At 43.9% G+C, this 57,671-nt stretch carries 54 protein-coding genes, 1 tRNA gene and 1 pseudogene (2 of these 56 cut by a window edge); 30 read left to right on the top strand and 26 right to left on the bottom strand.

Going from position 1 to position 57,671, the window contains the following annotated elements; translation table 11 throughout:
* A protein-coding gene (gene rnb, locus L3V37_RS07280; RefSeq protein ID WP_237306079.1) for an exoribonuclease II crosses the window boundary here: on the top strand, nucleotides 1-173 show its 3' end. Its footprint begins 1,831 nt before the window's first position; only the last 173 of its 2,004 coding nucleotides appear in the window; its start codon lies beyond the left edge, outside the window; its stop codon occupies nucleotides 171-173.
* Nucleotides 174-244: 71 nt separating this feature from the next.
* The gene (locus L3V37_RS07275; protein WP_191115870.1) at nucleotides 245-1,054 is read left to right on the top strand and encodes a helix-turn-helix transcriptional regulator; all 810 of its coding nucleotides are present in this window, start codon (nucleotides 245-247) and stop codon (nucleotides 1,052-1,054) included.
* A gap of 33 nt (nucleotides 1,055-1,087) precedes the next feature.
* Here L3V37_RS07275 and L3V37_RS07270 read toward each other — a convergent pair whose 3' ends face one another.
* Nucleotides 1,088-1,441 carry a DUF3024 domain-containing protein gene (locus tag L3V37_RS07270; RefSeq protein ID WP_017635751.1) on the bottom strand — a complete coding sequence of 118 codons (354 nt, stop codon included), beginning with the start codon at nucleotides 1,439-1,441 and terminating at the stop codon, nucleotides 1,088-1,090.
* 266 nt (nucleotides 1,442-1,707) lie between these two features.
* Between L3V37_RS07270 and L3V37_RS07265 the strand changes: the two genes are divergently transcribed.
* Entirely contained in the window at nucleotides 1,708-2,532 is an 825-nt protein-coding gene (locus L3V37_RS07265) for a phosphate ABC transporter substrate-binding protein (protein WP_017635752.1), read from the top strand.
* Nucleotides 2,533-2,595: 63 nt separating this feature from the next.
* On the opposite strand, the gene L3V37_RS07260 is transcribed toward L3V37_RS07265, so the two are convergent.
* Nucleotides 2,596-3,276 (bottom strand): MaoC family dehydratase, encoded by a 681-nt coding sequence (locus L3V37_RS07260; protein WP_237306078.1) that lies wholly within the window; start codon nucleotides 3,274-3,276, stop codon nucleotides 2,596-2,598.
* A 329-nt stretch (nucleotides 3,277-3,605) separates the two neighbouring features.
* On the opposite strand from L3V37_RS07260, the gene L3V37_RS07255 reads away from it, so the two are divergent.
* A tRNA-Ser gene (locus L3V37_RS07255) sits at nucleotides 3,606-3,696 on the top strand.
* Between the two features lie 160 nt (nucleotides 3,697-3,856).
* Here the strand turns inward: L3V37_RS07255 and L3V37_RS07250 are convergent.
* Nucleotides 3,857-5,407 (bottom strand): PAS domain-containing methyl-accepting chemotaxis protein, encoded by a 1,551-nt coding sequence (locus L3V37_RS07250; protein WP_165401664.1) that lies wholly within the window; start codon nucleotides 5,405-5,407, stop codon nucleotides 3,857-3,859.
* Between the two features lie 285 nt (nucleotides 5,408-5,692).
* Between L3V37_RS07250 and modF the strand changes: the two genes are divergently transcribed.
* Nucleotides 5,693-7,147, top strand: coding sequence for a molybdate ABC transporter ATP-binding protein ModF (gene modF / locus L3V37_RS07245; protein ID WP_130545535.1), 1,455 nt, complete (start codon nucleotides 5,693-5,695; stop codon nucleotides 7,145-7,147).
* On the opposite strand, the gene L3V37_RS07240 is transcribed toward modF, so the two are convergent.
* A complete protein-coding gene (locus L3V37_RS07240) occupies nucleotides 7,135-8,607 on the bottom strand; it encodes an EAL domain-containing protein (protein ID WP_054574374.1) in 1,473 nt (490 codons plus the stop codon). The two genes, modF and L3V37_RS07240, sit on opposite strands and share 13 nt — an antisense overlap.
* Before the next feature lie 348 nt (nucleotides 8,608-8,955).
* Here L3V37_RS07240 and L3V37_RS07235 point away from each other — a divergent pair, with 348 nt between their 5' ends.
* The 3 genes from L3V37_RS07235 (at nucleotide 8,956) to L3V37_RS07225 (ending at nucleotide 13,869) form a co-directional block, all read left to right on the top strand.
* Nucleotides 8,956-9,690: an IclR family transcriptional regulator gene (locus tag L3V37_RS07235; protein ID WP_237306077.1), complete on the top strand. Its 735-nt coding sequence runs from the start codon at nucleotides 8,956-8,958 to the stop codon at nucleotides 9,688-9,690.
* A 6-nt stretch (nucleotides 9,691-9,696) separates the two neighbouring features.
* Nucleotides 9,697-10,536 carry an arginase family protein gene (locus L3V37_RS07230; RefSeq protein ID WP_237306076.1) on the top strand — a complete coding sequence of 280 codons (840 nt, stop codon included), beginning with the start codon at nucleotides 9,697-9,699 and terminating at the stop codon, nucleotides 10,534-10,536.
* Nucleotides 10,537-10,842: 306 nt separating this feature from the next.
* Entirely contained in the window at nucleotides 10,843-13,869 is a 3,027-nt protein-coding gene (locus tag L3V37_RS07225; RefSeq protein ID WP_237306075.1) for a polymer-forming cytoskeletal protein, read from the top strand.
* 65 nt (nucleotides 13,870-13,934) lie between these two features.
* Here L3V37_RS07225 and L3V37_RS07220 read toward each other — a convergent pair whose 3' ends face one another.
* From L3V37_RS07220 to pcp, 4 genes are all read right to left on the bottom strand, one after another.
* The gene (locus tag L3V37_RS07220) at nucleotides 13,935-15,227 is read right to left on the bottom strand and encodes a DEAD/DEAH box helicase (protein ID WP_005375652.1); all 1,293 of its coding nucleotides are present in this window, start codon (nucleotides 15,225-15,227) and stop codon (nucleotides 13,935-13,937) included.
* 170 nt (nucleotides 15,228-15,397) lie between these two features.
* Entirely contained in the window at nucleotides 15,398-16,384 is a 987-nt protein-coding gene (locus L3V37_RS07215) for a GTP-binding protein (protein WP_154203929.1), read from the bottom strand.
* A 63-nt stretch (nucleotides 16,385-16,447) separates the two neighbouring features.
* Nucleotides 16,448-16,711 carry a hypothetical protein gene (locus L3V37_RS07210; protein ID WP_237306074.1) on the bottom strand — a complete coding sequence of 88 codons (264 nt, stop codon included), beginning with the start codon at nucleotides 16,709-16,711 and terminating at the stop codon, nucleotides 16,448-16,450.
* A gap of 197 nt (nucleotides 16,712-16,908) precedes the next feature.
* The gene (pcp, locus tag L3V37_RS07205) at nucleotides 16,909-17,547 is read right to left on the bottom strand and encodes a pyroglutamyl-peptidase I (protein ID WP_025768981.1); all 639 of its coding nucleotides are present in this window, start codon (nucleotides 17,545-17,547) and stop codon (nucleotides 16,909-16,911) included.
* 289 nt (nucleotides 17,548-17,836) lie between these two features.
* Here pcp and L3V37_RS07200 point away from each other — a divergent pair, with 289 nt between their 5' ends.
* The 4 genes and pseudogenes from L3V37_RS07200 (at nucleotide 17,837) to trpB (ending at nucleotide 20,896) form a co-directional block, all read left to right on the top strand.
* Nucleotides 17,837-18,085, top strand: a complete 249-nt coding sequence (locus tag L3V37_RS07200) for a hypothetical protein (RefSeq protein ID WP_005375646.1) — start codon at nucleotides 17,837-17,839, stop codon at nucleotides 18,083-18,085.
* A 306-nt stretch (nucleotides 18,086-18,391) separates the two neighbouring features.
* Complete coding sequence (locus L3V37_RS07195; RefSeq protein ID WP_005375644.1) at nucleotides 18,392-18,604, top strand: cold-shock protein; 213 nt, start codon at nucleotides 18,392-18,394, stop codon at nucleotides 18,602-18,604.
* A 353-nt stretch (nucleotides 18,605-18,957) separates the two neighbouring features.
* Nucleotides 18,958-19,272 (top strand): annotated as a pseudogene (locus L3V37_RS07190) (S1 RNA-binding domain-containing protein); the annotation flags it as partial.
* Between the two features lie 400 nt (nucleotides 19,273-19,672).
* Nucleotides 19,673-20,896 (top strand): tryptophan synthase subunit beta, encoded by a 1,224-nt coding sequence (trpB, locus tag L3V37_RS07185; RefSeq protein WP_237306072.1) that lies wholly within the window; start codon nucleotides 19,673-19,675, stop codon nucleotides 20,894-20,896.
* Nucleotides 20,897-21,027: 131 nt separating this feature from the next.
* Here trpB and L3V37_RS07180 read toward each other — a convergent pair whose 3' ends face one another.
* Nucleotides 21,028-22,485: a DUF3360 domain-containing protein gene (locus L3V37_RS07180; RefSeq protein ID WP_237306071.1), complete on the bottom strand. Its 1,458-nt coding sequence runs from the start codon at nucleotides 22,483-22,485 to the stop codon at nucleotides 21,028-21,030.
* 418 nt (nucleotides 22,486-22,903) lie between these two features.
* On the opposite strand from L3V37_RS07180, the gene L3V37_RS07175 reads away from it, so the two are divergent.
* Nucleotides 22,904-23,320 (top strand): VF530 family DNA-binding protein, encoded by a 417-nt coding sequence (locus tag L3V37_RS07175; RefSeq protein WP_005375544.1) that lies wholly within the window; start codon nucleotides 22,904-22,906, stop codon nucleotides 23,318-23,320.
* Nucleotides 23,321-23,471: 151 nt separating this feature from the next.
* Here L3V37_RS07175 and L3V37_RS07170 read toward each other — a convergent pair whose 3' ends face one another.
* Nucleotides 23,472-24,722 (bottom strand): DEAD/DEAH box helicase, encoded by a 1,251-nt coding sequence (locus L3V37_RS07170; RefSeq protein WP_213901309.1) that lies wholly within the window; start codon nucleotides 24,720-24,722, stop codon nucleotides 23,472-23,474.
* Nucleotides 24,723-25,051: 329 nt separating this feature from the next.
* A complete protein-coding gene (locus L3V37_RS07165; RefSeq protein WP_005389423.1) occupies nucleotides 25,052-25,846 on the bottom strand; it encodes a helix-turn-helix transcriptional regulator in 795 nt (264 codons plus the stop codon).
* A 122-nt stretch (nucleotides 25,847-25,968) separates the two neighbouring features.
* Here L3V37_RS07165 and L3V37_RS07160 point away from each other — a divergent pair, with 122 nt between their 5' ends.
* Complete coding sequence (locus L3V37_RS07160; protein WP_237306070.1) at nucleotides 25,969-26,775, top strand: sulfite exporter TauE/SafE family protein; 807 nt, start codon at nucleotides 25,969-25,971, stop codon at nucleotides 26,773-26,775.
* Nucleotides 26,776-26,898: 123 nt separating this feature from the next.
* On the opposite strand, the gene L3V37_RS07155 is transcribed toward L3V37_RS07160, so the two are convergent.
* The 3 genes from L3V37_RS07155 to L3V37_RS24180 form a co-directional block, all read right to left on the bottom strand.
* Entirely contained in the window at nucleotides 26,899-27,918 is a 1,020-nt protein-coding gene (locus L3V37_RS07155) for a hypothetical protein (protein ID WP_237306069.1), read from the bottom strand.
* 281 nt (nucleotides 27,919-28,199) lie between these two features.
* The gene (locus L3V37_RS24185; protein WP_267135792.1) at nucleotides 28,200-28,553 is read right to left on the bottom strand and encodes a LysE/ArgO family amino acid transporter; all 354 of its coding nucleotides are present in this window, start codon (nucleotides 28,551-28,553) and stop codon (nucleotides 28,200-28,202) included.
* On the bottom strand, nucleotides 28,532-28,825 hold the full coding sequence (locus tag L3V37_RS24180) for a LysE family transporter (RefSeq protein WP_346014763.1): 294 nt from the start codon (nucleotides 28,823-28,825) through the stop codon (nucleotides 28,532-28,534). The genes L3V37_RS24185 and L3V37_RS24180 overlap by 22 nt, the downstream gene beginning before the upstream one ends.
* Before the next feature lie 137 nt (nucleotides 28,826-28,962).
* Here L3V37_RS24180 and L3V37_RS07145 point away from each other — a divergent pair, with 137 nt between their 5' ends.
* A complete protein-coding gene (locus L3V37_RS07145; RefSeq protein ID WP_237306068.1) occupies nucleotides 28,963-29,571 on the top strand; it encodes a LysE family translocator in 609 nt (202 codons plus the stop codon).
* A 121-nt stretch (nucleotides 29,572-29,692) separates the two neighbouring features.
* Here the strand turns inward: L3V37_RS07145 and L3V37_RS07140 are convergent, their stop codons facing one another.
* Nucleotides 29,693-30,289, bottom strand: a complete 597-nt coding sequence (locus L3V37_RS07140) for a tyrosine-type recombinase/integrase (RefSeq protein WP_130545522.1) — start codon at nucleotides 30,287-30,289, stop codon at nucleotides 29,693-29,695.
* 395 nt (nucleotides 30,290-30,684) lie between these two features.
* Here L3V37_RS07140 and L3V37_RS07135 point away from each other — a divergent pair, with 395 nt between their 5' ends.
* Genes L3V37_RS07135 through L3V37_RS07115 form a run of 5 tightly spaced genes read left to right on the top strand, consistent with a single transcriptional unit; the run spans nucleotide 30,685 to nucleotide 35,818 of the window.
* A complete protein-coding gene (locus L3V37_RS07135) occupies nucleotides 30,685-33,009 on the top strand; it encodes a DMSO/selenate family reductase complex A subunit (protein ID WP_237306067.1) in 2,325 nt (774 codons plus the stop codon).
* Nucleotides 33,006-33,629 carry a DMSO/selenate family reductase complex B subunit gene (locus L3V37_RS07130; protein WP_130545520.1) on the top strand — a complete coding sequence of 208 codons (624 nt, stop codon included), beginning with the start codon at nucleotides 33,006-33,008 and terminating at the stop codon, nucleotides 33,627-33,629. The genes L3V37_RS07135 and L3V37_RS07130 overlap by 4 nt, the downstream gene beginning before the upstream one ends.
* 1 nt (nucleotide 33,630) lies before the next feature.
* A complete protein-coding gene (locus L3V37_RS07125; protein WP_130545519.1) occupies nucleotides 33,631-34,431 on the top strand; it encodes a DmsC/YnfH family molybdoenzyme membrane anchor subunit in 801 nt (266 codons plus the stop codon).
* 26 nt (nucleotides 34,432-34,457) lie between these two features.
* Nucleotides 34,458-35,258, top strand: a complete 801-nt coding sequence (locus L3V37_RS07120) for a 4Fe-4S dicluster domain-containing protein (protein WP_237306066.1) — start codon at nucleotides 34,458-34,460, stop codon at nucleotides 35,256-35,258.
* Nucleotides 35,258-35,818, top strand: a complete 561-nt coding sequence (locus tag L3V37_RS07115; RefSeq protein WP_130545517.1) for a molecular chaperone TorD family protein — start codon at nucleotides 35,258-35,260, stop codon at nucleotides 35,816-35,818. Before L3V37_RS07120 ends, L3V37_RS07115 begins: the two co-directional genes overlap by 1 nt.
* Before the next feature lie 486 nt (nucleotides 35,819-36,304).
* Here L3V37_RS07115 and L3V37_RS07110 read toward each other — a convergent pair whose 3' ends face one another.
* Both L3V37_RS07110 and L3V37_RS07105 read right to left on the bottom strand, forming a co-directional pair.
* Nucleotides 36,305-36,550: a hypothetical protein gene (locus L3V37_RS07110; protein WP_237306065.1), complete on the bottom strand. Its 246-nt coding sequence runs from the start codon at nucleotides 36,548-36,550 to the stop codon at nucleotides 36,305-36,307.
* Nucleotides 36,551-36,590: 40 nt separating this feature from the next.
* Nucleotides 36,591-36,806 carry a DUF3820 family protein gene (locus tag L3V37_RS07105; protein ID WP_005375557.1) on the bottom strand — a complete coding sequence of 72 codons (216 nt, stop codon included), beginning with the start codon at nucleotides 36,804-36,806 and terminating at the stop codon, nucleotides 36,591-36,593.
* A 144-nt stretch (nucleotides 36,807-36,950) separates the two neighbouring features.
* Here L3V37_RS07105 and L3V37_RS07100 point away from each other — a divergent pair, with 144 nt between their 5' ends.
* Entirely contained in the window at nucleotides 36,951-37,259 is a 309-nt protein-coding gene (locus tag L3V37_RS07100; RefSeq protein WP_080276966.1) for a cysteine-rich CWC family protein, read from the top strand.
* A gap of 38 nt (nucleotides 37,260-37,297) precedes the next feature.
* On the opposite strand, the gene L3V37_RS07095 is transcribed toward L3V37_RS07100, so the two are convergent.
* Entirely contained in the window at nucleotides 37,298-37,642 is a 345-nt protein-coding gene (locus tag L3V37_RS07095; RefSeq protein WP_005375560.1) for a HopJ type III effector protein, read from the bottom strand.
* Nucleotides 37,643-37,841: 199 nt separating this feature from the next.
* On the opposite strand from L3V37_RS07095, the gene L3V37_RS07090 reads away from it, so the two are divergent.
* Nucleotides 37,842-39,611, top strand: coding sequence for a choice-of-anchor I family protein (locus L3V37_RS07090; RefSeq protein ID WP_237306064.1), 1,770 nt, complete (start codon nucleotides 37,842-37,844; stop codon nucleotides 39,609-39,611).
* Between the two features lie 70 nt (nucleotides 39,612-39,681).
* Here the strand turns inward: L3V37_RS07090 and L3V37_RS07085 are convergent, their stop codons facing one another.
* The gene (locus L3V37_RS07085; RefSeq protein ID WP_005375563.1) at nucleotides 39,682-40,020 is read right to left on the bottom strand and encodes a 4a-hydroxytetrahydrobiopterin dehydratase; all 339 of its coding nucleotides are present in this window, start codon (nucleotides 40,018-40,020) and stop codon (nucleotides 39,682-39,684) included.
* A complete protein-coding gene (gene phhA, locus L3V37_RS07080; RefSeq protein WP_005375564.1) occupies nucleotides 40,010-40,804 on the bottom strand; it encodes a phenylalanine 4-monooxygenase in 795 nt (264 codons plus the stop codon). The genes L3V37_RS07085 and phhA overlap by 11 nt, the downstream gene beginning before the upstream one ends.
* 222 nt (nucleotides 40,805-41,026) lie before the next feature.
* Between phhA and L3V37_RS07075 the strand changes: the two genes are divergently transcribed.
* On the top strand, nucleotides 41,027-43,000 hold the full coding sequence (locus L3V37_RS07075) for an acetoacetate--CoA ligase (RefSeq protein ID WP_237306063.1): 1,974 nt from the start codon (nucleotides 41,027-41,029) through the stop codon (nucleotides 42,998-43,000).
* 149 nt (nucleotides 43,001-43,149) lie between these two features.
* On the opposite strand, the gene L3V37_RS07070 is transcribed toward L3V37_RS07075, so the two are convergent.
* A complete protein-coding gene (locus tag L3V37_RS07070) occupies nucleotides 43,150-43,725 on the bottom strand; it encodes a class I SAM-dependent methyltransferase (protein WP_054728907.1) in 576 nt (191 codons plus the stop codon).
* 171 nt (nucleotides 43,726-43,896) lie between these two features.
* On the opposite strand from L3V37_RS07070, the gene L3V37_RS07065 reads away from it, so the two are divergent.
* Nucleotides 43,897-44,775: a LysR family transcriptional regulator gene (locus tag L3V37_RS07065; protein ID WP_237306062.1), complete on the top strand. Its 879-nt coding sequence runs from the start codon at nucleotides 43,897-43,899 to the stop codon at nucleotides 44,773-44,775.
* Nucleotides 44,776-44,951: 176 nt separating this feature from the next.
* The gene (locus L3V37_RS07060; protein ID WP_005389400.1) at nucleotides 44,952-45,845 is read left to right on the top strand and encodes a cation diffusion facilitator family transporter; all 894 of its coding nucleotides are present in this window, start codon (nucleotides 44,952-44,954) and stop codon (nucleotides 45,843-45,845) included.
* A gap of 151 nt (nucleotides 45,846-45,996) precedes the next feature.
* On the opposite strand, the gene yddG is transcribed toward L3V37_RS07060, so the two are convergent.
* Nucleotides 45,997-46,899, bottom strand: coding sequence for an aromatic amino acid DMT transporter YddG (gene yddG, locus L3V37_RS07055; RefSeq protein WP_237306061.1), 903 nt, complete (start codon nucleotides 46,897-46,899; stop codon nucleotides 45,997-45,999).
* 120 nt (nucleotides 46,900-47,019) lie between these two features.
* On the opposite strand from yddG, the gene L3V37_RS07050 reads away from it, so the two are divergent.
* From L3V37_RS07050 to L3V37_RS07030, 5 genes are all read left to right on the top strand, one after another.
* Entirely contained in the window at nucleotides 47,020-47,169 is a 150-nt protein-coding gene (locus L3V37_RS07050; protein ID WP_165439042.1) for a hypothetical protein, read from the top strand.
* A gap of 12 nt (nucleotides 47,170-47,181) precedes the next feature.
* The gene (gene elbB, locus L3V37_RS07045; RefSeq protein WP_115386721.1) at nucleotides 47,182-47,832 is read left to right on the top strand and encodes an isoprenoid biosynthesis glyoxalase ElbB; all 651 of its coding nucleotides are present in this window, start codon (nucleotides 47,182-47,184) and stop codon (nucleotides 47,830-47,832) included.
* A gap of 333 nt (nucleotides 47,833-48,165) precedes the next feature.
* Nucleotides 48,166-49,314 (top strand): L-threonine dehydrogenase, encoded by a 1,149-nt coding sequence (gene yiaY / locus L3V37_RS07040; protein ID WP_005442614.1) that lies wholly within the window; start codon nucleotides 48,166-48,168, stop codon nucleotides 49,312-49,314.
* A 149-nt stretch (nucleotides 49,315-49,463) separates the two neighbouring features.
* Complete coding sequence (locus L3V37_RS07035; protein WP_237306060.1) at nucleotides 49,464-50,540, top strand: PQQ-dependent sugar dehydrogenase; 1,077 nt, start codon at nucleotides 49,464-49,466, stop codon at nucleotides 50,538-50,540.
* Nucleotides 50,541-50,682: 142 nt separating this feature from the next.
* The gene (locus L3V37_RS07030) at nucleotides 50,683-51,297 is read left to right on the top strand and encodes an HAD family hydrolase (RefSeq protein ID WP_237306059.1); all 615 of its coding nucleotides are present in this window, start codon (nucleotides 50,683-50,685) and stop codon (nucleotides 51,295-51,297) included.
* Between the two features lie 107 nt (nucleotides 51,298-51,404).
* On the opposite strand, the gene L3V37_RS07025 is transcribed toward L3V37_RS07030, so the two are convergent.
* The 4 genes from L3V37_RS07025 to L3V37_RS07010 all read right to left on the bottom strand — a co-directional run.
* The gene (locus L3V37_RS07025; protein WP_050935869.1) at nucleotides 51,405-51,884 is read right to left on the bottom strand and encodes a Dps family protein; all 480 of its coding nucleotides are present in this window, start codon (nucleotides 51,882-51,884) and stop codon (nucleotides 51,405-51,407) included.
* A 300-nt stretch (nucleotides 51,885-52,184) separates the two neighbouring features.
* Nucleotides 52,185-54,185, bottom strand: coding sequence for a methyl-accepting chemotaxis protein (locus tag L3V37_RS07020; RefSeq protein ID WP_237306058.1), 2,001 nt, complete (start codon nucleotides 54,183-54,185; stop codon nucleotides 52,185-52,187).
* 121 nt (nucleotides 54,186-54,306) lie between these two features.
* Entirely contained in the window at nucleotides 54,307-54,660 is a 354-nt protein-coding gene (locus L3V37_RS07015; RefSeq protein WP_222716920.1) for a hypothetical protein, read from the bottom strand.
* Nucleotides 54,661-55,092: 432 nt separating this feature from the next.
* A protein-coding gene (locus tag L3V37_RS07010; protein WP_237306057.1) for a tandem-95 repeat protein crosses the window boundary here: on the bottom strand, nucleotides 55,093-57,671 show its 3' portion. Its footprint extends 18,970 nt past the window's final position; only the last 2,579 of its 21,549 coding nucleotides appear in the window; the start codon falls outside the window, past its right edge — the gene reads right to left on this strand; the stop codon is at nucleotides 55,093-55,095.

Below are 57,671 nucleotides of genomic sequence, written 5' to 3'. Positions count from 1 at the left end.
ATGGCGACAACGGTACCATCTCTATCGATAAAGAGGTCGTATACAAACTTGGGGATACATTGGAAATTGTCCTTACGGACGTAAACCAAGAAAACCGCAGTTTAGTTGCAAAGCCAACCCAGGTATTCGCTGAACAACCAGCAGCACAAACAGAACAGACTGTAAGTGAATAATACCGAATGAAGTTAAAAGGCGCTCTATTGAGCGCCTTTTTTATTTGTTATGTAAAACGATAAGAACTAGTATGCCGAACATTGAGATCATTCGCTTTAATCACTTCACTGCGCGCAAAAGTGAGCGTTACACTGCAACACATAATGGGTTATATATTGTTGAAGAAGGTGCCCTATTAGTTCATCAACCTAATGGTGAGCAATTTGAACTTAAAGCCGGAGATTTCACACTCTATAACTCCGCAGATCTGAGCAGTGCAGAAGCCGTCTCTAGTGACGGAGGCTTTAAAGCACTGGCTTTAGTCTTCAATCCAAATATATTCTGTGACTTTAAGAAAGCGCACCCGATGCTACGTTCCAAAACGGAAGAAAGGCGCTTCTATCCTTTTTCAACGCAATCCAGTGGCGAAGTAGCACAATTGAAGGACATGTTGGTTAAGTTAGCGAGTCGCAACGCTCCAGACTACACACAAAGCCATATCGCAATGGCATTGCTGTCGTTGATGGTTGAGGTAGAGCCAAACATCCTATCTATCATAGATGACGCAAGTAGCCTGAGCGACTCTCAAAAAGCCATTAAGTACATTGAGGGTAATATTGAAAAAGACATCACGCTAGAAGGCTTAGCGGCTCATATGAGCATGTCCATCGCAACCTTAAAACGTCGCCTCGCCGCAGATGATCTTTCGTTTTCTCAGATATTAAAGGTGAAACGGATAAACTTCGCAGCAACCCAACTGCGCAAGTCAGAAAAATCAATAACAGAAATAGCGTTTGAGTCTGGTTTTAAAAGTGCAGCGCATTTCAGTACAGCATTTAAATCCGTTTACAACATGACCCCCAAAGACTTTAGAAACCAAGTCGTTAGGCCTAAAGTATAAATCATGTCGGCATTCGCATCCGTTGGGCTCGCCCTATTCCCAAAAACACGCTTGAGGATCGCGCTCCAATTCGTTGAGTAAGTCCTCAAGCATTCGGCTAAATGGAAGTGGCTTATAAGGCACCCACCTTAACAGCTCGTTGTGATATGTGGGAACATAGAAATACCAAAGTTGGTTGTCCTCATCAAACATGATCTTCGCGACGGGAGAAGTATACTCGCTATGCTGGGAGTCGAGGAGAAAATGCGCCCGATGAAGCTCAACGCCATTTTCTACTAGCTCATAGAGGCACTTGCCCTGTTCAACAGGCAAGTTAGCATTACGCGCAGAGCAGAGCGATTGAACTGATTTGTATAAACGACTTGTCGCCATTTGGGACACTGACATCAACGTTCTCCCGATGGATGATAGTTAGAGCAGTCGATCCTAGTATATAACCTTTACATCATCACCGATGGTAGTTATCTACCTAACTCAAGTATAAGATAGCTATATTATCATTTGCCCAGATTATCATCTCAATCCACTTGGAAACGCTAGCTCCATCACCTCTTGACTAGAAACAATTCCCCTGTTTAGCGCTAACAGTTCACAAAAGTGTAACCTGAACGCAATATCATAAACTCTGCTTTATCCCGTATATGGAGTTTAATATGTTACGTTTTACTGTGGCGACGTTATTGGCCATAGCAGTCTCCCTCCCTACCATTGCAAAAGAAATCAACATCTCAGGTTCAACGTCGGTTGCTCGTGTGATGGATGTACTTGCTGAGGAATACAACAAAACACACCCAGACGATTACGTTGCTGTTCAGGGCATTGGTTCGAGTGCTGGTATCACCATGGTCAATAAAGGAGTAGCCGAAATAGGCATGAGCTCTCGATATCTGACTGAAAGCGAAAAAGGTGAAGATCTCAATGTATACCCTATCGCTTATGATGGCCTCGCTGTTGTTGTAAACCGTACCAACTCTGTAGAAAACCTTTCTCAGCAACAGCTGTTTGATATTTACAAAGGTAAGATTAAGAATTGGAAAGAGGTCGGGGGCGCAGATCAGCCTATCGCGGTGGTTACTAGAGAAGCGTCTTCAGGTTCACGTTACAGCTTCGAAAGCTTGCTGGGACTGACCAAAATCGTTAATGATCGCCTTGTCTCGGATATCAGCCCAAACAACTTGGTTGTAAACAGCAACAGCATGGTAAAAACCATTGTTAACCATAACACTCGCGCCATTGGTTTTATCTCTGTAGGGTCAGTAGATCGCTCGATCAAGGCGATTCAGTTAGATGGTATTGACCCAACCTCGACAAACATTAGCAATCATAAGTACAAGTTGGCGCGACCATTCCTAGTGCTATACAAAGTAGATAAGATTAGCGATGCAGGTAAAGGTTTTATCGCTTTCCTTCGTTCAGAGCAGGGACAAAAAGCGATTGCAGATTACGGTTATACGCCAGTAAAAAACTTTAATCAGTAAAAATAAAAAAGAGAGCACCTTGATGCTCTCTTTTCCTATGTAGTGTTCTATCCGGTTTCGGAATTAGAAATGCAGTTGAATTACAGAGACCACAACCGCACCAGGTCGACGAATACCTTCAATTTCCACTTTAATTTCGCGCTCAATCTCCAAACCTTTTTTGATTGGCGTTACTTTTGTTAACGTGCTGACTGCACGAACATTATTGCCTGCTTTGACAGGATAAGGGAAACGAACTTGGTTTAAACCCAAGTTAACTACCATTTTAGCTGTTGGGAACATTGGCTTTTCTGGATCAACTGAATCCGTCAGTTTAGGCAGCAATGCTAATGTTAAAAAGCCATGAGCGATAGTTGTCTTAAATGGAGATTCAGTTGAAGCACGCTCTGGATCAGTATGAATCCACTGCATGTCTTCCGTTACCGCACCAAATTGGTTAATACGTTCTTGAGACACATGAACCCATCCACCAGTGTGAATAACTTCGCCAATTTTTTCACTTAACTCGTCATAAAGCTTTTGAGCCTCAGGTGCCATTACGATCGGTGCAGGTTGAGGTGCAACTTCTTCGTTGACGGCTGGCTGCTGGTGATCACGAACTTTTGAGAAAAGAAAGCTATTTTGAGCTTTCCCCAAAAAGTCACTCCAATAATCGCGTAACGTTGGAGACATCCAATTCATAAACTCGGATTGATGAGCAGAAATCGCATCAACTTTGTCTTTAAATAGATTTGTGACCTTCATAAACACCCTTAAGAATTCTAAGCACAACTGGCTATACCAGCTAATTTTGAATTAGTTCACAAAGTCTTGCAAATACTTTCGGGCGAACACATGTACCCTAAAAGCATGTTATGTCTTATATATCAGCAAGATAACAATAAAACACCATTTTATTGACGTGCGCCAATATAAAGTAAAAACTCTATAAATTGGTACTTTTTGTCCCTTTTTCACTCCGTTTTCAAACTGTCCAACATCACATCAGTGATCATAAAACAAGCAAACAGTACTTCTATTATAATTCAGCACTTTACAAGTCGGACTATGCTCCTTATTATACCGCCCACAACGGAGAGATGGCTGAGTGGTTGAAAGCACCGGTCTTGAAAACCGGCATACGTTAATAGCGTATCTAGGGTTCAAATCCCTATCTCTCCGCCACTTATTTAGAGAGCTCGCATTTATTGCGAGCTTTCGTCGTTTTAGCTCTTAAAAAACGGGATTTAGAAATCCTCGCTCGTAAACGAATCCAGCACTTCACTATATTCCAGTTAAAAGCCCGCTAATTTTTAGCAGGCTTTTAACTTCGATTTTCTAAATTTTAAGCAAACTTCTTAATCATTTCAGACAGGTCATTGGTGCAATTTTGCACTTTGGTGTTCATATGATTCGTTTCAGTCATCAGTTCATACGATTCACTGTACTTTAAATTAAGCGACTGGATGTTTTCATTTATTTCATCCGTTACATAAACCTGCTCTTCTATCGCGACCGCAATTTGTTGGTTTCGTTCGACGACGTCCTGAACAAGGGATTCCAGTTGTTGAATGCTATCCAAAGCAGTACCTAACAATGTTACCGTTCCGGTCGACATTTCGTTACCTTTCTCTAACGCAGAAACCGCTGATTTGCTCCCATTTTGAATCCCTTCAATGGCCGATTTAATCTCTGTTGTCGATTCCTGAGTTCTTTTAGCTAAGGTTCTCACTTCATCTGCTACAACGGCAAACCCTCTGCCTTGTTCGCCTGCCCTTGCGGCTTCAATTGCAGCGTTCAACGCTAATAAATTAGTTTGTTCGGCAATACCATTGATGACTTCAACAACGGTTCCAATTTGCTCGGTTTGTTGGTTCAAACGTATGACCACTTTAGATATTTCGCCGAGCTCACCCACCAACTCTAAAACCGATTGGTTAACATTATCGATAACGCTACGGCTGTCTATCATCGTATTTTGCGCTTCTAACGTAGCCTCGGCGGTCGCTTGAGCATTATTTGATATCTCAGATGAAGAGGCTTGCATCTCGTTGACCGCTGTTGCGACCGAGTCAATCTCCACTTTCTGTGCGCTTAAGTTCTCCGTCACTTGCTGGCTATTTGTCGCAGCACTGTTAGCACTTGCGCGCGTTTCTTCGCAAGAGTCTTTTACAGACACGCCAACGCGCCCCAATAGCGCATTTGCAAATTGCTTACGCATCTTCATACCCAGCTCAATCTCAGCCAGATCGTTGATTCTTCCGCAATAAATATATTCCATGAGTGGATTGTTGAAGTCTTGCCTAGCCTGTTTAGCGAGCTTCTCAACTGGTCTGGTTAATACATAAATAGAGAAAACGGAAAGTAACGCAACAACGCCAAACGCTATCATTGGTGATTGATTCATTTGTAGAGTGAGTAAGCCAAGAAGGTTTGAAATTAAAAGGAAGAAGGCCGATCTCATCCACAAACGTGTACGAGGAAGATACATTTTCCACGGCTTACGATTATTTCGAAGCTTCGAATACGCTTTTTCCGCTCGCTGGATGTGTATACGCTCAGGTTTAAATCTCACTGATTGGTATTCCACAACTTCACCATTAGATTTTATAGGAGAAGCAAACGCGTCAACCCAATAATAGCCGCCGTTTTTACGTCGATTTTTGACCATTCCCATCCAGTGTTTGCCAGTTTTCAGGTGAGTCCATAAATCTTTAAAAGCCTGTTTTGGCATATCAGGATGACGCACAACATTGTGGGGTTTACCGATAAGCTCCCCTTCATCAAACCCCGCTACTTCATTAAAGTTTTCACTGGCATATTTGATGTAACTGGAGGTATCGGTAATGGAGACTAGGCTGTAACTCGAAGGGTAATCGTATTCCGTTTCACTCATAAACATGTGTCCTTACATTGATTAATTAACAAACGTCAAATATGAATTTATCAGCATAACATTCACATGCATAATGATAGGTTGATTCAAAAATAAAACAAAATTATTGACAAGCTTACTTGTTACTTAATGACTCTAGTCGCATTTTTATCCTCTAATACAAGGCTTCGTTAATATGTACAAGACTGAGCACTGTTCAAAATTAATACACAAAAGCGCTTCCGTACTGAGTTCGTAAATTGTTATAAGTAATCCACTAAAGCGAAAACAAGGAAGACAAACACAATGACTATTCACTTTCGTCAGCTTGCAGCTAAGAGAAACACGACACACTTGTTTATTGACGATTGGAAAATTAACACTCAACAGTCTTGGGGGATATTCAGCGCAGATGGAGATATTGGCTCTCTGCTTGGAGACCTTATTTGTGATGAAATGTCACCAGATAGTGGGGAAATTGAGCTAAATGGGCTGTCCGTTGCGCAAGTGTCGTTATCAGAGCAACAGCGATTACTGGAAAGAGAATTAGAAAAAGATGATACGGATTTTCTTGATCGTATCGACCAAGGAAGCACTGTTTATTCATTAATCCTAGAACAAAGCCAAGACACTAACTTAACTGAACAGCTAGTTAATGATCTCGACCTAAGTCATCTTAGAGATAGTGGCTTCCGTGTTCTCTCTACCGGAGAAACCAGAAGAGTAATGCTCGCCCGAGCTTTAGCCACACAACCTGACTTAGTATTACTCGATAATCCATTTACTGGCTTAGATATTGCGCACCGAGCTGCTCTCGCTCGCTATTTACACTCGCTTTCTCAAAATGTGCAACTACTCATAACCTTCTCTCGCGAATCTGACATGCCTGAGTGGATCAATAGCATCGCGCTTTTCAGTGCAGGAAAGCTTGATAGTACAATGGATAAGTCCAGTTGGGATAATCATCCAATCATTGGACAAATTAAATCTCAGTCAAAGCAACAGAGTGAAGAAATGATGAGCTTGATACGTCAGCATCAGCACTCGACGCCATTCAACAACCCAATATTTGAACTAAAGAATGGGGCTGTCGAATACACCGATAAGAAGATTTTTACTGACTTGAACTGGTGCATAGACAAGGGCCAACATTGGCAGGTCAAAGGTCCAAATGGTTGTGGAAAGAGTACCTTACTTGGATTGATCTTTGGCGATCATCCGCAATGCTACAGCAATGACATTGATATTTTTGGTAAAAAGCGTGGTACTGGCGAGACAATCTGGGAAATTAAGCAGCATATCGGTATGGTGTCTTCAGCGCTACACCTCCAATATCGAGTCAATTGCAGCGCATTAGAAGTCATTTTGTCAGGATTTTACGATTCGATTGGGTTGTATAACCAGCCAACTCGCAAAGAAATGGATATTGCAAACGAGTGGCTCGATATCTTACATATGAGCCAGTACAAAAAGAACTCATTTAAGCAATTAGAGTACGGTCAGCAGCGACTGTTACTGATTGCAAGAGCCATCGTGAAACAACCCACATTATTGATTTTGGACGAGCCGTATCAAGGGTTAGATTTTTTGGGTAGACGGTTAGTTAAGAACACACTTGAACTCATCGCTAGAGAGAATTTAAGCCAACTATTGTATGTGTCTCACTACCAAGAAGACCGCTTAGATAGCATCAAAAATGAGTTAGAGTTTGTGTTTGATGAAAATGCTCAGTGTTATAGAGCTAACGTCTACCAATCATAATGACTTCGCTGCGCAAGCTGCTCATAAGGTAATGGTTTGGAGTACAGGTATCCCTGATGATATCTCACTCCCATCTGCTTTAAGTGTTCAGCTTGCGCTATGGTTTCCACGCCTTCAGCGATCAATTGTACTTGTAATTCTTCCGCGAAATGAACCATCGCTTTTAAGACAGAAGCACTAAGGCTAGGAATACCAATGGTTTCGACAAAGCACTTATCGATTTTTAAGTAATCTATTCGCATGTGCTGTAGAAATGCTAACGAGGTTTGGCCAGTTCCAAAATCATCGATCAGCACATCAATACCATGCACTCGCAGCGCTGCAATGCATTTTCTCGCCTCTGAATCAATGAGCTGACGCTCCGTTATCTCTACCCCTAATGAGACTTTGTTTCGGCTCAACTGTCTGTCGAGCAATTGAATTTTTCTGATCGCGTTTGGTCCGACTAAATAACCAGGCGGCACGTTAATACCAAGGTGGACAGGCTGATCAAAGCCTAATTTACTGAAGTCCTCTGCCGCTTTATCCAGAACGAAATCAGTAAGTAAAAAAACCAATCCACTTTGCTCTGCCGCAGGGACAAACTCATCCGGAGAAATGAACCCCTTACTTTGATGCTCCCATCGCACAAGCGCTTCAAACCCGAATAACTGGCCGGTATCAACGTTAACTTGCGGTTGGTAATACAGGGTCAACTCTCCTCTTTTTATCGCTCTTTTAAGATCCAGTATCAAATTGCGATGGGGATCAATAAACTTATTCAACGCATACAAGCAAAGGTAGATAACGAAAATAATTGGAATTGAGTACAAAAAATAGGAAAGTGTTCTCTGTTTGACGAAAAGATCGCTGGCTTCGCTCAAAGCTTCATACTCAAACATTTGCGACGATTTGATACCGATAGGATTACTTCCCGCTCTTAATGCACCTTCAGGTGAAACTTGATCATGGATAAACAGCGCAGAGCGTTTTAGGCGTAAATCGTTGTTAAACCCTATTGTCGCATTAAAGTAGTCATGATCGATAATCGTTACGGCTTGATAACCGCGCTCTCCTTCCGTTACCACAAGCAAGAACTGATCGTACAAACTATCTACACTACCAAACGCTAGCGTTTGTCCCTTAGGAAAGGTGATGTGCTCAGCTAACGGTTTAGAAATACTTCCCAATTTCGAAGAACAAGTAATGACTCCCTCTTTCACAATGAGCATTTCTTCAATATCTCGTTCAAACATTAAGCTTTGCTGGAGCTCTTCACATCGTTCAGGGTGTAGCAGCGCCGTGCGGTTTTCTGTCTCTATTTGGAATAAAATTTCATCTGCAATTTGCACATTTTTTTCTAATAAATGATTGAGGTTGTTTTGCACGCTTTCACGAGCTAAATACAAAACCTCTCCAATAACCAAAGGAATAGGCAGAAGAAAAATGATGGCTTTTTTAAAAATCGCCTTATTCAGCATATAAAAGTAACCTTTTATAAAACCGATTTACTGAGATGGTACCTCGATTCCGATACCCGCTAGCAACTCACGTTTTTTAACATTGTTTGTTTGGATTAACTCAGTATGCGAAACGCTGAGTAATACCGCAAACTAAACAATGTCTTAATCACTCCTGTTCCAATTAAGTATCAAGCGACTCAAACCTGAGACTTTAATTCGACACCATGTTATGTCTATCGGTACTTGCGAAAGTCTTTACCGGTCTATTTCTCATCATGTAAGAATTACCCATTAAAATTATTTTTCTTTTCTCAGTGATTAAGAATTATATTTGTCGTAACTCCTACAACACGTTACAACACTCTCATGACGACAAACAAAGCTAATGCTAACCAGGTAAACGAAAAATCACTGCAGTTGTTAATGCAAGTTGCAGTTAGTCCGTTCCCAGTTTCTGCGAAAACGCTAAGCGAGCAATTGAACGTTCCTTTAAGCAGCCTTTACCGACACTTAAAACTGCTTAAAGAATGGAACTTGATCGAAGAAAGCGTTCACGACAAGACATTTGTCGTTGGTCCGGCGGCATTATTACTCATGCACAGCTATGAGACCGCGCAACATGGGCTCGACATGGTCGAAACCATACTGGCTAGGTTGGTACAACAAACCGGGGAAATGGCCGCTTATATGGTACCAGCTGGTTATCGTGCGCTTTGTGTCAGACAGAAAGAAAGTATGCAGGCGCTGCGTTGCAGCTTCGTCCAGGGTCAAAGTCAACCTCTGCTGCGCGGTGCCTCATCTAAAGTGATGATCGCTTTTATGCCTCAAAGTCGATGCGAGAAAATCTTGAGATATTTTAATCAAGATCACCGACGCGACGAGTGGGAAAAAGAGCTCACAACCATCCGTAAACACGGATATGCCGTCAGTACTTCTGAGATTGACCCTGGTGTTTCAGGTATTAGCGCACCGGTAATGAAAGGAAGCAAACTGATTGGCGCAGTCTCGGTGATGGCTCCGGCCCACCGAGTCGAAAAGGATAAGCAGCGCATTATTTTACATGTACTGCAAGCGGCAAGGGCACTACCACCAGAAAGGTAATTCATCATGTTAAGCTTTTTCAAACGCTATAAACTCCATCACACAGTGAAACAGCCGCAACATTACCCTTTTTCTTTTATGACAGTGTGTGAGTATTTGCCACCCATGTCTAAGGGCGCGTTTGAATTAGCTGATCAAAGTTTGGAAAATGCTAGTGATTGGCTTTACCAACAACATGATCATGAAACCGCTGAGAACTATGGGCACTTCAACCACGACAAACTGGAGAATGGCGAGTTTCAGGAAGCGTTAAGCCTTTCGCTTTCTCGCCACTCAATTCCTGTTTTAGTAACTAACTGTACCGAGGCAATCTTGTCCATGTTACCTGTGGTCGTGTCCTATCGAGACGAAGTGGGTGTGGTAAATATTGGACATTACATGAACTTGAAACCAACACTTGAACCACGTTTAGGCTCGGCATTCCATTTTGCTCTTTCTCGCTATCAAAACGTACGATTGTTTTTTGCTGGCGTCAGTGAGCAAGAGACGAAGCAGGAAACGTGGGAATACGCGGAAGATCAAGGTTGTGATTGGGTGACCGAGAAAGAGTTTTCTTTTCGTCATCGCAATAACGTCAAGCAACAGATCGGCAATTACCTCGACCACTGCGACCAAATAATCATTAGTATCGACCTTGGATCTCTAAAAACCAAAAACAGCCTTGATGGCGCGTCAGAAATTGATATCCAAATGGTTCTACGCACGATTAGGCAATGTTTGGTTGCAGGTAAAGTGAGAGCAATTCAGCTCGTTGGCGATCGAGATTGCCTGGTGTATTCGAGACAAACGAAAGCCATACTAGAAGAGTTATATCAGATGGCTCCACTCATCGTTCACGCTGCCTAGCGTTATAAACGTTCAGAATCAGGATCGCGTCCTTCCTGATTCTGAACCAACATGCTTACTTATTATCCTTAACTAACAAATAGTTACACATATAAATCGACACACATCACACTTGCCTCTTGAACTAACCTGACACTTACGTTGTAATGAGGCCGCTAAACTTTGGTATGACATACGAAATAAAAACCAACCAAAGTTCAATAACTAAGCGGCTTCAAAACAAAAAGTACCGCAGCTATTCCAATTTCAGTGAGCATTTGCTCACGCTCGCTTGATGCCATCTTGTTCCACTCATTAGGACATTTGATGATGCGTCTTTGCAGTATTTTCACTGCGGTTCTTTTTTTACCGCTAACCTCACACGCCACCACTTATGACGTAAAAGATCTATCTGAGTTAGCTCAACTTTGCTCACACAAGAGTTTTAGTATCGAAAGCGATGGTACGACTTATCACTGTACAGGGAAACTAGTCCTACCCGCTGGTGATAAAATTGTCTCCTCATTACCGGAAAAAGAGATAACGTTAAAAGCAGATTATGGCATTGTGTTAGAGGGGAATAATACGATTGGTGAACCCAATAAGCGTATCTCTCTCCACGCCCTCGCTACCGGATTAACGGTTAACAATGAGAAAGCTTCAAACCTCGACGATTACCAAAACAAGCACACTGTTATCTATGGTGATCTTCTATCGGCTTATCCAACAAAGCTGCATAACGTTCTCATAGACGGGAATATTAAGCTAACAGGTTCGACACTTCACATTGATGGAACGTACAACACCATTATTGGTGATATTTCGACACACAGCACGACCAATGTATTTAATACAAACATCTGTGGTAAGGTCGAATCACAAGGCGAAACACTACACCTAAAAACAAACCATCCTTTACAAGACCATTTTGTCGTCGGTGATGTTTCTGCGCACAACTCTCTGATTATAAAAGATATGTCAATCTATGGTACGGCTGAATCTGTAGGATCGTCAGCTACATTAAGTGGCTCATTCTATAGTTCCACCGCAGCAATTAAATACTTCCAAACATTGAACGTCAACAACGCTCCAAATCAACCTAGTCAAGTTTGTGGTGAAATCCAACAAACGCCAGGAAGTGCACAAACGAAAGCACAAGACAACAAATACACGCAATACTGTGGATTGGGCGAGGCTGATTGTCACTACTCTTCCCAAGTCTGTCCAATCACCCCTCAAGATGTTCCGAATTGCAGCATGCAGCCTCCATCGGAGAACGACTTAAACCTCAGCGTCACACCATCGGACGACATGGCACTGATGTGCGGCGACGATCTTCCGCAATTTACAGCAACAACAACCAATAATGGAGAAATTGTAAGCGCAGAAGTCAGTGCTGTCCTATCACACCCTGACTTGTTCACTTTAGAGGTGGTTAAAGGTCAGCAAACATTAGGAGCCAACCAATTTATATCTGACGAGAATGGTGAACTTGTTGTTCGAGTGGTTCCGAACGATATTGATACCATCGCGTTAGGTACTAACTACACGCTGACTTTCACTATGGCAGAAGACACCAGCAAGCATCAAACGGTTAGCTTTATGTTTACGCCATTTATGTTTGAGGCCTACTCAAAGACGAAAAGCGCCACTTTAAATGAAATACGCGTTATTGCAGGTAAACCAGAAAACGTGCATACGCGATTGCTGGCTTGTGCCTCCACAGGCGAACCTGTAGTGGCAAGCAACTACAATGGTACTCCTAAGGTTTTTCATCCATTGGTTCAACCATTAGGAGGAAGTGAAGGAAGCTTTAGCTATTCAGCGGAATTTAAAGACGGCTTGTCTGAACATGGTCTTATCACGAACGAGTCCGGCATATTTGAAGTGACATTGTCCGATCATTTTGAATGTGAGGGATTTGAAGAGTGCCCTGAAGAAGGCAAAGTGGAAGTGAAAGGGACATTTAATGTGCACTCGCGACCATGGACACTCGCTATTTGTGACAACCAACGTGCTTTGCCTTCTGGCACCTCTAAACAGGGAGATGGGTTTATCGCTGCTGGAGAACTTTTCTCTCTAACAGTGAAACCTATCATTTGGCAACCTGACGGCTCTGTAAGTGGGTCTGTTGAATCAGCACGCTATTGTGATGCTTCTATCACCCGTAATTTTATGCTTGATGACGCTCCAGCAACATCGGTTGTCTTGTCGAGTGAACAACATACGCCATCAGAGACAACGAACCAAACCTCAAAATTGCTAAAAAGTAGTGACTCACTGGCTCAGGCGCATAATTCAGCCAAGAATGATCAATTCGTCTTTAATGGATTATATTGGGAAGAAGTCGGGAGCTTGAGAGTAAAAGCAAACCTAGAAAGTAAATATCTAGGTATGACTGTGAACGAAGGCTATCGTTACGTTGGTCGTTTTTACCCAAAATATTTTCAAGTGCAAGACCAAGAATGGCACTACCCACATGGCCAAACTTTTGCTTACATGAATCAACCTTTTGAGAAAGTCACTTACGACGTTGTCGCACTCAATGCGAATAAGGAAAACGTGAAGAATTACGTCCACTTTTCGTCTAACCTTCAACAACATTTCGATTTAGGCGAGCTAAGCTCATACTCCGATCGGTTTTTGCCACCTAAGCCTAAGAAGGTAGACTGGAAACTACTGGGTAGCGCGAGTGTTGGAACGTTTGTGATAGAGAAGCCCTCGACCAATGCGACTTGTAACAATAGCCCATGCTGGAAAAAGAACACGACAGATAAGCAATATCCTGATGGTCCATTCAATACCGAGACTAATAGTGATCTCAGCCAAATAGGTTTAGTCTCAGTAAAAGCCGTTGATGAGGTAAACTTCTTCGACGATAGCGAAGTGCTCACAAAACAACCAGACATTCGATTCGGTCGTTTGAACTTTCAAGATGTAGGTGGCAACCAAGGCATGGTGATCAAAGTGCCACTTGATGTGGAAATTTGGCAAAACGGTCGATTTACGACTAACTTCGATGACAGCTCAACAACGGCGAATGGTGAATATTACTTCAGCACGCCAATTTGGTCGCATGCGCCTGCAAACAACGCCCTGCTTTCTGGCGTTGGAACGATGAGTATTGGCAGGATAACCGATATCGTTGCAAGCCAAATTGACTCAGCGCGCGAGCAAATACAATTCCATCTAGATTTAGACAGCTCAGGCAATCGCATCCCTTGGCTGAAATACGATTGGGATAGCTCTACAAGTGAAGAGGAAAACCCACCCGTCATTGTTACGTTTGGTATTCACCGAGGAAACGATCGCATTATTTATCGTGGTGAACCCAATATGCTTGGCCTAAATTAACGCGAAACGGCAAACAAAAAGAGCCCCTCAATTGAGGGGCTCTTTTCATCACAAACTGATGTAATTTACTTTGCGCCACGACGCGCTTTCAGGCGCTTCACCATAGCAAGACGACGCTCTGCCGACCCTTGGTCTGTTGCCGACTGGTTCGGATTATTACGACGACCTTGACGATTCTTAAATGCTGGTTTTGAGTGCAGCTTTTCAATGTAAGATTCACGCTGTTTTGGTTCATAGCCTGCAAGCTCAATACGGCGAATGCGTTGCTGGATCAGATTTTCAACCTGAACCACCGTGAGCTCTTCATCTCGATTTACAAATGAAACAGCATGGCCTTGCTTACCTGCACGGCCTGTACGACCAATTCGGTGAACGTAATCTTCCGCTAAGAAAGGCATGTCATAGTTCACAACATGAGGTAAGTCTTCAATATCTAGACCTCGAGCAGCGACATCGGTAGCCACCATGACACGTGCTTTACCGGACTTAAACTCTTCTAGCGCACGACGACGAGCGCTTTGAGCACGGTCACCATGACAAACCACCGCTTTGATACCATCAAGTTTCAGCTCTTTTACCACTTCGTTTGCGGTCTCTTTGTAGTTCACAAATACCAACACTTGTTTCCAGTTCTTACGACCAATCAGCTCCGAAAGCAGTTCCGTTTTTCGCTCTTGATCAACTGGATATAACACGTGAGCAACTGTCTGTGCTGTCGTATTCGCTCGCTCAACTTCAATACGTTTAGGCTTACGCAGGATATCTTTTGCTAACAGATTTAGTTGGCTCGAAGTCGTTGCGGAAAACATCATAATTTGCGGATCAGTATCCACATCTAGCATGATCTTACGTACTGCGTGAATAAAGCCCATGTCCAAGATACGGTCTGCTTCATCAAACACTAAAAACTCTAAGTGTGCGACCGAGACATTACCTTGTTCAATGTGCTCTTCCAATCGACCAGGTGTAGCCACTAGGATATCTACACCGTTTTCTAATGCCGTTACTTGAGAAGACATTTTACGGCCACCGAAAATCGCAGCCACCGACAGGTTCGTGTACTTCGTGTAAGCTTTGATGTTATCAGCAATTTGTTCAGCAAGCTCACGAGTTGGAGCCAAGATAAGTGCGCGAGCAGTCTTACGAGAAGCGCTACGGTTACTGTCTAGCAACTGCTGAATCATAGGCAGAGAAAACGCAGCCGTTTTACCAGTACCTGTTTGTGCTGTAGCGAAAATATCATGGCCTTTGCGAGCCATTGGAATCGCCTTCTGTTGAATTGGCGTTAACTTTTCATAACCGCATTCTGCCAGTGCTTTAACCACTTCTGGCGCAAAACCTTGAGATGAAAATGACATTGAGCGTATTCCTTAAACAAACCACTAAAAATAGCTTTAAAAATTTAGCCGTGCACTATACCCGAATTTGAGTGATTTATCTCACTTTTCTCATTGAAATCCTACAAAAGAAAAAACGGTGAGCACAGATACATTAATGGTTCACCGTTTTCGTTTAACCTTTGTGCGATCTAATGTTTGATGCCAGATAACTGAAGGAGAATTCGCTCAAGCTCATCCCATGGCAACAGCTGAGAATCTATCACTTCTAATCGTGATTCAAAGCCTTCTAAGCTGATTTCATTCACCGACACGACTCGGTTGGCAACATTAAACGCGTAACAACCTTGATCCGTATTGACCACCGCTTTAACACGCTCTGCGGTCAAGTCCGAAAGCATAGAGAAAAGCTTTTCAAAATCAAACTTATACTCTGCCCCAAACAACCACCCACAACTAAAATAACCCTGCCCTTTGTTCTCTTTGCGCACAAAGGCTTCACCAGGCGCCAACTGGAATTGAGGCTCTTGGTGAGCATGGTCATGATGATGTGACTCGATATGGGAAGAAGCGCTGCCGTAAACCCGTTCGATATCCAAGACTTCTATCGGTAACTCACCATCATGAATAAGCTTACTGAATACTTTTGAGGGAGATTGGTCCGTCACCCAGTCATTAAACACATCAATGTCGTGACTGGTACAAAGGTCAACCTTACTGCCTATAACCACATCTGCGCTGTCTAACTGGTCCACGAAATTTTGGTTAGAAAGATATTTTTCATCACTTAAGTTACGCGGATCAACCAGAGCGATCGTCGCTTTTAGATCAACGTAAGGTTCATACTGCTGTGAGGTAAGCGTCGCGATAACCTGTTTTGGATGACCAAGGCCTGTCGGCTCAATCAATAAACGGTCCGGTTTTTGGCGCAGTAACGCGGTAATACCGACCGACATTGGCACGCCCGCCGTACAACACATACAGCCACCCGGCACTTCTTTAATCAGCGCACCTTGGTCGGTCATCAATGCACCGTCGATGCCAATCTCACCAAATTCATTGACCAAAACCGCCCAGTTTTCGTTTTCCGGTTTGTTCTTCAGTAGATTTAAAATCGTGGTCGTTTTACCGACACCCAAAAATCCGGTCAGTATGTTGGTTGGTACTCGATTTGACATGCTTATCTCCGACACGTTAGTGCATTAATGCTCCAGCAAAGTATACGGAGAATGTGACTCGCTTCAACGCTTTTTATCGCGCTCATCAAGCTCATTGCGTGATGCGTAGGTATACATTTTTTGAGAATGATCAGAGTGACTTATCAACTCTGAACGCTTCATATCAGAAAGATACATACTGGTGTAAATGACGCAGGCAAAAAACGCGATAATAGCGACTACAATGGGAAGAACTCCGAGTGTGTTTTCGAATTTAAGCGCAGCGATAGCCAATGCGAAAACAACGACAGAGATAAGTGCGATAGACTTACTTTTGTTGCTTTTCATGATAACTCGCCTTTCGTAAGGGTAGCCCCTAATACCTCCTGTATTAGGGGAGTGCCAGTTTGAACAACATCCAACCTGACTATTCAATGCTACTCCTTTCGCTACTTGTGAAATTTGACAAAGCTAACATTTATTACAACATCAAACGATGAACTTATTACTAGCTTTCAGACACTTAGTGGACTGTAAAGCACTTACTAGCAAATCGACCCGCCGCTGACCAATATGTCGTTTTCATTGGCAATACAAACTTGCGCCACCAGCCTTAGCCCTTCGACTATCATCTCCAGAGACATGGAAGGCTGACTGCCATCTACTGCTTGTTCTGGCAATAATGGGATATGAACAAACCCATGACGAATAGGTTTGTCTTTTAGATAATGTTGGATGCCATAAAAAAGGTGGTTACATACAAATGTTCCGGCACTGTTGGAAATCTGGCTAGGTATCCCCTGCTTTTGCAGCGTTTGAACAATACGCTTTATCGGCAGTGTCGAGAAGTAAGCATCAGGACCATCGGCCACCACGGGTTCATCAATCGGCTGATGACCAGCGTTATCTGGAATACGAAAATCATCGACATTAATTGCGACACGCTCTGGGGTTATCGCGCTACGCCCGGCCGCTTGCCCTACAGTAATTACACAGTCTGGCTGGTGCGCTTCTATTGCTTCAATAACGACTTTCACCGAGTCATATCGAACTACGGGGACTGGGCAAGTAACTATCACACCGCCTTTTATGGCCGCAGCCTCTAATTGCTTGACCGCTTCTAAGGCGGGGTTAATGGCGTCACCACCAAAAGGTTCAAAACCGGTAATCAGGACTTTCTTCATAACAGCCTTTAGGAAAAGAGTTTCACAAATTATTGCACTCCCCTTCACCCCATCCAATAGCAAAAGTATTGATGAGATAAACCAGACAACATTATGTGACTCATGTCTAACCAGAGAGTGTTTTCTGCCTCATTGAATCTAGGCAAGTTCCGGACTATCGAGACTAACTTATTGATGATTAGTGGCAGGGCAAGGTTCTCTCATTACATGACGCACGTATAAGCTTGGTTTCCACGCTTAACTTAGGTAGAGTACGCGACCGCAATGCAATTCGAAGAGATTGAATACAATGAATATTGATAACCATGTAATCGAAACGATTGAAGAGTTAGAGGCATTTCTGCATTTAGTAGAAAGCGGCGCTCTGGGTCTTGAAGGTGTCACTGGCGTTGCGCTAGCCACCTCTAATACCGATGGCCGTCCATTTGTTGCCGTATTAGGAGAAAAGCACCAATTGCTCCTCGGTCGCTGGGTTTCGCAGCACGTATATGACAATGGTAAAGACATCGTTCGTAACGGCCCAACCAGAAAACACTAAGCGCTCGACGCCACCTATAACATCACGCCGTCTTATACACCAAGCGTATGCTTTGAAAGCAATGCGCTTGGTGTACTCAAAAAATAAAAAAGAAAAGGCTAGCCTTTATTAATTTTGTCGGTATACTGCACATCAGCTCTTACGGAAAGAGCTATTAATGTAATTAAAGATCAAAGTTTCTCTCAGTTCCACATCGAATTCCTCGTTTACGTTCCTGCGACAAAATAGTTATCTCTAAAATCATATAGTAGCACTTGATATTAGCTAAAAATTCAATATTTAAAACAATCAAATATAGAGGTATCTATGTCTAATAAATTAACTGGTTCAGTAAAATGGTTCAACGAAACTAAAGGTTTTGGTTTTATTTCTCAAGACAATGGCGGTGATGACGTATTCGTTCACTTCCGTTCTATTGTTTCTGAAGGCTTCAAAACTCTTACTGAAGGCCAAAAAGTATCGTTCGTTGTTGAACAAGGTAACAAAGGTTTACAAGCAGCTGAAGTAACTGCACTGTAATTCTTTGTGTGGCATCAATGTTGTTGGTGCCACAATCCCCTTCCACTTATTACTGTCCTTACTATTCTCTATCTAAGTTTATATACCCAAATCACTTACCTCTCCCACACCATCATTAATCACTTTCAATAAAGTCACTTTGGTATACATCTTTAGATAATCACACAGCCTACCTTGCTATTCCAGTTTGGAACTAAATTAATCTCATTCATATCTGAATCACTTCGCCTCATGCTTTGCTCATAAAAATAAAGTTTATAAAATAAAAGCGATTGGCGAATATAAGAGAAAAAATGAAATTAAATATATCTGCTCAATCAATAAATTCTAATAACTACGAGCACATAATCCCTAGCTGAGAGGTTGAGTTTGCACTGAAATGCCATTACATGAAGCCATTTATCGGACAACACTTCATAGGGACAGCATCTGGATTCACACACTTCGGAGCATTTGTTGAGTTAGAGGAAAACCGAATCGAAGGTCTCATTCCTTTATCAACTTTCCAAAATGGTGAGTTCGAATTTGATGCAGTCAAACAAAAAATTTCCATCCAGAGCACCACGTTTACTTTAGGGACCAAAGTGCACGTGTTGGTTAAAGACACCGATTCGAAACAAAGAAAGATCATGTCCAACTTAAAAGACGCGGAACACGCGGTAGGTTAGCCTGTTTTAGGTTACTTTCTAATCCATTAATCAAAAATAAAAAATAAGCTTTTAATACCGCAATTAACTTGTGACATTTCGCTGACATCGACTCATTCTAAAACCCTAATATCTGACAAAGGAAACGAATCTAATTTTTGTTTCCAGACACCATCGCAGAGTGTATTTCCAGCACTCTGTTTGCCTCGAGAGGTTCTTATGACAGCCTAGGATCTCTCGAGGCTTTTTTGCACCTATTCAAACCACCTGATTCTACATCCCAACTATTATCCCCTACACAAGCTGTACTTTGTAACTAGTGCACTAGATCGCGAACTCTGATTTAAGCAACTGATCACACAACCACTTCTAAATTTTGGGTATAAAAGTATCAATACTTTCGTTAACTAGGATGTAAATAATGAAAAACTCGTTTGATCTCACTATGCCCAACGAAGAAGGATACTTTGGTGAATACGGTGGTAGCTTTGTTCCACCTGAGCTTGAACAAATCATGCATGACATCAACGCAGCTTATGAGGAATGCAGCAAAGATCCTGAATTTAAAGCGGAACTCGCTCGCCTGTATAAGCACTTTGTTGGACGACCTAGCCCAATCTTCCATGCGGAAAACTTGTCTAAAAAATACGGAGCAGACATCTACCTAAAGCGCGAAGACTTAAACCATACAGGCGCACATAAAATTAACCACTGCTTAGGGGAAGCCATTCTCGCTAAAAAGATGGGTAAGAAGAAACTGATTGCTGAAACTGGCGCAGGGCAACACGGTGTTGCGCTTGCTACAGCCGCGGCATTGGTTGGCTTGAAATGCGATATTTACATGGGTGAAGTTGATATCGCCAAAGAACATCCGAATGTCGTCCGCATGAGAATCCTTGGTGCTAATGTCATTCCTGCCACTCATGGGCGCAAAACCCTCAAAGAAGCGGTAGATTCTGCATTCGAAGCTTATCTGAAAGATCCTGATACACAACTTTATGCGATAGGCTCTGTCGTTGGCCCTCACCCATTCCCTAAAATGGTGAGAGATTTCCAATCAATTATCGGTAACGAAGCACGAGTTCAATTCAAAGAAATGACCGGCAAGTTACCCAATAATCTCGTCGCATGCGTTGGAGGTGGTTCTAACGCGATGGGGCTATTTACTGCTTTCTTAGAGGATGAACAAGTCGCCATTCACGGTGTTGAACCTGCAGGCCGTTCTTTGCAAAAGGTTGGCGAGCACGCTGCAACACTCACACTTGGTGAGCCAGGTATTATGCACGGATTTAAGTCTTACATGCTTAAAGATGAGCAAGGTGAACCTCAAGAAGTGTACTCTGTAGCAAGTGGCTTGGATTACCCATCGGTTGGGCCTCAGCATAGTTACTTAAAAGACATTGGCCGTGTCAATTACGGCTCAATCACTGATGACGAAGCGATTGATGCCTTCTTTGAGCTGTCTCGTGAAGAGGGAATAATCCCTGCTATTGAATCCTCACACGCTGTCGCTTACGCAATTAAACTCGCGCAGCAAGGAGAAACCGGCTCGATTTTGATCAACTTATCAGGCCGTGGTGACAAAGACATTGATTTTGTCGTTGAACACTACGGCGCAAAATACGGCATTGAATCACTCATATAGCCTAACTCCGTAGCCTAACCCTACATGCAAAAAGCTACCTGGTACTAGGTAGCTTTTTGTTTTTGTCTACTATTTTAAGAAGCAAGTCCCTTTACTCACTGTTCTCACTATACCTTTAGAGCATAATTCGATTAACCGATAAGAGCTGGAATGCCTGGAAGCTGACCAACAATAGCAAGGGAGCCTGCACAAACGATAAACGCAGTGCCAGGAATCAGATATTTATCTTTGCGCGATAGTCCGTTAGCACGCTCATGGTCGCCGATAAGCCCGAGATTATCCAGCAGCATCGTGATTGCCCAACCGAAGACTGGATTAACGAATGCACAGGCAAAAATACAGATACCGGCACTGAGTGAATCTTTATGTTTATGGATCATCTGCATACCCGCTTCAAGAAGTGGTAAGAATACACCCACAATCAAAGCAACGCGCAGAACAGGCTCCCACATTGCTAGATCCATTGGGTAGCCAATTACCGCCGCCGCAATACACATGAAACCCGTCAACAGAGCGCCACCTGGAATAGGACGCTTGGCAATTGCGGCTGGAATCATGTACGTACCCCAAGAAGAAGCTAGGTTTCCGCCCCCTAAGAGTGAGCCAACCCCCTGACGAACAGATGCTCCGACCATCGTGTCGTCTACATCCATTAGTACGCCTTTCGCTTCTTTCGGGTAGTTAAGTTCTTGAAACACACGATGGCCGAGATAATCAGGGGACCACATAGCGACTGCCAGTAGAGCAAATGGAGTCACGGCAATAAAGTGCTCTAGGGTTGGCCAGCCTAGCTGCCAGCCTGTATCTTCACCCCACCAGTAGAATGGACTGAAATTAGGCAGGCCCGGCTCTGTGGTAAAAGCAAACTCAGCGCCCATCAAATAAGCAACAATACCCGCGAGTGCAGAGCACAATGGGATAGCGAGCCAACGTTTATTGATCTTAGCTAAGTAAGCGTAAACCATAACGGTTAGGCCTATGACCACAAACGAAATGTAACCTTGGTCCGTACTTGCAGCCCACGCTTCCGTCTTATTAATTTGCCCGAGCAACCCAACAGCACCAAGGTAGATCAACAACCCTCCTCGAACCCCGATACCAGTGAGAGTCATGAGTTTAGAGCCACCTTTGGTTAAGGCGAGAATTAACCCAAAAACACATACCATCAAACCTAGCGCGAGAGGGTGCCCTCCTGCAGCTGCAATCATAGGAATCAGCGGTATCATTGGGCCATGGGTTCCCGCTAAGTTTGCATTCGGGTTTAGGATGGCAGAAAACAGGATGACGAACAGGGCTCCAGCGATAAGTAATTCGTAACGCACGTTTTCTGCAATGAATTCCGGAGATAAACCAAACTGAGCAGCAAAAGCGGAAACCATGGCAGTGACCATAACCACTTTACCAATGGTTGCTGCTAATGCCGGTACCCAGTCTTCGATTTCAATACTGTAATCACGTGAGGGCAAATGAATTCCCCAGCGACGGAAACTCATGACGGTTAAATCATGATTTAGAAAGTCTTCTCGGCTTTCAAATTCATGCGGTTTTTTGCGCACATCCCTGTAAAAAGTCTTACTTTTGTCAGACATTGAGTCATCCTTTTATGTTTCAACGTTGAACTACGTCAACTAGAGTTTCGCTTGGCAGACAGACCTTCGACCAATACGAGACAACACCCACATCAAACTTCTAGGCCATACTAAGAAAGCGGCATGAACCAATTTTGATTTTGAGCTTATTAAGCATGTGTTGCTATGGGTAGGAATATTAGACATTAGTAAAAGAACAACAAAAATCTCACTTATTGCACAATAATTTAACATCGAGCTGGGACGCTTGAACTTTTAAGAGTCATTTTTGAGCAGAGAGCCAAGTAGAGCGGCCAATTCCGATTTATACTTTCAAGGTAGAGAGCACTGTGCTCGCATCCATCGCAAAGTAACTATAGATATCTCTACATTGTATACTTTGTTAAACTCCGCCCTTTAATGAGTAAGGCCCTTAAAAATGATGACTGACGAAGAGAGAATCGAGCTGCAACAGAACAATCCACTGCACGGGTTAAAGCTAGAGACTATGTTGCAAGAGTTAGTAGATTTTTACGGCTGGGACATTCTAGATACAGCAATGCGTTTTAATTGCTTTAACACTAAGCCTTCGATTGCAAGTAGCGTGAAGTATTTAAAGAAAACCGAATGGGCGAGAGAAAAATTAGAAAACTTTTACCTTTATCGCTTTAAGCGCATGCCACGCGCGAGCGAAGAAGAATACAACTTACCGCCAAGAGCTCGTACGTTCCCTCATGGCCTTGAACCTAAAGAACCTATGCCACTAACCGTTGACTCTATTCTTAAGTCACAAGCTAAAGCAGCGTCTGCATTTAAAAAGCGTTCACCTCGCGGACGCCCTGCTCGTCGCCAATAACACTATCTTGAAAAGCAATAGAGCCCTACTGGTAGCTCCAGCAGGGCTCTATTGTTCTTTAAAGGAATGGCTAGAAGCGAAGACTCAAGCTAGTGAGTATTCCCTTTCTCCAACAACTCCCGTAAGTAAACTCACATGTAGTTTACGTTTTCTATTGATTACGCTTTTTCTTCTTTTTACCCGTACCTGCCGGCTTTGCTCGCGGCTTCATTGGTAAAAAGTAGGCTTCACTCTGATCGTCTTCCACTTCAAAACCGACTACCTGCTCGCGTTCAAGTTGGAACTTATTTTTCTTTTCTATCACTTTGAAATGGTGGTAGTCGTCGTAATCGATAAGAGATAACCCTAAACCTACTTCACCAGCACGACCACTACGACCGATTCGATGCATATAATCAGCAGGGCTACGCGGAAGATCGAAGTTAATCACCACTGGAAGTTTTTCAATATCAAGGCCGCGTGCTGCGATATCGGTGGCAATAAGAACTTGAATCTCGCCAGACTTAAAACCGTCAAGGACACGAGTACGAGCGCCCTGCCCTTTATCACCATGGAAAACTTCAGCGGTAATACCGCGTTTTGACAGCTTTTGAGCTAAATGGTTACAGGCATTCTTAGCATTCACAAAAATCAAAGTCTGTCGCCACTGATGCTGTTTGATTAAGTGCGCAAGTACCGCCGTTTTCTCACCTTTATTTACACTAAACACGCGTTGCACCAAAGTGCTGGCTTCTGCGCTCTGCAACTGAACTTCAACAGGGTCGCGGAGCAAGTGCTGAGACAGCGTCGTGACTTTATCAGGGAAAGTAGCAGAAAATAGCAGCGTCTGTTTCTTCTCTGGCAGTAACGCAAGAATCTTATTGAGTTCTTCGGTAAATCCGAGGCTCAACATACGGTCAGCTTCATCGAGCACGAGCGTTTTTACTTGGTCCAACTTAATCGCGTTACTGGATACCAGATCAAGTAATCGACCCGGCGTCGCCACGATAATGTCACAGCCACCACGAAGCGCCAGCATTTGTGGGTTCACCGATACACCACCAAATACGGCAACCGTTTTGATCTTATCTCTAAGATGGTATGAGTAAGATTTGACGTTGTATGCCACCTGTGATGCCAGCTCACGAGTTGGAACTAAAATCAGGTGAGAAACGAAGTTACCACGGCGATTATTTGATTCGTCTTGCTGAACAATTTTTTGCAGAATTGGAAGCGAAAAAGCAGCGGTTTTACCAGAGCCCGTATTGGCACCGCCAACAATGTCTTTCCCTTCAAGGATATAAGGAATGGTATGAGATTGAATGGGCGTCGGTTGGCTGTATTCTAACGCTTCTAGTCGCTCGACTAAGGTTGGAATCAGGCCAAGATCGGCAAATGTCGCTTGCTGTGTTTTATCTGTCATTACGATGAGTGACTCAGTGCTAGTAAAGGCCGTGTATCTTATGCTATTTCGCGTCTGGATGTTAGAGATAATGGCCCAAACAGAAGATTGGTGAAAGAAGCACTATAGGGTTCAGGAATTTCCTTTCACTAACATGAGTTAATGGTTTCGGTAACCAATACTCTACGACCAAGATGGTAGCGTTCGAGACGAATCTATTATCCACTTCGAAATTGATTTCAGCTCATTCGGGCAGAAAGAAGCTAGAAGCATTTGCTTATGTTGCGTGAGTAAATGAATGTAAACCTCAGTACATAAAAACGAACCTAATTTAGGTAAGCTCTTGGCAACTATATGCCACGACTCGAAAAGTAACGCGTGGGTGAATCGCCATAGACCCGACGAAACATCGCAATAAAGTTACTGGGCGTCGAATAACCTAAAGCATGTGCAATATCTCCCACCGATTCCCCTCGAGCTATCATTTCTAATGAATGTATTAGCAGTACTTGTTGCCGCCATTCACTAAAACTCATGTTTAACTCACTTCGAATCAATCGTCTTAACGTCCGAGATGAGACTGCCCCAATATTGGCCCAATGCTCTACAGAATGCTTGCTGTTTGGGTCTATTAAAATTGCTTGAGTAACTTTTTGCAGTCTCGGATCTCTGGGCAGTGGGATGTGGAGTGACTCATGAGGGCTATTGACGATTTCATCGGATATTACGGCGAGAATACGTAAAGACTGTATGGATAGATCGTCTGTTTTGCTCCATATCGATGCTCTAACCGATAGGGCTTTCAACACATCGCTCATTTGGATAACACAAGGTCTCATTGGAAACCGCTCACAACTCTCTGGAGTAAACAGTAATGAACGACCTTTCAGAGAACCACAAAAATAAACACTGTGCATCGCACCCGGGGGGATCCAACCAGCTCGGTGAGGTGGTAGTATCCACGTTCCTTCATCGGTTTTGACCTGAATTAGCCCTTCATCTATACACAGTAACTGGCCTCGATGATGACTGTGCCAATTATGTGGCCGTTGATCCAAATGGTTGAAGTCGCTCCTTTCATGTTGCCACTCCTTAGCGATAAGTGCGGCGCCATTTTTCCATTCGCTGTAATCAGAGTTTGTCACTTTATTTACTCAATTCCATTTTGGCCATTATTCATTATTTTCTGTCCTCTTAACGTTACCATAGCAAGTTAGCGTTCGAGTAACATTTTAGCAACGACCATTTTATCGAAGGCAGAACCATCATGAACGAACCTATCTTTATTATCTATTACATTACAGCAGGCTTGGGCATTGGCTTTCTCGCTGGACTCGTTGGTGTGGGTGGTGGTGGAATGGCCGTCCCTATTTTTGCGTTTCTATTTTCACTACAGGGAATAGCTGATACAGAAGTGGTCCATCTTGCGTTAGGGACATCAATGGCTTCTATGATTATTACAACATTGGGCAGCATGCGCGCTCACTACAAAAAAGAGAATGTAGACTCGACAATGGTAGTAAAAATGTTGAGCGGAGTTCTAGTCGGAACATTTTGCGCCACATTCGTAGCATCGTATCTACAAGGCGTCTATCTGGCTGGCTTTTTTAGCGTATTCATGTTGTATGTTGCTTATAAGATGTTTCTCAACACTGAAAATGAGTACAATCCGAACCCAAATGGGGCTATCGGTAATATCACTGTAGGCTCGGTGATTGGCTCTGTATCAGCACTTGTCTCTATAAGCGGTGCGGGGTTGATCATCCCCTATCTTGTCCAGCAAAATTTTGAGGTAAAACGTGCTATTGGTACCTCTGCTGCGATAGGTTTCCCTATCGCGCTGTCAGGAAGCCTCGGCTACATGTTAAACGGATGGGGAAACACAGATTGGAACAACTTAGTATTAGGATACATATACCTTCCTGCAATGCTCAGCTTCTCCATTAGTAGCTACTTAACTACTAGCCTCGGCGTGCGTTGTGCAGAGTATTTCCCAAATAAAGTTCTTAAGAAAATCGTTGGTATTTTGTGTGTTCTTCTAAGTTTCAAAATGTTGGTACAAGTACTTAGTTAGAGCAAATAACACGGTCACTAGTAGGCCTTGCACTATGGTGAAAGGATAAGCCTGCAAAAACTTACTTCTCGCTTTGCTGGTCCAAGCACACAATGTGTAAGAAAGCTCCTCATTGTTGCACTCTTATGACTTTGTTAACCTGGCCAGAATTACATCCAAAATGTGCTGATGATTGTCCTTTCTGGAAACCTCGTCACGCTCCTGGCAAAGTGCTTCCTCCCCTTCTGATGCGAGAATTTTAATGCCACGCTCAGTACATTCTGCGAACGCACTAAACTGACTCGCACTAGGAATCTCTTGAAATGTCACATTGGGAAGAGCAACAAGTGATTCGGCTGGTGTCAGTGCGGGATGTAGCCGATCAGAAAGCGTCACCACGGTGATAGCATTGTTCATCAAGGCCAGAGTTTCAGGGACAAAAGTTTTCGTTAGCTCAGGGTTGATAACGACGACCGATTTCAGTTTGTTTTCAGACTGAAATCGGGGGAATTTTTGATCCGGGATGCTGGTAATATCAACGTTATTTTCACGTAACCAATGACAGTCTACATTGGTGGCGTTGTGACACGATGTTCGATATTTCTCCGGGCTTATTTTCGCTCCGGAGAGCATCAGCATAGATGTGCCGCCCAGAAAAAAGCCGACCCCCTGCACTGCATCAGTATCTACGCCTCCGGACAGTATCCCGACTGAACTTAATTCGTTCAGCCCAAGCATCAAATCACTGGTTCTGAATGTGATTTCATCAACAGCCATTTCTGCATTGATTTCGTTCGGTGCAGGAGGCTTTGGTACCACAACGACATAACCATGTTGCGCCAGGCTCGAGGCTATCCAACCACTGTGGGAAAACGCTGACCGTGTTCCGCCCTGCGACAAAAGCACAACGGGAAATTTTCCACTTGCTAAAGGGGCATCTAACTGCGTTTCGACTGATTTAAAAATGTTCCCCCTACCAAACGTGAAATTGTTTTTTTCGTTCGTTGTGGGATACCAATAATAGACTTCTACTGGCTTATCTCTGTCTTCACTGAATCCCGTTTTGATTGTTAGCGCAGAATGGTATTTCGGCTCATTCGTACTGGCGCTGGCACTGACACACAATGTAGCGAGTAGAAAAGACATTATTATTTTGGTTTTCATTTTTCCCTCAGCCGGTCAACACATTATTCTGCACGGCATCTAGAAAAATAACGCGCAGGAGATTCTCCATATATTTTGCGAAACATAGCAATAAAGTTACTTGGAGTCGAGTAACCCAAAGCAAGTGCCTACTTTGAACTGCGCCGGCACTCTCTTGGACAGAAATGATTTAGAGCATTTACTTAAATTAGCAAAATGCGAATAACTTCTGGTATGGAAAATCTGTGTCCAATCTGGCAGGAGCAGTTTAGTTATTGGAAATGCAGCTTTATCGAGACGTTCTATATGTATTGGCTTAACAGAGGTTTTGCGAGCTTCAATGCAATACCAAACATGATGCATGAAATCGCAGAATCTAAAATTCTCCATGTTCTTGGCTTACTAAAAAGTGGGATCAACTTGTTAGCCAAATACACTAATCCATAAAACCAGATCCCTGATGCAATCAGTGCCCCTATAACAAACAATAGTTTTTCATCAGGTTCCATTTGAGCAGTCACGCCCCCGAGTATCACCACCGTATCCAGATAGACATGTGGATTTAAAAAAGTGATGGCCATAGCCATTAAAACGACGTTTAACCAACTCTGGGCAATGTCCGAATTTTCCAACTCTAGGTGACTGAACCATTCCATGCTGATTTTGCAGATTGGTAGCCATACCAGAAAAGAAATACTACGCCGCCAAGAGTCAAAAGGTCTTTCCATAATGGTGCTTTATAGAGCAGTGTCCCTATACCAAGTACACCAGTACTGATCAGTAGAATGTCTCCAAGAAAGCAGATAGTGGCAACGGACAGTGCGTATTGCTTTTTTAATCCGCACTTTAATAGAAACGCATTTTGGCTACCGATTGCGACAATCAAACTTCCAGAAACAACGGCACCCGTTAACAAAGTATTTATCACATCAAACCTCAATGGATTTTGAAGCAAACACCAACGATTGCTCTATCACTGAATCAGGCATGATCACTTGCAAGTGTTTAATCATTTCTTGCCCCGCCTCCTGCAAGTGTTCTAGCACTAATTTGAGAAGAAAAGAAATGACAACATTATGGGACCTAACTCCAGCGATGAGTTTATTTGCGTTTGTTACCGCCATAACACCCGGCCCAAATAACTTATTGCTCGCCAACTCAGGGGCACAATTTGGTATAAGGAAATCATGGCGACACCTAATTGGTATCCGTATTGGCGTAATAGGGTTAATTCTGCTTTGTGCATGTGGTGTCGGTATTGCCCTACAGACTCATCCAAGTTGGTATCTCGCTATAAAATACATCGGTCTGGTTTACATGTTCTGGCTGATGATTAAGCTGCTATGTACCAACCCTTTCGCAGGCAAACCCACTAAAAGCAAACCAATCAACATAACTCAGGCTACGTTGTTTCAACTGGGTAATATGAAGGCTTGGATGGCATCACTTGCTTTGGTCACAAGTTATAGTCTCCCTTCTAACTATTGGTTCTCTGTTACATTGATTACTTTCGTGTTTACGACATTCGGACTGTTTGCAAATATTACTTGGGTCTGGGTTGGTAAAAAAATTCGTATTTATCTCAATACCGTATTAAGACAGCGCGTGTTCAACATCAGCCTAGCGACGATAACATTCATATCATTGTTACCAGTTTTGGGGCACTCTGCCTGAATGGCAAAGAGCAGGGTTTTGTGTGTATAAAATTGCCAATTATCTAAATTCGGATTTTGAATTGTAACGCACTTTGGGGCACATGCTTTTCAGACGAAAAGCATGTGGCGGCTCCTATCTGTCAGCAATCTGTTTTCTCAGATAGCCTCAGAGCGTGTTCTAGCTCAACACCAAGGTATCGAATTGTGTTATCTAGCTTCGAATATCCAAGTAAGATCTGTACGGCCCTGATGTTTTTTGTTCTGGCATAGATTAAGGTGCCTTTGGTACGGCGCATGGAATGAGTTCCGTAGTAGTCAGCATTCAATCCCAGTTTTACAGCCCAGTTCCTGATGATTGAACGATAGAATGAGTAGCTGATAGGTTGCCCGGAGCGTCGGCTGCTCGGGAATAGAAAACTGCTTGCCTCTAGGGATGCTGCAAAAATCCATCGGCTAATACTTTGCTGTGTTCTCGGAGTAATCTCATAGTGAACATCGGTGCCCGTTTTTTGCTGGATGCACTGAACCCTTTCATAGATAACGCCTTGCGAAGAAACATTGTAAACGTGTAGCTTTAGTAAATCACTCGCCCTTAACTTGCTATCTATAGCTAGGTTCAGTAGTGCGAGCTGCATCAGATCGTTTTCAATCTCCAGCCTAGTACTGATCCGCCAGATCTCTTCAAGCTTAAATGGTCTTTTGATGCCACTGCATTTTCCAGAAGATAACTTTCTCATGATGACCTCCCCTCAGTGTTTTGGTCAACATGAAATTTGGCAGTCAAATTTAGTAGGGTTTAGGAAGCTCTGAAACGTCGGTGGACAGAAATGGTTCAGTGGTTTCCCTAAATTAGTAAAGCACGGATAACTTCAAATACGGAACATTCATTTAACAGCTTAAAACTTGCTGGTATTGATTCTTTTGACGTCATCGTTCTCACAAAACTAAGATGGTCACCATGATTTTCTATTGAGACAATTGTCATCACCATGTCAAAAAACCATCAATACTTTGTGGTTATTGATTTGAGCTAAATTTCAACCTTTCGTATCGAGTTAATATGACCACTTATTTCAAATAAGTGTTGATTATGAAAGAAAACGAAAAATTTTCAGAGTCTCGCCGGAGCTTTATGAAGACGAGCGGACTCGCAATGGCTGCGGTTCCTTTTATTAGTAATCAAGTATTTGCTAATTCGGGAAATTTTCAGGTTCGCAACATCGTTCAGGATGACGAACGTGTCGTTCAAACTTGTAGTACCTTCGACTGCGGTGGTAAATGTGATATCCGTGCTCATATAAAAAATGGTGCCCTGACACAAATCACAACTCGCCCTGATGACGATATCGATGAGTTCATGCCAATGATGCGCGGCTGTGTGCGTGGGCGTGGTTATCGCCGTTTTGTAAACAACCCTGAGCGCTTAAAGTATCCGATGAAACGCGTTGGAAAGCGTGGCGAAGGTAAGTTTGAACGCATCAGCTGGGAAGAAGCGACTTCTATCATCGCTAAAGAAGTGGCCCGTTTGACTAAGCAATATGGTCCGGAATGTCGATTTGTTACCAATAACACAGCGGTGACGGGCGGTGCGTTTAGTGGCGATAAAATGCTTAAACGTCTTTTCAATCAGACTGGCGGTTACTTAAGCTATTACCATTCCGTTTCTATGGGTAACACGCTTGCTGCGACACCATATACGTATGGGACTGCGTTGTCTGGTAACTCTATGGATACGTTATTAGACTCAAAATTGGTGATCCTGTGGGGGCACAACCCTACGGAAACTATTTTTGGTCATTCAAACCATTACTATCAGAAAATGAAGCGCAATGGAACGAAGTTCATTGTGGTTGACCCTCGTTATTCAGACACGGTTGCTTCATACGCCGACCAGTGGATCCCACTCCTACCTACCAGTGATAATGCTCTGATGGATGCCATGATGTATGTCATCTACACGGAGAAGTTGTACGATGCGGACTTTGTTGCCAAGAATACGATCGGTTTTGACGAAGATTCGATGCCTGAAGGCGTTCCATCTGGCGAGTCATTGGTTTCATACTTAACGGGTGTGAAAGATGGTATCAAAAAGACGCCAGAATGGGCAGAGAGTATTACGAAAGTGCCTGCGCAGACCATTCGCGACTTTGCTATTGAGTATGCTACGACTAAACCAGCCGCTCTAATTCAAGGTTGGGCACCACAACGACACATTTGTGGCGAGCGTTCTGCTCGCGGCTCAACTCTTCTTGCTACTATCACAGGGAATGTCGGCGTTTCCGGCGGTTGGGCCGGTGGTGCGGGTTTTGCCGGTGGTCGTAAGTTTGCTGTATATGTCGATCAGAAAGAAAATCCTGTAAAAGAATCCATTTCAATCATGAATTGGGTTGATGCTGTTGATGCTCCGGAGCATGTGACTCCAGAAGTTGGCCTTAAAGGTGCCGATGAGCTTAAAGCGCCAATCAAAATGATTTTTTCTCTTGCTGGCAACTACTTAACTAACCAAAACCCTAACGTCAATCGAGCGGCCAAAGTCCTTGAAGATGAAAGTAAAGTAGAGTTGATTGTGGTGAGTGATTTGTATATGTCGCCTAGCGCTCAATATGCAGATTTGGTTTTGCCGGAGACCGCGTTTACAGAGCGCTGGAATATTGGTGAAACATGGGGGACGGGTAGCTACTTAGTGCTTTCTGAAAAGCTAGTCGAACCAGACTTTGAGCGCCGCTCGGATTATGACTGGTTATGTGACGTTGCTAAAAAACTTGGTGTGTATGATGAATTTTCTGAAGGAAGAACAGAGAAAGAGTGGATTGAGTGGGTGTGGGAAGAAACTCGCAAATTGCATGCTAACGACAATCTACCGACGTTCGAAGAGTTTCAGAAAACAAGACGCTTTGCTTTCAAAGATTCAACCTATGTGGCATTTGAGGACAACATAAAGGATGTTGAAAAGTTCCCGTTTGATACACCTTCAGGAAAGATAGAGATTTTTTCGAAACGTTTGTACGACATGAATCACCCTGAAATACCGGCCTTGTCTCACTATGTACCATCGCCAGAAAGTTTCGCCGATGAGCTTACCAAAGAGTTCCCTTTACAGCTGATCACTTGGAAGCCGAAGAACCGCGCAAACTCCACGCAATTTAAGAATCCTTGGTTACAAGAAGTCATGCAGCAGGAGTTGTGGATGAACCCGATTGATGCCGATAAGCGCGGAATTAAGCATGGTGACACAATCAAAGTGTTTAACAGCCGAGGAACGGTTGAAATCCCGGTGAAAGTGACACCTAGGATTGTTCCGTCTGTTGTCGCTATGGCGAACGGTGCATGGCGAAAACTGAATGACAAAGGCATTGATGTTGGCGGTTGTCCTAACACTTTATCTTCAGAAAGGATTACTCCGTTGGCCAAAGGTAATTCGCATCAAACAATGCTTGTTGAGGTAGTAAAAGCATGAGCAAACAACCATTCGTAGAATACCCGCCAGTGAGTGATGAACAACTTGGTTTTTTCATCGACTCTTCTATGTGCTCGGGATGTAAAGCTTGCCAGGTTGCATGCAAAGATAAAAACAATTTAGAAGTAGGTCGCCGTTTTCGACGTGTATATGAGGTCTCGGGCGGTGGGTTTGAAGAAGGTAAGAACGGAGCGTTAATTAATACCGTTTACGCTTATACATTATCGATATCTTGCAATCACTGCAAAGAGCCTGTTTGTGTCAAGAACTGTCCGACTCAAGCGATGCATAAACGCCCTAACGATGGCATCGTCAGGGTAAACACCGATCGTTGTGTTGGTTGTGGGTATTGTTCTTGGTCGTGCCCTTATGGTGCACCCCAAATGAACCATGAGCAAGGTCAAATGAGTAAGTGTGATATGTGTGTTGACCGTTTGGTCGAAGGCAAAAGACCTATCTGTGTTGATACCTGTCCATTAAACGCGATTAAGTTCGGGCCTATTCGTGAATTGCGTGAAAAGTACGGTTCACTATCGGAAGTAAAAGGCATGCCATCATCTGAGCGCACGCACCCTAACTTGGTTATAAAGCCAAATAACGGAGCCTTGAAGGATCAATAATATGCATGAGATTTCTATTGTTGTTTTTACTCTATTGGTGCAGATATCGGTTGGTATGAGCCTAGCCTTTGCCGTTGGGCGTGAGCAATTCACCGTTAATCAAAGTAAAAGCTTTTTATTTGCTATCTGTGCTGTCGCATGTATTGGCTTAACGCTTTCTCTGACGCATTTGGGTTACGTTTGGAATGCACCGTTTGCCATTACGCACTTCATGACATCATGGCTTAGTAGAGAGATCCTTTTGACTTCTGCGTTTCTTGGCTGTCTTGGATTATCATTTTTAATCTACGTCTTTAAGAATACGCTAGTGATGCCACTAGTCTTGGCTGGGGTCGCGTTTGGTATTGCAGATGTGTATGCCATGAGCCGTATCTATACAGCTGCTTCCGTCGCTATTTGGCAATCTTGGGCTACCTATGCGGGCTTTTTTGGTGTCGCGCTGGTTGGGTTTTGTTTATCTGCAATATCTATAAACCTGAGCAAGAAAAAAGAAGTATTGATTTGGCCGATAGCCCTTTTAGCACTTGGTATGATCGTTCGTATTATCGCTCAATTTGATATGCTCTCTGGCTTAGATGCAGAAGTTGAATCATTGGGCATCCTGTTCCCAATTCGGTCGGAAGTATCTTTTCGTGAATTCATCCCGCAGACCTATGTTGCTTGGGGACTTTACGCACTGTCAGTATCAGGATTAATGGTTATGGCTAAGGCAAAAAAGGCTTCTGTACCGATGGCTGTCGGGCTGAGTGCAGGTATCGTCATTGCCGAGTTTATTTTACGTATCGGCTTTTATAGTTTTTAACCACAAATGGTCGGTAGCATTACGTTATGATTGGTCATGTATTCAATGCTCTTGAGCTCAAAGAGCACGATAAACCGGAAATTTCTGTTTCATGTATTACTGGTTGTGAGCGTTGCCAACAACATTGTCCACATGATGCTATCGACCTTGCGTCAAAAACTATTGATGAAAAAAAATGCACTCACTGCGGAGAGTGTATTTTTACTTGTCCTGTGTCAGCAATTCAAGGGCTCGGATTACCCTTAAGGTTTATTATCGATGACTATCTTTTTGTCGAACCGTCGATGACGAATGAAGAGCTCTACGGATGGATGGCGTATAAGCCAAAACTAAAGGGGATATTTTGCTTACAACTCACTGTGCCACAATGCCTAGCAATATCACTCTTAAAAACCTTTGAGAGAAAACCGCTTTTAAAAGTAAAAAAAGCCGAGATAGATCCTTCGAAAAGAGTAAGTTTATCCAGTCGAGAGCGGCTTCCTATTAAGTATTTACGTCCGCAACCGTTTTATACTGTTGACGTGGTTCAAGAAAAGTGTGTGACTTGCTGGACTTGTTCTAATGTATGCCCAACTGGTGCGCTCAGTCGAAATGGTTCGACGTGGACGATAGATTCGGACTTGTGTCATGGCTGTAGACAGTGTGAGTCGATGTGTGCAAATAATGCCGTCTTTGTTAATGAGGGAAGAGGTAGTGAGCCGGAAAAGGAAATACACTTAGAGTCATGCCAGTGCAAGCGATGTCAACAGGCTTTTTATTCGATTTCATCTTCAAATGATTTATGTTTTATTTGTTCTCGTAAACCTCAGCTAGAAATGGCGGAATAATGTTAGACCATCAGAAAATTGCCCAATCTTTAAATATTTTAGCTATCTTTTTTCGCTATGCTCCAGACACTGAAAACTTTCAAGCAGTCGCCCGATATTTTGAATCTGACTGGACATCATCTTGGGCGGTAAATATCCCAGAGAAGTATGACCTTTCTGCTTTATCTGACTTAGCTCGGTTACCACTAGATGCCTGGAAACGTCATTTTGGCATTGAATATAATTTGGCTGTTCCTCCGTGGGGATCGGTATATACCGATCCAGAGGAAGTTTTATATGGAGAGTCTACGATGAGGCTCCAATCAGAATTAGGAGCTCTCGGGATAGAGTTCGCGCTCTCGGAGAAAGAGCCGGTCGATCACATTGGATTGATTTTTATGGTAATGGCGAACATTGCATTGTCAGGTCAGCTGGATTATCTGAGTGACTTTCAAGAAAAACACTTAACACCTTGGGTTAATGAATACGTGTGCAAGCTACGCGATAACGTTGATAGCAGTGCCATCTTGGCAATAATTGATCTGGTTGAAGTGACACTAAGAGGAGTAAGGCTAGGTTAGATAGAGGCTGGGCGAAAAACGAATTGGATACAGTGATAAATTAGAGTTTCACAAGTTATTTCTAATGTCGACAAGAAAGATAATCAATAAGGCATAGTTCGCCTTAGATATACAAGCCTGACTAGTACATCTCGAGCAAAGACTTATTTTTCGGGATGTAACTTTTAATTGACTTGAGCTCGCTTCCTATTATAAGGCTTGAACGTAATAAAATTAAAAATTTTCATATATAAAGTGTGAATTACATTCGAAATCTCGATTCTACAGACGTTACCTTAAATTGAGTAAATTCGTTTCTAGTGATGTCTTTATACTGTAATTCTTCAGATAACTTTTTGTAGGGAAAAGTACTAGAACGAAACTGGCTTATATCTTTTACTATGAATTGTTTTGGGGCCAAAAAGAGTCAGCCTAACGGTCTGGCTCTTTTGAATGAAAAAATAGTCTGGTGGGAGAACTTGTAAGGCTGTGGCAGGTTACACTCACTTACTCCTTAGGCAGGTGACCAGTTTCCTTCGCAAGCTTTTGCATCGCCTCGGCAAACGTTGTTGTCCCGCCTTTAGCTTTAAGCTGTATTACCTTATATCCCAACTTTTCCAACGCTTGGTGCTCTGCCAAAACAGCTTTGTCATTGTGTTGGCTACCTTGAGCTGGCTGATGAATGTAACATCCCTCTAGTTTACCATCTTCGACCAATTGGTGATGTTTCAGTGCATCGATATCAAAATTCATAATAAGTCTTTTCATTAAGAGTGGGAGTTTCTGTGGCTAGTTACATACGCTTCAAAGGCTTCACGACACTATCTAAGCCTTCAATTTTGAGCGCTAAACATAGCTTGAGCAAATCCCCTAGCTCGCCGCTTGGCCAGCCCTTTTTATCAAACCACAGTAAGTATTCTTCAGGCAGGTCGATTAACACTCGCCCTGCATATTTCCCAAATGGCATTTGCATTCTAGCGAGTTTAATGAGGTTTTCTTTTTCTAACATAAGTGACAGAGAGTTAAGGTAACTCGTCCAAGGGTAACACTGGTTCTCCCTCCTCACCAGCAAATCGCAGTCACGTTTATTTTTGGCGGCCTTGACTCGCTTTATGCTAGAGTACGCGGCATAAAAAATGAGAACGAGAAAGCAATGAAGTCACCTTGTCGAGCTGCATGTAAAAATAACGCCGGAATATGCTCTGGTTGTCACCGAACGATGGATGAAATCATCCAATGGAAAGACAAAACCGATCTCCAACGAGATGCGATTATCGAACAAATCGCAGGAGAAGATTCAACGCACAGTTGTCCTGAGTGCGGGACTCAAGCCCATTGTGATATCGCCGCAGGCAAAGAGACATGCTGGTGCTTTACTATTGAAACCCGTGATTTACCCAAGCCAAGCGCCAACCAGCTGTGTTTGTGCCGAAAATGTCTAGAAAAAAAGCCAGTCGCGTAATACGACTGGCTTACTGATCATCGTTTTCTGACTGGTGTTTATTTAGCGGTTAAAGCGGACGCTTCAAACTTAATGCCTTCCCACCCTGTCACCATAAAATTACGAATATTCTGGTGATCGCTGTTCTCTGGATGCTGCAATACATCTTCACGATAAAAACGGCCAAAGCAGGCTAGCGTCGCTTCTTTGTCTAGGTTGTTTAGCAAACCGAAAGCGAAGATCTTACACGAACCGTTGTTCTCGCCTGCATTGTTTTGTGTCTCACCATTTACAAAAGCGGTTGGCTCAAACGTATAGTTATCTTCGATCACCGCCATCGTTGCTTCAAATTCGACCTGCTCTGGTGACGCTGCCAATAAATCTAAAAACGATTTTAATTCCATTATTCCTCTATCCCTACTTCATCATATTGATGACACATTAGTTTCATAAAAAGCCAATATAAGAGTCATCAATCATACATATATTCAGAGCCTTACCAAATCAAACGTCATTCAGCGCTCTATCATTCCAATTGCGGAAATGGACAGCAGCATAAAACCCATGCTGATTGACAACCTATCGGATTGATAAGGAGATATCATGATCACCCCTTTAAAGGCAATCGGTGTACTCGCATTGTCATCACTTGCCATCGCGTGTTCATCACAACCCGAAGATACCGTGGCTTCATTCGCTACACAATGCAAACCTACCACTGCACCCGTTACTGGGGAAACGTCAATTCAAGGTTTAACGTTTATCGGAACATCCGTTGCTGATGCTCCATTCGACACATCGGCAGCTGAAATCGTCAGTTATGACGCTTGTACGGATAAACTCTATGTGGTTAATGCTCAAGCAAAACGTGTCGATGTACTTTCTATGGATGACAACGGCGTACCAACGCAAAGCGCATTCATTGATCTCAACAGCGCTGGCGAAGCAGCGGGCATTGAAATTGGCGCAGCAAACAGTGTCGCTGTATTCAATGGTTTGGTAGCAGTTGCGATTGAAAACAGTAATAAACAAGCGAATGGTATTGTTGGCTTGTACCGCTCCGGCGATTTGTCATTAGTCACGACTTTCCCAACAGGCGCATTGCCAGACATGGTTGGCTTCTCAAAAGATGGCCGATACATCGCAACCGCTAATGAAGGAGAACCAAACAGCGATTACAGCATTGACCCTGAAGGTAGTATCACTTTGATCGATCTGAGCCTTGGTGTTAGTCAAGCAGAAGTGTCACAAATTGGCTTTAACGAATTTGATGATTCACGAAAAGCAGAGCTTCCAAAGAATGTGCGTATTTCGGGGGCAAACGCCACCATCGCACAAGATCTAGAGCCGGAATACCTCACTTTTGCAGATAACGGCAAAATCTATGTCGCGCTACAAGAAAATAACGCCATGGCAATCGTCAATCCAGAGAGCAAATCAGTAGAGCGAATTGTTGGCTTGGGTGAGAAGTCTTGGTCGGGCGCTAAACTCGATGCATCCAACAAAGACAAAATCATTGGGAACTTGAAAAGCTACCCACAACTGGTTGGCTTATTTATGCCTGACACCATCGACAGCTACTCAGTGAATGGGAGTACTTACATCGCATCGGCAAATGAAGGCGACGGGCGTGAGTACGGATTCAAAACCACTCAAGAACTGTGCGACAAAGCTGGCTTTATGTGGGATGAAGACGATTACCTCGGTACAGATGAATATACATCTGAGCAAGAAACCTGTTTAAGCCATATTGATGAAGTGCGCGGTAAGAAGCTGAAAGTGGCAGCAGAACACCCATTGGCAGAGGCACTAAAAGACAACAAACAACTCGCGCGTTTAAAAGTGATTAAGCCGGAACAAACGCTTTCTGCACAAGAGAATGTTCAAGCATTTGGCGCGCGTTCATTCTCGATTTGGGATGAAAACGGCAAGTTGGTCTTCGATAGTGGTGACGATTTCGCGACCATCGCGCTGCTGAATGAAGGTAAAAACTTCAACAGCACCAACGATAACAATAATAGTGGCGATGACCGAAGTGATGATAAAGGTATTGAGCCAGAGGCGATTGAAGTAGCACAAATTAACGGTCGTCATTACGCGTTTATCGGCTTGGAGCGTCAAGGCGGTATCATGATTTATGACATCACAGACCCGAAACAAGCGCAGTTTATGCATTACGTAAACCGCCGTGATTACAATCAGCCAGTATGTACAGAAGTCGAAGATGGCGAATGCATGAACGACACATACAATCCAAAAGCAGGCGATTTAGGTCCAGAGTCCATTAATTACTTTACCCGTAATGGTGGTCATTTTATCGCCGTTGGCAATGAGGTATCGGGCACGACATCCGTCTTCCGAATCAATCTATAAAGTAATGTAAAAGTCATTTAGAACCAAAACGCCCGACGTAAGCCGGGCGTTTTTTGTATGAGGTAATGTCCTACTCTGCCGATGCTAGCGCGTCACACTTTGATGCGCAGATAAAATCGTTTTTATGCAGACCTTTGATAGAGTGACTCCACCACGTTACGGTAACCTTACCCCACTCCAACAAAATAGAAGGATGGTGGAACTCATCTTCTGCCAGTTCCGCGATTTTGTTACTGAAAGCCCATGCTTGTTTGAAGTTCTTAAATTTATACACCTTTTCTAGTTGAGGTATGTCTTCTCTTTCAATGATCTGCCAATCAGACAATTGCAGCAGCAGAGATTGTTGTTCTTCTTTGCTTAGTGCAATGGCATCGATACTACAAGCTTCGCATTTTTGTTCATTCAACATGAGCAGGTTCCTTTGGTTCAAAAAGTGGAGGAAGCAGTCCAGCTTCAATCGCTAGATCGGCTTGTTTCAATAAATTTAACTGACTGATTTTAAAAAGCTGAGAAAAGTCATCAATCACGTAGTACTTCGGTTGCATGATGTCGATACGATAAGGCGTTCTCAGCACAGTTTGTAATTCAAATGGGTCGCGAATTGCTGCATCACTCTCTAATGCGTAGAGGGTTTCGCCAGGAGATGAAAGAATACCACCACCGTAAATTTTGGTTTTGTCCCCTTCTTTCACCAAACCAAACTCTACAGTAAACCAGTAGAGACGAGCGAGATAGGCTCTTTGTTTTGGTGTAGCGGCTTGCCCTAGTTGACCATAATGCTCGGTAAATGCAGCAAAGTCTGGGTTGGTTAACATCGCGCAATGACCAAATATTTCGTGGAAGAAATCTGGCTCCTGTAAGTAATCGAACTCATCTCTTGTACGCAAGAATGTGGCGACTGGAAAGCGCTTATTACCGAGTAGATTAAAAAATCGGTCGAAATCAATAAGCGCGGGAACGGGCTCCACTTGCCAACCTGTTGTCTCCATCAAGACACGATTAATTTCTGGTAACTGAGGAACGCGGTCTTGAGGTAAATCAAGCAGCGTCAAACCGTGTAAATAAGCCTCACAAGCTCTGTTTTGGATCACACCCATTTGTCGTGTTACCAAATCTCGCCAAATGGCGTCTTCTTCACGGCTCCATTCAACCCTGCCTTCCTGGTTTACGGGTTTAGAACGATACTGGGTCATGGCTCATCTCCATTAACAAATCCTTTACATTAAGCCTATCTGTAGTCTTAAGAGCTTCCAATCCCTGCGCGATTTTCTCAGCATCATCCCGATGTAACATATTGTTTACAACTCATCGTAACTGCATGATTTTTATGACACGATATAATATCTGGCTTGTTTGACTTTATCGTGTATTCCTCTCAAACTAAAACCTGTTATCACTTTGTTATAGAGGGACCTATGCGCGAGAGCAGCAAAGTATGGCAACCGAGCGAAAGTCGTATCGAAGAAGCCAACATTACACAGTTTATTGAACACATTAATCGACAAGGAAATACCCTTGAAAGCTTCGCTGATCTGCATCAATGGTCACTCGATCATGTAGAAAAATTTTGGCAGGAAGTTTGGCTATTCTGCGACGTCATTGGCACTCAGGGAGAGACCATAAAAGAGCGAGCAGAAAGTCGCTGGCAGCAACCTGTTGAAAATAGGGATATAAAATGGTTCCCAAACGCGCAAATTAACTACGCCGAAAATTTGCTAACCTACGCGTGTCACCAACCCGATGATCTCGCGATTTGGTTTGAAAATGAACGTGAAGAAAAACAGACCTACACCTGGAAACAATTGTGCGAAGAAGTTTCGAGTGTGCAGCAATGGTTGAAAGAATGTGGAATTAAGCAAGGTGATGTCGTCGCTGGTTATTTACCTCACTTACCTCAAACGGTGATAGCTATGCTAGCAACCACCAGTTTAGGGGCGACCTGGACTTCCACCTCACCTGATTTTGGCGTCGAAAGCGTTTTGGAGCGCTTTGGTCAAGTGAAACCCAAAATCCTGTTTACTTGTGATGGCTATACATTCAATGGCAAAACTTTCGATATGTCTGAGAAAAACCAGCATATTGCGGATCATCTTGATGGTCTTAAACAAGTTTGCCAAATTAGCTACCTTAAACCACACATTTTTGAATGCGATGTCTGCACCCAAGATTGGCAAAACGTCCTGAATCAATACACACCCGAAGCGCTGACTTTTACTCGTGTGAATTTTAACGAGCCGCTATTTGTGCTTTATTCTTCAGGCACAACAGGCAAACCGAAATGCATCGTTCATTCCGTCGGCGGAACGGTGCTTAATCACTTGAAAGAGCATCAACTGCATTGCGATATCCAACCGAACGACCGAGTGTTTTATTACACGACCTGCGGTTGGATGATGTGGAACTGGCACGTTTCTTCACTCGCGAGCGGTGCATGTTTGGTGATTTTTGATGGTAGCCCTGTTTACCCCACTCATGATGTGCTCTGGGACCTCGCAGAACGAGCCGAAGTGACGCTGTTTGGAACCTCAGCAAAATACCTAGAGGCGCTGGAAAAAGCATCTTTTTCTCCGCAGAAAAGTGATGCATTTCCAAGTCTAAAAACCATTTGCTCAACGGGCTCTGTTCTGTATCCAGAACAGTTTGATTATGTCTATCAGCACATTAAAGAAGATGTACACCTCGCCTCGATTTCTGGCGGAACAGACATTTGTGGCTGCTTTGTATTAGGCAACCCTATTTCTCCCGTTTATCGGGGAGAGTGCCAATCAGCAGGGTTAGGGGTCGATGTCCGAGTCTTTAACCCACAAGGTAATAGCGTAATGGGAGAGCGCGGTGAGTTGGTTTGTGCCAATTCATTACCCAACTTCCCTGCTGGCTTTTGGAACGACACCGGTGAGAGATATCATCGCGCTTATTGGGATAAATTCGACAATATTTGGCACCACGGCGATGATGTTGAACAGACCAGCGTTGGGGGATACGTGTTTTATGGTCGAAGTGATACCACGTTGAATCCCGGTGGCGTAAGAATCGGCACGGCCGAAATCTATCAGCAAGTGAACTGTATAGACGGTATTCTAGATTCGATCGCAGTAGGAAAAGAAGTCGATCGCAACGAACAAATATGGCTGTTTGTCCAATTAGTCAAAGGGGTAGAGCTCAATGACGAGATGATCGCTTCCATCAAAGCACAGCTAAAGTCTGCATGTTCTCCAAGGCATGTACCTAGTGCAATTTACGCAATAAGCGATATACCTAAGACACGCTCAGGAAAGCTGGTCGAGTTAGCCGTTAAGCAAGTCGTTAACAACCGAAGCGTCGAAAATTTAGGCGCAATAGCCAACCCTGAAGTGCTGGAGGAGATACGCAGGATAGTCGTCTCAAAATAACCTCCGAAGACTTAGTTGTTCGAGTATGTCCTTGCCTGCACCACGACGACTTGTTTAGAGCAAGTGAAGTTACACATACCCTCAGCAGATAAGAAAAAAGCGAGCTTGTTAGCTCGCTTTTGTCAATTTTTGTTCTTTATTCAGCGGTATTAGCGACGACCAAGCCCCATTAATACCGACATTGTTTTACCATCAGATGTAATGTCAAAAACGTGTCGCGATTCAACTTCAGTAAAACCCGCTTCTTTCAGTGCACGCTCAGACTTCGCAAGGGTAAAACCGTCTTGTTCACATTCTGCAATCCAATCAAAATGAACAAAATAGCCGCCGTGGTTAAGTAGAGAATGCGAGATCGTTAATGACGCGTCTAAGTCTTCCACGAACGCTAAAACTGATGATGCAACCACCAAGTCGAACTGTCCACGAAACGCAGGGTGCTGAGCAACCAAGCCGCGAGATAATGCATCTACCACAGGTTCTACGTTGACGAGCTCTTTTTTATCGAGTTCCTCAATCATGGCTTCCGATGCGTCTAATGCTACGATGTCTTTAACCATCGGTGACAATCGTTGACTTAACTGCCCTGTTCCGCATCCAAAATCTAGTACTTTAATGCCATCAAGCTGAGTTAGCTGTTGTAACTGCTCAAACACCGACTGCGCAAATTGCTCTGTTGCTGGATTTGATTCCCAGTTTTTTGCTAAGCCGTCCCAATCTTGTGCCATCGTGGCCTCCATGTTCACTTTTTGTAACCCACATAGATTACCGCAAAACCGTTAAAAGACCATAGACTTATCTGGCGGATTCGCGTTTTTTTCGATAATCTTTCATGGCTTTGGGAGCGCATCTGCATAATACCCAAATTATTTGAATTCATTTATTGGTTGTGTCAAATCATGAACTTAACTCAAGTAGAAGCCTTCTGCACCATCGCTGAGTGTGGTTCTGTTTCTGAAGCGGCAAGGCAACTCGACTGCAATCGCACCAAACTCAGTATGTCGATTAAGGCATTAGAGAAAGATCTCGACGTTGAATTGTTTAACCGAACTGGCAACCAGCTCACCCTCTCTGAAGCTGGGAAAGCCATTTACAAAGATTGCGAACACCTACTTATCATCGCACAACGGGTCAGAAAGACCTGCGCTCAAATCTCGGAAGGGTTTAACGCGGAAGTTTGGGTAGCACGTGACGACTCCTTACCTGATGATCTCTGGCAAGAATTATCTCATACATTGAATAACCGCTTTCCTTCAACAACCTTCAACTTAATCTTGGCATCCAGTGGCGACTTAGCCAACTTGGTCAGTACCCACCAAGTAGATTTTGCTTTCGGCGTTGATTATGAGCGAGTAGACGATCCTCGTATCGTATATAACCCTTTAGGCAAGATACGTATGATGTCAGTATGCAGTGTAGAACACCGCCTAAGTAAGATGCGCCGTGTCTCAGACGAAGATCTACGTAGTCAGATGCAAGCACTAATGGTGTACCTAAATGAGAAAGACAACCCTGAACTGCAACCTTTCTCGACTCGATATATTGGTTTTTCGAGTTTTGACTACATGCTGAACACCATCTTAGAAGAAGACGCTTGGGGCGTGCTTCCTGAACCATTAATCCGCCATTACCTTCGTCAGCAGAAGCTCGCCGTTATCAAACACACATACGGATTGACGCAAGAAGACTACTGTATGTTTTCACCTAACGGCCATGCTGAGCATCCTGCAATGACGTGGTTAGCAGATAAAGTGAGCGAGTATTTATTTGACTTCTAAACATTTTATCAGTGAGCGCCAATTTTGTTGACACCTAAAAATCACAGTAAGCTTTTGTTTTATAAGCACATAAATAAAAACGCAATTTTTTAGATTAGTTACTGGTCACTTTGTGGTTGCCTAAATTACCTTATGAGCGAAGAATAGTAAGGTATTAAAATTCAAAGGCATCTTTTATGTGTGACAGGACAAGCAAAAACGAAAACCGTATTCTAACCATTTCAGCCCTTTTGGCATCTGGGTTCGCTGCTGGTGGTATGGTACTTGGCTTGCTTGTAGGCTCAATTGTCATCGTTTTTGACGGTGTTTACTCTTTGGTCAGCTTACTGTTAACTTTATTGTCACTGGCCGCTTCTTACTATATTAACAAGCCTTCAAAATCTGTATTCCCATTTGGAAAAGCGGTCTTAGAACCAATCGTTATTGCGATAAAAGCAGCCGTCATTTTAGTGGTTGTAAGCTTCTCTCTCTACTCTGCGATATCAGCATTGATGTCTGGAGGTCGCGAGGTCGATGCTTCTATTGCGACCTTATTCGGCATCGTGAATGTTATCGGCTGTGGTTACGCTTGGTGGTTTATGGCGAAACGCAGCCGCCGCTTCTCATCAGGCTTGATTGAAGCGGAGAAAAAACAGTGGCAAATGGATACTCTGCTAAGTGTGGCGGTGACCGTAGGATTTATCTCGGCTTGGGCTGTTTCACTAACGCCATTCTCTGAGTATGCGGTATATGCCGACCCCATGATGATGGTTTTAATGGGCTTTTACTTCCTCAAAGTACCGTTCGATATGCTAGTAGGTGCCTTACGTGAACTACTAATGATGACACCAAGCAAAGAGCTGTGTCAGAGCGTTGGCAAAGATGTTCTTGAGATTGAAAAAGTGACTGAGCATCAATTGAAACTGGCTGGCGTAACGAAGGTGGGCCAAGAGCTACGAGTAAACGTGGACGTACATATTGATGACGACACATTGGAGCTTGATACACTAGAGCACACTCGTAAGCAGCTTATCAAGCGACTGTCGAAGCACAGATTCAAACTTCAACTACACTTGAACGTCGCTTATTAGAGCGCCACCAAAGAGCCGTTAAAACTCAATAAAAAGCTCCCAATCTCGGGAGCTTTTTTAATTTTTTCGATTTAGTTGCTTCGTATTCGAATACAGCTCGCAAGGGAGATCTGTTCGTTGCTCACTTAAATTCTCTGATCTCGTTGGTAACTTACCCAGCCGCTTCGCGCTTCTCTTTGGTGACTAACCAACACATCAGCGAGCCCACCGTTACCATCACAACGCCCTGCCAAAAGCTATGGCTCAGAGTTACGCCAAGAATAATGGAAGAAAATAAAGCGGAAAAAATGGGCGTGAAGTAAGACAAGGTGGCGAGAAAAACCATATTGCCGCCAACGATCGCGATGTTCCATAAACCATAACCACCAGCCATTAAAGCCGCAGAAGCCACTAAGTACCCCATCGCTTCCCAACTGAATGTCATTGATGGCTCATCGGTAAACGCATATTTAACCCAAAGCGAAACAGCTGTTGCAATGAAAAACAGGGTAATCGCATTATGTTTAGATTGCTGCCTTTGGGTTAAGTTGCAATAAAAGGCCCATATAACCGCCCCAGCGAAAGCCATAAAATACACCAGAGGGTTACTACTAACATTGGACATGATCTGAGTTATGGATAAGCCATTCTCACCGCTCACAGTCCAAGCAACCCCAACAAACGCCAGCGTAACTGCTGGATAAAGCAACCAGTTTGTTTTTTTATTGCTGCCAAGGACCGCAAATAAAACCGTCAGTGCGGGCCAAAGGTAGTTGACAATCGACACCTCAATTGCCTGCGCGCGCGAGTTGGAATATCCCAAAGATAGAGCGAGAAATATTTCATAGCAGACGAACATCGCACCACCAAGCACAAGATACTTGGGAGAAAAGTAAGACAACTTTGGAATACCGACCACGATAAGAAGGAAAACAGAGCTAAGAGAGTACAACATGGCTGCCCCGCCTACAGGACCTAAACTCTCCGTAACCAACCTCGCGATGCCAAGCAGACAACTCCAAGAGAGAATCGCGATACAACCATAAAGTGTGAAACGAAATTGCACTGATTTCATGTGACCTACCACTCACGAATGCCAAAGGAAACGTCAGCTTAACTCAAAAATGATCAGGTTCAACGTACTGTTTTATAAAAATCAGTATAAAAATCATTCTATTAAGCCGTTGGAGTTGATATGAAACATTTTCTGCCCTCTAGTGTTATGCTTACACCCTTTGTTGTGCGCTACTATGATGAAGATGACGACGAGAGTGAAAACGTTAAAACACATTCGGAAACGCATGGTCTAGATAGCGAAGAGCAATCTAAGGAACGTTCAGAGTAAAGGAATCCAAACATGAAAAAAGTCGCAGTCATTTTAAGTGGTTCAGGCGTTTACGACGGTTCTGAGATCCACGAAGCAGTGTTGGCGCTCTACGCCATCGAGAAAGCAGGGGCAACTTGGCACTGCTTTGCACCTAACATTGACCAACTCCACGTCATCAATCACCTAACTGGTGACGAAATGGATGAAACCCGTAACGTACTCATCGAATCAGCTCGTATCGCACGCGGAAACATTGGCGATGTTGCCAAGCTTAACGTTGATGAATACGATGCCCTACTGCTTCCAGGTGGGTTTGGTGCTGCGAAAAACTTAACCGACTTCGCCGTTTCAGGTGCGGAGTGCTCCATTAACACACACGTAGCTCAAGCTTGTCGCGCGTTTGCGAATGCGAAGAAACCAGCTGGCTATCTGTGTATTTCTCCTGTCATTATTCCGATGATTTATGAGCAAGGCGTGAAAGGAACGGTAGGCAACGATGAGGCAGTCTCAATAGCATTTAATCAAATGGGCGGTGAACACACCACGTGCCCTGTCGAAGACATCGTTTTTGATGAAAAACACCTCGTACTTTCAACCCCTGCTTACATGTTGGCAGAGAATATCTCTCAAGCGGCTTCAGGTATCGAAAAGTTAGTATCAAAACTGATTAAAATAGCTTAATTATTAGTAGTTAGCTTACAAAACACCTCCCTATCCCCATTGATAATTAAGTTATTAATGGGGATTTTTTATACTTTAGTCGAATTTAGAGATATATCCGCGTCAGAAGTCAATTTCTACCAATCGTTTGCGTCCATAGTTTCATATTTGTTCTACTTTATATCAGTGTTGCACTTATACGCAGTGCAACAAGATCACTGTCACAGTTTTTCTCTTGCAAGTACCTCTAAGTAGGTAAACTTGCTTCAGATCAACTTCAATCTGGAAACGAATGTGCGACAGTAAATGGCAAATTAAGAAAGATTATTAAAAATAACGACGGAGCTATCCAATATGACAAGTGCATTTTTTATCCCTACGGTAAACCTAATGGGTGCTGGTTGTTTGAAAGACGCAGCAGACAGCATCCAATCTCAAGGCTTTAAAAAAGGTTTGATCGTTACGGATAAGATCCTTAACCAAATCGGTGTAGTCAAACAAGTTCAAGACCTTCTCACTGAGCGCGATGTTGCAACCGTTGTGTTCGATGGCACTCAACCAAATCCGACTATCAGCAACGTTAACGACGGCTTAGCACTTCTTACTGATAACGAATGTGACTTCGTTATCTCTCTAGGTGGTGGTTCACCACACGACTGTGCGAAAGGTATCGCGCTTGTTGCATCTAACGGCGGCAAAATCGCAGATTACGAAGGCGTAGACCAATCTGCAAAACCAATGATGCCACTTATCGCGATCAACACGACGGCGGGTACTGCATCTGAAATGACGCGTTTCTGCATCATCACTGACGAAGAGCGTCACATCAAGATGGCTATCGTTGATAAGCACACAACACCGCTTATCTCGGTAAACGATCCAGAGCTAATGCTCGCTAAACCTGCTTCGCTAACTGCGGCAACAGGTATGGATGCCCTAACTCACGCGATTGAAGCTTACGTATCTATCGCGGCAACACCAATCACTGATGCGGTAGCAATCAAAGCGATTGAGCTTATCCAAGCGTACCTACGCACAGCAGTGAAAAACGGTGAAGATCTAGAAGCTCGTGAACAAATGGCATACGCACAGTTCATGGCAGGTATGGCGTTCAACAACGCGTCTCTAGGTTACGTACACGCAATGGCACACCAGCTAGGTGGTTTCTACGACCTTCCACACGGTGTTTGTAACGCGATTCTTCTACCTCACGTACAGCGCTACAACGCGCAAGTATGTCCTGAGCGTCTACGTGACGTAGCAAAAGCAATGGGCGTAAACGTAGAAGGCATGTCTGCTGAAGCAGGTGCAGCGGCAGCAATCGACGCTATCGTTACTCTAGCGAAAGATGTGGGTATCCCAGCAGGTATCAAAGAGCTTGGTGCAAAACTAGAAGACATCCCAACACTAGCAGACAACGCACTGAAAGACGCTTGTGGTTTCACTAACCCTAAACAAGCAACTCACGAAGAAATTTCTAAGATCTTCGAAGAAGCGATGTAATCTCGCTACATAAACAATTCTCTAGCCTTAATTCAATCCCCGATCTCGTATCGGGGATTTTTTACATTCATATACAAGTGAATCTCTGCCAAACATAGTCTTTTAGTGTTAGCTTTTAAGTATTAATACGACTCATATTGGAAGGAACCATGAGAACGATTGCTGCTGCGCTACTCACTTGTTTATCCTTTTCTGCCAACGCTGCCGAATACCGCGCCAACGAAGTGGCGAGTGGATTTCAGATCCCTTGGGGGATCGAGTTCTTAGATAATCAACGCGTTATCGTCAATGAAAAGAACGGTACGGTTTCGTTGCTGGATATCACCACAGGCAAACCTCAAAAGCTGTTTAACGTCCCCGATGTGAACACCAGTGGACAAGCCGGCTTATTGGATGTTGCGCTCGCACCGAATGCCGATACGCAAAACCCGCAACTCTTCTTTACCTACAGCAAGCGCACAAGTAAAGGCAATACGGTGGCGTTAGCGACGGCGCAATTGCAAAACAATCAACTTGTGGGTTGGAACGATCTCTTTGTTGCAGATGCCATCACCGACACGGGTCGCCACTACGGCAGTCGAATTTCATTTGTAGACGATAAAGTTTACTTCTCAATCGGTGACCGTGGCGAACGTGATAATGGGCAAGACAGTCAAACCCATGCTGGTAGTATTGTGCGCCTTAACCTTGATGGTTCGGTTCCGCAAGACAACCCATTCAAACCTTCCCAAGCTCGTCCTGAGATATGGAGTTACGGGCACCGCAACCCACAAGGTATGTTTTACGACGAAGAAACAAAACAGCTGTGGTCTATTGAACATGGACCACGCGGCGGCGATGAAATTAATCTAATCAAGAAAGGCGCGAACTACGGCTGGGCAAAAGTCTCTCATGGTAAAGAATATTGGGGTCCGTTGGACGTTGGGGAAGCTAAGTCGTTACCGGGAATGGAAGATCCCAAGCTGGTATACGTCCCTTCTATCGCACCCAGTAATATGATTTTGTACCGTGGTGATAAATACCCAGAGTTGGACGGAAAAATCCTCGCCGGTGCCTTGAAGCTGGCGCACATCAACGTGGTTTCTATTGAGAATGGCAAGCTCACCGAATCAAAAAGATTGATGGAGAATCTTGGTGAGCGAGTAAGAGATATAACCATCAGCCCCGATGGTTATATCTACTTTTCTACCGACAGCGGCAAAATCTTTCGTCTTGAGGAAAGGTAATCAAACACTAAAATCGTTAAGACTATTTGATTTGTGACGTACTAGTGATTTATTTTCGTACAATCTAAGCAGAAGAATCTAAACTTAACAATAACCTTTTGTTTTTTAAAATGATAGTTCGGTTAAGTTGTACGAGGTCATTATGATTCCATTCCCTTTACAGCTCGATAAAATTAAAGCCGTGGTGTTTGATTTAGACAACACCTTGGTGAGTTCTGATATTAACTTCGGCGAATTGCGACAACAGCTAGGTTGTCCGCAGAGTGAAGATCTATTGGATTTTGTCGACGCACTTGAGCACCCTCATCATCGAGAGCACGCTCATAACGTGATATTTGATTACGAGATTTCTGATGCTGAGCAGTCTGCTCCAATGATTGGCTGCCATGAATTACTCGCCCACTTGCATCAAAATGAAATCAAAACCGCTATCGTGACGCGCAACTGCCAAATCGCCACGCAGCGCAAACTAGAGCACAACCAAATCTCTGTGGAGCGAGTCATCACTCGTGAATGCTTCCCGCCCAAGCCAGACCCATTGTCTTTACAGATGTTGGCGAAAGAGTGGCGTTTGATGCCTGATGAAGTGCTTTATGTCGGCGATTACCTTTACGACTTACAGGCAGCGTATAACGCGCAGATGCCCTCTTGCCTTGTGCACCATGGGAATCAAGAAACCTTCAATGACTCAGCCTCGTTGGCGCTTAATGAACTCAGTGATTTATTGAGCCGTTTCGAATCCTTACCACGCAAATAAAGCACACATATAAAATACGCAAACAAAAAAGGGGCACCAACGTGCCCCTTATGACTTATTCCCGATTGTTTCATGCGTTCCCAAGGATTGCTTGGGTGATGCGCTGCTTAGCCTTGTAGGTAAGCGTTAAGCATCCACATTAATTTTTCTTGCTCACGGATGTAGTCACCCATCAATGCCGCTGTACCTTCGTCATCTGCTTCACCCGCGTTTTGTAGAATCTCACGCTGTTTTAGAAGCAGAACGCTAAAGCCTTGAACCAGACCTTGTACACACTCCTCACCAGAAGTAGCGTTTTGATGTTCTTTAATTTCACTTGCTTCCAAGTAGTTGCTGAATGCGTGCGCTGGCGTGTGACCCAAAGTTAGAATACGCTCTGCAAGCTCATCGATTTTTGTTTGTAGATCAATGTAGATCTCTTCAAATTTTACGTGCAGTTCGAAGAATTGCGCACCTTTAATGTTCCAGTGGTAACCGCGAGAGTTCATGTACAACACTTGGTAATGCGCTAACAGTTGATTGAGCTGTTGAGCTAGTTGTGCTGATTGTTCGCTGTCTAGACCAATTAGGCTTACTTGTTTGTTCATAATCTTGCTCCTAGAAGGATGATACCAATCGTAGTAACGAACGATTCTCTTACCGGGATTGGTATAAAGTTTAAAAATTCTTTTGCAGTATTTGCTGCCGATGGAGTCATATTACGACTCCGGCTCGGCGAAGAGAATTTGGTTTTAGCTATGATTTAAATAGCCAAATCCAATGAGCAAGTAGACGAATATCGGCGTATCATCCAACAAAAAGCCCCAATCCTTTTTGTGTAAAAAGAATTGGGGCTTTTTTACTATTTAGTTAACGTTCAAAAGTAGATGAACAGACGTAAACCTTATCTATGCCGTTTTGAAAGTTGCCATCTGTTGATTCAGCTCAGTAACTTGCTCTTTTACTTGCAATGATGTCTCTGATGCACGTTGGCTGTTATTCGAAACTTCATCCACTGATTGAGTAATACCGGACATCAATCCAGTGATCGAATTGGTCGCATGAGATTGCTGCTCTGCCGCTGCCGCAAGCTCTGCCATTTGTTCATTCAAGGAACCTATTTGCTCAGTAGTAACAAGCAAACGAGTTACCGCTTTTTCAATGTGCTCAGCGCCCTGCTCCGCAAGTAATTGACTGTGTTCAATCTCCTCAACCACAGAATTGGTCGAGCGTTGAATCGCATTGATGATGCCGTTGATTTCTGTCGTCGATTGAGTAGTGCGAGTCGCTAACATACGAACTTCGTCCGCCACAACCGCAAAGCCTCGTCCTTGGTCACCCGCACGCGCTGCTTCTATCGCGGCATTCAATGCCAGTAAGTTAGTTTGCTCTGCCAAACCTTCAATCACTTCCGTCACTCGACCAATGGCTTCGCTCTCTTTGCTTAGCTGTGTCACTTGCGTACTCGCGGTTTCAATGCTGCCGTGCAAACTTTCCATAGTGACTTTGTTTTGCTCTAAAGCATCACGACCTTGTTCAATCTCGCCTTTTGAATCAGAAAGCTTCTGCACCGATTGATTGGCTTGATCTAGGGTGTTACGCGCGGCTAAAGCGATTTCATCCAATTGGCTTCCCATTTCAACAATGCTGGTTTGTTGCTGTTCAACATTCGATGAGGTGACTTGCGCCGATTCCAACAAAGCTCCCATGCTGGTATCCACTTGGTGCGCTTTTTCACTCACCCCTGCCACAATGCTCGCTAACGATTGGTTCATGCGGTTAATCGAATCGGTAAGGTCTGCCAATTCATCTTTCCCAACAACAGTTAACGGAGGCTGAGAAACATCTCCTGAAGCGATCGTCTTGGCTCGCTCCGATAAGTTTTTCACTCGGCGACCAATGGTATTGCCCATGTATTTTGAAATCGCTACTGCGGCAAACAAAACTAATGCCGCTGCAATCAACATAGTGGTCAGTACGTTCTTGATCGACTGATTAATACCCTGTCCGCTTTGATCAGCACGACTTTGCTGAGCCAATACGATCGTCTCTAAGCTTTGGTCTAGTGCATCCGCTGTTGGCAACAGTTCATTCGCCATTAACAAGTTTGATTCATTCCACTCTGGCGATTGACGCAATGCAATTACCTTCTCTGCTAAAGGAAAGTACAGTTGCTGCATTTCCTTAAACAGTGACCACAATGATTGGTCGTTATCAGTCAGTCTGTCGAGTTTACTGTCGATTTCCGCCACGGACTGATTGTGGTACTTAATCAAGTCGTGGTATTTGTCCAGATGATCTTGCTGCCCGTACAACAGGAAATCTCGCAAGGCGGACAGTGCATTGGCTAGCGAGGTATAACTGTCGGCGTAAACTTTAAACAGACGTTTTCTGTCTCCACCAAACGGGTTTCCTGACTCTTCATTGATTAAGCTTTGAAGCTGATCAAGTGCCACTTCTGCAATGGGTGCCGCTTCGTTAATAAAGAGGTTGTGCGCGGGTAAGTTCTCATCACTGTGGCTAAGTTCAATCAGCTTGTTCAAAGAGACTTTGACTGCATCCCACTGACTTTGAATCGCTTGAAAATCCTGTTCAGAGATCAAAGCCTGCAAAGTCGGAAGCGACTCGTCTGTAGATACCATGATATTGCGTACGTCCTCACTCAGACGTGCACTCGCCTCCTCATCGCCACCTAGCAACATGTAGGCTCGAATAGAAGACAGTGACGCTTGAACGGACTGTTGTATACCGCGACTGGTGTCGACGGTCGGTAAATCGGATTTAAGTAACGAAGAGGCGTATTGCTCTACGGTGGTGACGTTGCGATAAGTGAATACCGCTGATGCCATAAAAAGTACGGCTAGCAGCACAAAACTGAGCTGCAACTTCCCTGATATCGTAAGGTTCATCCATAAACTCCTGACAACGATGAGCCTTAAATATAACGATGTTTACAAAAATGTTAAATACAAGTATCAAAAGTTACTAAGAAAACCATGTAAACCACTATTTTAAGCCGATAAATGGGACTTATTCGAAGTATGGTATGCGCTCACTACGTAAAATCAGATAATTAACGTAAGTCGTTTCTAAGCAGTCTTGCTCCCACAATGAAAGAATCCGCTTGGTGGCAAAGTAGTAATCTTTATTACGCAATAGCACGCCCACCGTGCGGCTGAGCTGCTCAAAGCGCTGTTGCTCATTAGCAGAGATGTCATTGTCTTCATTTTGAATGATGGGCGCCAATCCATCGGCAAACCAGTTGTTCAGAATTTCACGCATCTCTAGTTCTGACTCCGGCACATCCATACACGACAACTCACGATGCAGTGGCGGCGGTACTATGTACTTTGACGCTTTTGGCGAACTGACATAACGGTACATGTCGCTCCTCCTTGTAAATGACTCTTATACCCAAGTGACTTCAAGATGCAGGATTCAGAGCGTTGTCATTGATTCGGGGTCAAGGAAAACAACGCAGCGTAATAGTCAGCTCTTTCCAAGTTGTTTGACACAGAAACCGAGTCAATGACACGCTCCCGAAGGGCGAGCTGTCTTGGTTTGTATACTTTGTTGTCGATTCTTGATTTAGACCCACTAGACCTTTAAATCGCCGCCGCGTCTACAAACCAAGCCATTCTCGCTGAACCTAACATCTCGAGGTTACTTGGGTATAAACTAGCTAAGAATACTTTTTTCAATTTCCAAGTTTTTTTCTACAGCTCATAGAAAGAAGACCAACAAAAAAGCCATGCAAAGTAGGCTCTGCATGGCTTTGGTTTGGGCAGCAATGACACTGCCCTCGTCTAGGAATGGTTACATTGAGCTTTGATCGAAGTCGTTGCCTTGGTCAGTACCGGTTTGAGTATCCGAGTCGAAGCTGCCAGAGTCATCCGTGAAATCAACACCTTGATCTTGACCTCCTGCACTTGTCCAGTCGCTGCCGCCAGATTCCATACCCGCCATATCTGGTTGCTGATCTTGAGCAGAGCCTTGCATGGTGTATTGATCATCGACTTCAACTTCAACTGTGCCACTCGCACCTTCTACTGCGCTGCCCAATTCGTCGTAACCTTGGAATTGGATTTCGCTCGTACCTTCGTAACCTTCTGGTAAGTTAACCGATACTGGTTGGTTCAGGTTGCCACTTAATGTGAAGCTGCCATCGCCATTATCCAGTGCGTTGCTTACTGATGCACCATCAGGTAGACCGGACATTTCTGCATAATCCACCGATTCATTACCACTGACCTCATCTGGAACCGAGATAGAAATGGTATCGCCTGGTGCTGCAGTCACATCAGCTGCGCTCTCCTCTTCACTGTCTGCACCGTTTGCTGCTTGCTCTTCAGGCTGTTGCGCTTCGCCAACTTGCTGCTCTGATGATGCTTGAGCAGTTTGAATTTGTGGCTCGTCACTTTGCGCTGAATCGTCCGCAACTTGGATGCTCAGATTCTGAGTCAATACTTCACCGTTGTCGTTGACCTGAACATCCATAGCCAAATTGCCATCGAAGTCATCGTTCGGCCAGTATGTCCACTCTTCATCACCTGATTTCGCGAAGAAACCAGCATCGTTTGCATCGGCTACATCCAACACTTCTGCTGAAGGGCTAATGCCAAGCTCATCAATCAACTGCGCTTCCGTTAGTGTTAGTGAGCCATCATCAGCCAGTGCGTAGCCTTCGCTGGTTGTGGTTTCACCTTCACCTTGGATGTCGACATTAAAGAAGCTCTCAATGCGGTTTTCACCGTCAGTTGCAATGAAACCAACTTGAACATCTCCGGTGTAGCCTTCTGCTGGTGTGAATTGGTAGTTACCTTGGTTATCGGTCTCTATCACACCTTGACCTTCCATTAGACTCACTGACTCAATGCTCAAGCTGTCGCCTTCTGCATCGCTCAAGGTCGATAGCATGTCATCATTGGTGAACGACAAGGTGCCATCCGCTGCCATTTCTGTGGTAGAAATGCTGTCGATTTCTGGAGAAGCATTCTCTTGTGGCGCGTCTTCTTTCACGACCACACCTGTTTGCTCATCATGAAGCACACCGTCTTTGTCAATCACGTAAGCGATATCCGCTTCACCAGTAAAGCCTGGTGCTGGATTGAATGTCCATGTGCCATCACCGTTATCGACAATCTCACCTTGGCTGCGGTCAGCTAGGTGAACGAATTTCACTTCATCACCCGCGTCAGCGTCTACGTTTTCTGCCAATCCGATTAGGTCATCAACGGTTAGGATAACTGGCTCACCCGCTAGGGTTTCGAAGTCACCTGAATCGATGCCATCTTCGAACTCTTCTGGCTCGTCACCATAATCCACCGTTGTTGCGGTCACGGTTACGAAGAACTCGCCATTAAAGTCAGCCGGAGGCGTCATTTGCAGGTCTGAAATATCCCACTCGTTCAAGTCGATGTATTGACCCGGTTCCGTAATGGTAATGGTGTTCACACCATCCGTAACTTCGAAGCCAACAGGGAAACCAGTCATCACTAGGTTACTTAGCGTTTCTGAATCGTCGATTAGACCGACATTCAAGCCTAGGTGACCTGTTTCGTCCTCACCGAAGACTAACGGACCATCATGGTCGGTTGTGATGACCGCACCATCCGCAACAGGGCGAACAAACACTGGTACATCAAGTACTGTTTCAAACTCACCGTCACTTACCACAACTTGCAAGTCAGAAACCCCTGCAAAATCGCCAGTCGGTGTGAATGTCCAAGTACCGTCACCGTTGTCCGTTACCTCACCACCATCTTCACCTTCTGCGGTGATAATGCGTGATACGACTAAGTTTTCAGTGTCGATATCGCCGAACAAGTTCATCAGGTCGCCAGCGTCGAAGGTGAATGCGCCATCCTCGTCGGTTGCCATAAAGGCATTACCCACATTGAATGGAGCATCGTTGACTGGAATGACATCCACATTCAACGAGCCTTCAACCACTTCTTCACCATCCGTCGCGGTGTAGCCCAGTTCCACCAAACCATTGAAGTCTTGAGTGGTTACCAAGTGGTACATTCCATCTGGCTGCTGAGTTAATGTCGCGTTTGCAGGCGCACGAACCGTGATGCTTTCTACGCTGATTTCGTCACCATCAAGATCCGTAACTTGATCAGCGATGTAAGCTGGGTCAATCACCATGACCACATCTTCTTCGCCTTGCATCTGGATGGTTGGCGCTTCTGGTGCATCGTTAACCGCTTCGATGTTTAGATTGCCTTCAACCGGCGTCACTAAATCACCATCGCTGACACCGAACGACATTGGCACATCACCATTGAAGTTCTCTGCCGGAGTGAATGACCAAGTACCATCACCGTTGTCTAGCAAGTCACCGTATTGCTCATCAATCACTAGGTCAACAGCAGACAGTTCATCGTAGGTGT

The sequence above is a fragment of the Vibrio sp. D54 genome (genome assembly GCF_021728075.1).
GTDB lineage: Bacteria > Pseudomonadota > Gammaproteobacteria > Enterobacterales > Vibrionaceae > Vibrio > Vibrio alginolyticus.
The sequence above is the reverse complement of the archived record's forward strand: the minus strand, read 5'-3'. Positions and strand labels throughout refer to the sequence as shown.

Bases quoted from the DNA above. Each gene is read 5' to 3' on its own strand.
- phhA (WP_005375564.1), bottom strand. From the start codon at position 40,804: ATGACCCAGTATCGTTCTAAACCCGTAAACCAGGAAGGCAGGGTTGAA.
- L3V37_RS07065 (WP_237306062.1), top strand. From the start codon at position 43,897: ATGAACTTAACTCAAGTAGAAGCCTTCTGCACCATCGCTGAGTGTGGT.
- L3V37_RS07025 (WP_050935869.1), bottom strand. From the start codon at position 51,884: ATGAACAAACAAGTAAGCCTAATTGGTCTAGACAGCGAACAATCAGCA.
- yddG (WP_237306061.1), bottom strand. From the start codon at position 46,899: ATGAAATCAGTGCAATTTCGTTTCACACTTTATGGTTGTATCGCGATT.
- L3V37_RS07220 (WP_005375652.1), bottom strand. From the start codon at position 15,227: ATGTCATTTTCATCTCAAGGTTTTGCGCCAGAAGTGGTTAAAGCACTG.
- L3V37_RS07090 (WP_237306064.1), top strand. From the start codon at position 37,842: ATGATCACCCCTTTAAAGGCAATCGGTGTACTCGCATTGTCATCACTT.
- L3V37_RS07100 (WP_080276966.1), top strand. From the start codon at position 36,951: ATGAAGTCACCTTGTCGAGCTGCATGTAAAAATAACGCCGGAATATGC.
- yiaY (WP_005442614.1), top strand. From the start codon at position 48,166: ATGACAAGTGCATTTTTTATCCCTACGGTAAACCTAATGGGTGCTGGT.
- L3V37_RS07105 (WP_005375557.1), bottom strand. From the start codon at position 36,806: ATGTTAGAAAAAGAAAACCTCATTAAACTCGCTAGAATGCAAATGCCA.
- L3V37_RS07035 (WP_237306060.1), top strand. From the start codon at position 49,464: ATGAGAACGATTGCTGCTGCGCTACTCACTTGTTTATCCTTTTCTGCC.
- L3V37_RS07110 (WP_237306065.1), bottom strand. From the start codon at position 36,550: ATGAATTTTGATATCGATGCACTGAAACATCACCAATTGGTCGAAGAT.
- L3V37_RS07160 (WP_237306070.1), top strand. From the start codon at position 25,969: ATGAACGAACCTATCTTTATTATCTATTACATTACAGCAGGCTTGGGC.
- L3V37_RS07030 (WP_237306059.1), top strand. From the start codon at position 50,683: ATGATTCCATTCCCTTTACAGCTCGATAAAATTAAAGCCGTGGTGTTT.
- L3V37_RS07070 (WP_054728907.1), bottom strand. From the start codon at position 43,725: ATGGCACAAGATTGGGACGGCTTAGCAAAAAACTGGGAATCAAATCCA.
- L3V37_RS07050 (WP_165439042.1), top strand. From the start codon at position 47,020: ATGAAACATTTTCTGCCCTCTAGTGTTATGCTTACACCCTTTGTTGTG.
- L3V37_RS07195 (WP_005375644.1), top strand. From the start codon at position 18,392: ATGTCTAATAAATTAACTGGTTCAGTAAAATGGTTCAACGAAACTAAA.
- L3V37_RS07240 (WP_054574374.1), bottom strand. From the start codon at position 8,607: ATGCTGAATAAGGCGATTTTTAAAAAAGCCATCATTTTTCTTCTGCCT.
- L3V37_RS07140 (WP_130545522.1), bottom strand. From the start codon at position 30,289: ATGAGAAAGTTATCTTCTGGAAAATGCAGTGGCATCAAAAGACCATTT.
- L3V37_RS07215 (WP_154203929.1), bottom strand. From the start codon at position 16,384: ATGTCAAATCGAGTACCAACCAACATACTGACCGGATTTTTGGGTGTC.
- L3V37_RS07265 (WP_017635752.1), top strand. From the start codon at position 1,708: ATGTTACGTTTTACTGTGGCGACGTTATTGGCCATAGCAGTCTCCCTC.
- L3V37_RS07270 (WP_017635751.1), bottom strand. From the start codon at position 1,441: ATGTCAGTGTCCCAAATGGCGACAAGTCGTTTATACAAATCAGTTCAA.
- L3V37_RS07180 (WP_237306071.1), bottom strand. From the start codon at position 22,485: ATGTCTGACAAAAGTAAGACTTTTTACAGGGATGTGCGCAAAAAACCG.
- L3V37_RS07015 (WP_222716920.1), bottom strand. From the start codon at position 54,660: ATGTACCGTTATGTCAGTTCGCCAAAAGCGTCAAAGTACATAGTACCG.
- L3V37_RS07170 (WP_213901309.1), bottom strand. From the start codon at position 24,722: ATGACAGATAAAACACAGCAAGCGACATTTGCCGATCTTGGCCTGATT.
- L3V37_RS07125 (WP_130545519.1), top strand. From the start codon at position 33,631: ATGCATGAGATTTCTATTGTTGTTTTTACTCTATTGGTGCAGATATCG.
- L3V37_RS07120 (WP_237306066.1), top strand. From the start codon at position 34,458: ATGATTGGTCATGTATTCAATGCTCTTGAGCTCAAAGAGCACGATAAA.
- L3V37_RS07115 (WP_130545517.1), top strand. From the start codon at position 35,258: ATGTTAGACCATCAGAAAATTGCCCAATCTTTAAATATTTTAGCTATC.
- trpB (WP_237306072.1), top strand. From the start codon at position 19,673: ATGAAAAACTCGTTTGATCTCACTATGCCCAACGAAGAAGGATACTTT.
- L3V37_RS07250 (WP_165401664.1), bottom strand. From the start codon at position 5,407: ATGAGTGAAACGGAATACGATTACCCTTCGAGTTACAGCCTAGTCTCC.
- L3V37_RS07235 (WP_237306077.1), top strand. From the start codon at position 8,956: ATGACGACAAACAAAGCTAATGCTAACCAGGTAAACGAAAAATCACTG.
- L3V37_RS07230 (WP_237306076.1), top strand. From the start codon at position 9,697: ATGTTAAGCTTTTTCAAACGCTATAAACTCCATCACACAGTGAAACAG.
- elbB (WP_115386721.1), top strand. From the start codon at position 47,182: ATGAAAAAAGTCGCAGTCATTTTAAGTGGTTCAGGCGTTTACGACGGT.
- pcp (WP_025768981.1), bottom strand. From the start codon at position 17,547: ATGAAGAAAGTCCTGATTACCGGTTTTGAACCTTTTGGTGGTGACGCC.
- L3V37_RS07020 (WP_237306058.1), bottom strand. From the start codon at position 54,185: ATGAACCTTACGATATCAGGGAAGTTGCAGCTCAGTTTTGTGCTGCTA.
- L3V37_RS07200 (WP_005375646.1), top strand. From the start codon at position 17,837: ATGAATATTGATAACCATGTAATCGAAACGATTGAAGAGTTAGAGGCA.
- L3V37_RS07075 (WP_237306063.1), top strand. From the start codon at position 41,027: ATGCGCGAGAGCAGCAAAGTATGGCAACCGAGCGAAAGTCGTATCGAA.
- L3V37_RS07060 (WP_005389400.1), top strand. From the start codon at position 44,952: ATGTGTGACAGGACAAGCAAAAACGAAAACCGTATTCTAACCATTTCA.
- L3V37_RS07175 (WP_005375544.1), top strand. From the start codon at position 22,904: ATGATGACTGACGAAGAGAGAATCGAGCTGCAACAGAACAATCCACTG.
- L3V37_RS07145 (WP_237306068.1), top strand. From the start codon at position 28,963: ATGACAACATTATGGGACCTAACTCCAGCGATGAGTTTATTTGCGTTT.
- L3V37_RS07155 (WP_237306069.1), bottom strand. From the start codon at position 27,918: ATGAAAACCAAAATAATAATGTCTTTTCTACTCGCTACATTGTGTGTC.
- L3V37_RS07210 (WP_237306074.1), bottom strand. From the start codon at position 16,711: ATGAAAAGCAACAAAAGTAAGTCTATCGCACTTATCTCTGTCGTTGTT.
- L3V37_RS07135 (WP_237306067.1), top strand. From the start codon at position 30,685: ATGAAGACGAGCGGACTCGCAATGGCTGCGGTTCCTTTTATTAGTAAT.
- L3V37_RS24185 (WP_267135792.1), bottom strand. From the start codon at position 28,553: ATGGAATGGTTCAGTCACCTAGAGTTGGAAAATTCGGACATTGCCCAG.
- modF (WP_130545535.1), top strand. From the start codon at position 5,693: ATGACTATTCACTTTCGTCAGCTTGCAGCTAAGAGAAACACGACACAC.
- L3V37_RS07225 (WP_237306075.1), top strand. From the start codon at position 10,843: ATGATGCGTCTTTGCAGTATTTTCACTGCGGTTCTTTTTTTACCGCTA.
- L3V37_RS07085 (WP_005375563.1), bottom strand. From the start codon at position 40,020: ATGTTGAATGAACAAAAATGCGAAGCTTGTAGTATCGATGCCATTGCA.
- L3V37_RS07095 (WP_005375560.1), bottom strand. From the start codon at position 37,642: ATGGAATTAAAATCGTTTTTAGATTTATTGGCAGCGTCACCAGAGCAG.
- L3V37_RS07130 (WP_130545520.1), top strand. From the start codon at position 33,006: ATGAGCAAACAACCATTCGTAGAATACCCGCCAGTGAGTGATGAACAA.
- L3V37_RS07275 (WP_191115870.1), top strand. From the start codon at position 245: ATGCCGAACATTGAGATCATTCGCTTTAATCACTTCACTGCGCGCAAA.
- L3V37_RS07260 (WP_237306078.1), bottom strand. From the start codon at position 3,276: ATGAAGGTCACAAATCTATTTAAAGACAAAGTTGATGCGATTTCTGCT.